The organism is Bacillus cereus group sp. BfR-BA-01331, from assembly GCF_022663915.1.
GTDB lineage: Bacteria > Bacillota > Bacilli > Bacillales > Bacillaceae_G > Bacillus_A > Bacillus_A mycoides.
Genome location: NZ_JAKUGJ010000012.1, coordinates 57,672 through 115,342 on the forward strand (window position 1 = coordinate 57,672; position 57,671 = coordinate 115,342).

Below are 57,671 nucleotides of genomic sequence, written 5' to 3' on the forward strand. Positions count from 1 at the left end.
AAGTTGCGTGCTGAAAGGCTTGAACAGCCAAGTCATCTTTATTTTTAAAGTGACGATAAATACCACCCTTCTCCAGCCCAGTCTCTCGCATAATATCAGAAATTGAAGAACCACTATAGCCCTTTACATTAAACAGAGCAGAGGAACGATCAAGAATCATTCTTTTTGTTAATTCACCTTTACGCATTGTGTCCTCCTAAAAGAAAACGTTTGGTCTCTTTTAAGTATATGACAAACCGAAAAGAATTAGCAAGAAAAAAATAACAGGGAATATCAATGAGTAAAAAAACAAATGATACACCATCCTTACAAGAATCAGAATAAATACATGAAAAACATCTTTTATTTACAGAGGTTTAGTCTCTGCCAGTCTAGCTGCACTAATTATAGGAGCCCACTGGAAAATTTCATCTCTTAATAAACCTGTTTTTTTGCAATATATATGTAAATACATTTCAGCTAATTCCACTGAATTCTGTGAATACAATAAGTATGTCCGAAACACATCTGCACGAATATCACCTGAACTAGCATCAACCCAATCTATAATTTTCACATCACCATTACTCATAATTAAATTAAACGGATGTAAATCACCATGACATAATCTAGGTTCAAATGTGATTAAATCTAACTTTTTTAATATATTTCCCTTTTGTTTTTCATCCAGATCATGTACGGAGTTAATTCGACGATAAAGCCTTTCTTCCATCGGTTCTATTTCATCCGAGCTCACAGATATAGCATGAATTTTTTGTTGTATACTTACACAAATACTTATGAAATGCTCCGCTTTACTCAAATTATTAAGCAAAAACTCACCAACACTTTCCCCTTCTACATATTCCATAATAATAGCTTGTCTACCTTGTATCTCTGTAACTTCAAATACTTTAGGGACGTATAAACCACATGAATATGCATACTTTTGTTTTCGTGCTTCGTATAGAGATTCTGTATTAGGGAGGTATTCTTTAAACAATTTCACAACTTTATTATCACAAAGATAAATTTCAGCCGTATTTCCTTTGGCTATCGGATTTCCTAGATTCAATTCTCTCCTTACAGTAAATTAGAATAACGCTTTATAGTCCTCTATAAATTCAGTGTAATTATATTGAAACCCTTCTTCATGAAAATGAAAAAAACTTACCCCTCCCTATAATTATATAGAAAGTGGTAAGTTTAATTTTCTAGGAATATCGGAATGAAACTCCGGTGTATGCAAAACAGAAAATGAATACCCTTGTTGAATAAACAATACTTCAATATGTTTACTTTCAAATGGAACACCATTTTTCTTAAAGTTATTTTGGATTTGTTGTAAAAACGCATGATCCGGTGTTCCGAATGAAACATGTACTTTCGGTGGTAAAGCTTTCATCGCAATGGGAATCCAAGGTCGCTGCCACCAGGTTGCGATGATATATGCAGTGCCACCTATAACAAAGTTGAAAATATCCCCATCTTCCTTCGTTTTCATGTCTAGATTTGATTTCAACCATTCCGTAAATACAGGTACACTTTTAACCGGAAGACCAATTTCCCTTACGTATAAAATGTTTAACGGTGAATGCGGGACTAATACCTCTTCTTTAACATAACTATGTGCAATAATTTCGAGAAGATTTCCATCACCATCTTTAAAGTATAAATTGAATAGACCATTCTCCTCACCAATTGTATGACCATCTTTCCATTTCACAATGAGTAATCCAGACTCTTTAAGCCATTTTGCTGTTTCATGAAACTTTGAATATGGGATCTCAAAAGCGAAATGCGCAGGTGCAATTGGTTCATATACTTCTTGAAAACTAATTGTGGTATACGGTGTTACTTCAAATTGAATATATGATGCGGTTTCTTTTTTTATTGGAAAAGATAATATGTCTTTATAAACTTGTTTTACCCCTTCTATGGAAACCGTTTGTAGTTTTATATCTGATATATGTGTAATCACACTACATTCCCCCTTGTTTCTTACTATCTATTCTTATTGTATTACACTTATAAATAGATAAAATCAAACCGAAGGGTGGATTTTTCGTGTAAAAACTACAACTTTAGTATGAATATGTTAGCTCCAATTACTTTTTATTTCCTCTATAACAACTTCTGGTTTATCCCAGTGTAATAAATGTGTAGTATCAGAGATTAATTTTACTTTCGCGCCAGTTTTTAACTTAAAAATTTCTACTGTTTTATCTCTATATTCATCCCATATTTGCGGTAGTGTAGCTCGAAGCAATATAATATTAGATGGTAACTTCTCGTAAATATCTATCGTTTCATCTTTATGCATACCTCTTATTATATTACCAGCTGTTGTACCTCTCGCATGCCAACATACTTCATTATCCATTTCAATCCCTAGGTCTTTTACAGCAATTTCTAATAATGGAGACCACCTAGTATAGGCTTCTTTTTCACTTTTGAAAAATCCATCCCAATTATTAAAAATATATTCTTCAAAATCCTTTTCGTAATACGCGATTTCCTCTTCAAGCGTTTCTTCTCGAAGCCTTTTTGTTTGATATCCTCCATCAATAAGAATGCTTCCTAGTACTTTTTCTGGATTATTTAATAAATAAAATAGTGCTACAAAACTTCCCCACGAATGTGATAAAAAATAGAAATGTTCAATTCTCAGTTCATTTATTATTTCATTTAACCAGTTTGCTAAATTCAGCATCTCATAATCTTCCGTTCTTTCAAAGGGCGGTGTTTTACCATGCCCAGGTGCATCAATGGAGATAAATCTATACTCTTCCTTTAATTCTTCTGCAATTTCTATAAAACTTAAACTCGTACTACCTAACCCATGTAAACAAAAGATAACAGGCTTTTCATTATTTCCCCACTCAGTAATATGTGCGTTTATTTTTTCGTTGTTAATATAGTAACGTTTCAAAATAATTATCCCCTATATTTCAATTTTTAGATTACCACTTTACCTATTTCTATGATTTTTAAGTTTTCCCTGCATTCTTTTCCACAAAAAAAGCTGATTTTCTTTTAAAGAAAATTAGCTTTTACGTTAAAATACACTATGATTTAACAGCAATAATCATAAACCTTTTTGAATTCGTACGAATACCTTTTTCGGAACTATTAGCGTCAATGAACTTTTGTAAAATATTAAAGTCCTCTTCTTTTTCTCCAAATCTAGGAATAATAGGCGTATGTTTTAATAAGAAAATAAGATCCTCAGGAGTACTGTAATAATCAGTAACATCATATTCACGTACTTGTACGAGTTCAAATCCTGCACTAATAAGTTCACCCATATAATTATCTTTTAACGTACCATCTCTTTCACCTAAACATTGCCCTCTACCAAATGCTTCTTTAAGATTTAATTTATCATGTTCGCTAACTTGTTGTGTTAAGAAAAAAGCACCTTTTTTCATTACTTTTGCCAATTCAGATGCTACAAACGGCGCATGACAACTTGAAGCAATATCAAAATGAGCATGTGGAAACGTTAAAGCTTCAGAATCCATTTGAAGAAATTCAACGTTTTGTACACCTGCTTTATTCAAATTAGAATTTGCTGTTTTGATCATTCCATTAGAATTATCTATTCCAATCAGTAATGCAGCTGAAGATGCTATTTTTAGTACATTCTCGCCTCCACCTGTACCAACATCAAGTAGAATATGTGATGGTTTACATCTTACTTTCACTTCGCTATAAAAGTCCCAGGTGTCTCCTACAGTCTCACATTTTAGCTTACTAAAATCCCAGCCGTTTTCACTTCCCACTTTATCATAAAAGTTTTTGTACTCTAATTCATTCATTTTATTATTTCCCCTTTGCAAAAATGCATCAAATGTTTAATTATGATAATCCTTGAAATAGACTCATAGTTGATTTTACCGTAAAAGGGCCTATGTCTCCTTTTATATCTGCTACGTATTTTTTCAGCACCGAACAACTAGTTACTTCGAACGATACAGCATTTCATCTATATCACCTCATCCGGAAGACTGCCTATATAATAACCTATAGTACTATTTAATTATATATTATAAAATAAAAATTATTAAAACGATATGTTTCGACACATCACATTTAGTTTACATAATAATATTATAGTTTGTTTTTATCGATATATTCTAAATGTCCTCTTCCCCAACCACACATACTATCCAAAACAATACTGACTGTTTTTCCCTGCTCAGTTAAGCTATATTCCACTTTAGGTGGTATTTCTTGATAAATTTCGCGTTTTATTAGTTGATCGTGCTCTAATTCACGAAGCTGCTTCGCTAATGTTCCTTGAGAAATGCCTGGTATTAATCGCTTTAATTCACCAAACCGTTTCGTTCCATCTGTTAATAATATAAATAAAATGAGTGGCTTCCATTTACCCCCGATTATTTGTAATGTCGCTATTACCCCTTTTAATTTAGGTTCTTGTAAATCCATCTTCTCACCTCTTCCATCCCATCATAGATCATAATAAATAATTTTTCATGTTATTTCTCCGTTCACTGATTCATTAGTACGAAAGTTGCGACTAAGTACAAGTAAAGTGTGTACTTTTCAATAATCATTTTTTAACGAATAATAAAAGCAACACAGATTTTTTTAAAATTTTATATTAAGGGAGAGGCTTAATCATGACTTTTACTACACTAAAAGGTAAACAAATCGTTATTATTGGTGGAAGCTCTGGTATTGGATTAGCAACAGCAAAACAAGCAATCGAACAAGGCGCACATGTTATTATTGCAGGACGCTCGGAAGAAAAATTAAAAATTGCTCGAGAATTAATAAATAACAACCATCTTCAAACTTATGTATTGGATAATCAAAATAAAGAGCAATTACAAGATTTTTTCAAGACAGTTGGGAATTTTGATCATTTATTCACACCGGGAGCCTCTTACACACTTGGACCAATAACCGCTACAGATGATATTGCTGAAAGCAGCTTTATCGGAAAGTTTTGGCCACAATATTACACCGTAAAATACGCGATTCCTTTTCTTTCAAACTCTGGATCTATCGTGTTAATGTCCGGTGCATTTAGTCAAAGACCACTTAAAGGTGCACCTGCTTATGGAGCTTGTAATGGCGCTATTGAAAGTTTAGGAAAAGCTTTAGCTGTTGAATTAGCTCCGATTAGAGTTAATGTTGTTTCTCCTGGAACGATACGAAGAGAGAATGAACAAAATGAAAAAAGAATGGCTGCTTATGAAGATTATAAATCTCGTTCTCTTGTTCAGAGACCTGGGCATAATGATGAAGTTGCACATACTGTCCTATATTTAATGCAAAATGGGTTTACTACAGGTAGTGTATTATTTCCTGATGGAGGATACACATATCATTGATTTATAACAATTCAATGCCTCCTTAGATTAACTAGTATTAAGGAGGCTATTATGGTTAATCAACGAGTCCTTTGTGCTAAATATTTTCAGATGGAAATACAGTAAAAAAGGCATATACGATGCCTTTTTTACTGTATTGTTTATTTGTTTATCGGATAACAAACCTCTGTAACCCACTTATTAGGATCCGATTCCATCGCTGGGCTAACGTGATAAATATTAAACATCGGGCCTGCTATTTCATATTCTTCCGCCTCAATCCATTTTGCGGCTGCTTCATTTACGGTTGTCATTTGTTCATAACTTCCGTTTACTGTTATAGATGCTACCTTGATTGGATCTATCTTTTTGAAATTAACATCTTTTGTATTTTCATGCTCCCCTAAAATATTTATCTGTATTTCTACATCCACATCATTTTCCTTATATTCTTGATCATGGAATGTAGCAATACTATAACTCGGATTAGCTATACTAATATTTTTAACATTAATTTCTTGCATCAATATACTCCATAAATCCCCTTCGCAATTATACGATGGAATAACCTTTCTAACACTTGCTACATTTCTTTCTGGAATTTCTTTTAATGAAACATGATAGTTCATTTCAATAACATCCTCTCTCATCGTTTTCATTGAGTCTTCGAGGAGACGTAATTGTTTTTTGAGATCGTCCATTTCTTCCTTTACTTGAGCACTACGATTTTCAAATTGTGACTTTATTACTTCAATATTTTCACTCTCTACTAATTCTTTAATAGTGGCAATATTAAATCCCATATCTTTTAACACTTGAATTTGATTTACTTTCTTTAATTGGGCTGCTGAATAAAATCGATAACCACTTTGCTCATCGACTTTTACTGGTTGTAATAATTCCACTTTATCGTAATGTCTCAACATACGTATACTAATGGAAGATAGTTTTGAAAAATCCCCTATTTTGAACATTAGTTCCTCCTATTTATTACAATTATTCGAAGCTCAACTTAAGCTTAAACAATGACATTGTGTGAGAGTCAACTATTTATAACAGTTTAAACAATTATTTAATGTATTATATTTATATAATTAAAAGCTCTTACGACTTATTTACCAATTCACTTTTCAACGCAATATATATTGATATTAATCCATTTACATTCAATAAAGTAACTATAATACTAATGAGCAACGCTACATCTGCAGAAAACATTTTAATCGTCTGCCACGGTGAATTTGTACTATAAATAAGAAGTGGAATTAAAGTAATAGATAATATTAGAAATAAACTCCCTAGAAAAATCCAGGTTATTTTTTTACAAATTTTCTTACGTTTATACTTTATTATTAACATAATTGCTGTAATGAAAAGTGCGAATATTAATATTGACATAACAATTTGAACTATCGGTATATTATTTGGTATATCAACCGGTTCTTCACCATTCAAAATATTAATAATCCCTTTTTTAAATTCTGGTAGTGATGCTTCTTCTAAAACATGATTTTTATTCGTTAAAATCACAACACCCCAGCCAGTTTCATTTAAAATAAATATTTCTGCATGTGAATCAGGAGTTGAGCCTGAATGCCAAACCATCTTTTCGTTTCCATTTATATTTGTTGTCCTCAGTCCAAAACCATAATATTTCGCTGAATCTATTTTATATAATGGAGATAAATAAAGATCCATACTATCTTTATTTAAAAATTGTGTATGCTCTTGGTGATTCAAAAACTTAATGAATTGAATCATATCTTCTAGATTTGCTGTAATATATCCATATGGTGTCCCACCATTATCATACGACACCGTACTTTTTCTTGGTATTCCAAACCATGATTGATAACCTGTTAAATAACCCTTTTTATAAGACTCTTCACTATTTGCTGCTGCACCATTCATTCTTAATGGCTGAAAAATTTGCTTCTCCATATAAGTAGAGTATGTCTCTTTTGAAACTTCCTCAATAAGTGCACCAAGAACGAGATAATTTGCATTACTATATTGATATTTTTGTCCTGGGGGAGCAGTTAATGTTACATTCGACAGTTTCATTACATTTTCTTTTATAGCCGTAGTAGTCTTTGATTGCTTATCTGATAATGCTAAACCTTCATAGGTACTCATTCCACTTGAATGTGTTAGTAGATGTTGGATTGTTATATTTGAGGCCGATTGATTATCTTTTACTTTAAACCAAGGAAGATGTTGTTGAACTGAATCCTCTAATTTTATTTTTTTATCTTCTATTAACTTGACTATAGCTAAAGCTGTTAAAGATTTACTTATTGAGCCAATCGCAAATGGGGTTTTACTAGTTACCTTTTTTTCAGACTCCCCAGTAATCCCCCATGTTTTTGTAAAGAATACATCTTTATGATGTACAATTGCAACGGAAGCTCCAGGAATGTTCTGTTCCTTTATAAATTTTTCAATATACTTATCTAATGTAACTTTAATATTTTGCTGAGCATAAACTTTTGGATGTACGATACATAATATTAATACATTACAAAGAATACAAATTTGAAATAGTTTATAGATAGTTTTCTTCATTATACTTTAGATAGCTTTCTTTTTTTATAACTTACTAGGCTAATAAATACTAATATAGAGAGCGTAAAACTAAATATTATTAATACATAGTTCCACCATTGATTCTCTGCTATACGATATAAAAGATTATAATTAAATGTATTTTTGCTATTAGTTCCGTTAAATGATTCAGTTAAAAATAGTGAAAGTGTAGTTTGTGAGATGAGGTAAGTAATAACTGCGATGAATATGCCACCTAAGATAAATGTGCTCGAATTTCCCTTTTCATTTTGAAGTTGTCTCATTTTAACTTGTAGGTCAATTTCATTTATTTCTAAAAAATCTTGAACAAATAATTGAGGCGTACCTAGATCATTTATACTATCCTCCCCATTTTCACGACATTCTTGAATATGCTCTAAAATTTGTTGTTTAATATTTTCCCTTTCTTCTAAACTTATATCGTATTGCTTTAATTCCTTAAGTACGTCAGTTAAAAATTGATTTTCTTTACCGTTTAATTCATTCCTCATTTTAGAAGGTCTCCTTTCAAACCACTTTTTAATAATGTTTGAATATCAGATTGTAATTCTAACCACTCATTAATTTTCTTCTCAAGACGTATTTTCCCGTTTTCATTAATTTCATAATAGATTCTAACTTTACCACTGTCTGTTACTTCTTGATAAGTATTTACCCACTCTTGATTTTTTAACTTAGTTAAAATAGGGTAAATACTTCCTACTCCTTTCAATTTTAAATTGTATACTTCAAGTTCTTTCATAATTTCATAACCATAACTTTTCTTTTTCGACAAAATAGATAACACACACATTTCTAAATGACCTTTAATTAAACTTGTTTTGTCCATAGGATAAATTTAACAGAAATATATACTTCATTCAAGTATATATTTCTGTTAAATTTAAAAATTCTAATAATTATGCAATCACTAAAAAAGTAGCATATTCCTTTTGTTATTATCCAAATAACCTAAATTATTATCCCAAAAAAACATTTTTATACGTCAATAATTATATAATAAATGATCATAATTAACGATTTAAAACTAACCCTAACAGATAAATGTATTTACATCTTAGAAATACTAACAAAACTTAAACATAAATGCCAACCTGTAATACCTTTCAGTTTAAAATTTAAGAATAATTTATATTGGTATTACAAATAGATTTTTCTTGCTCTATTATTTATCTACCTTAACACGTTTAAAGAAACTCTTCTTCAACATAAAAACTCATTTGCAGATTATTGCAAATGAGTTTTTAATCCCTAACTAATCACTATTTTTTATTCTTCTTAATTTAATTATTTTTCTCAAGACATTCATAAACTGCCATCATTTCTCGCTTATTCAACTCACGAATTCGATTAAATATTAGAATGTCTGCAACATCCTCAGTTCGTAAGCTTTCATCCACAACATCACTAACTTTTCCAGTTAACCATGTTTGCACATCTATTCCATCAACGATTTCTTTAAGTCCTTCATCGTTAATACCACTTGCATTACAAGTTATACATGGAATTGTTAATTTAAACACACCATCATGTAGATTATCTTCGGTTATAACTTTCTTTCCGTTACAGAATGGACACGGGTTGCTTTTTTTAATTTTATTAATTTGGGTAACTAATTTTTTGTAACCAAATGCTTCGTATACATATGTTAGTTTTTTATATTTACCATTTGTGAAATACTTATCTATAATTGTTTCTCTTGTTTCATAAACATTAGGAAAATCACAAATAGTTACTTGATTGTTGAAGCAAATGGATTCTATATTTCCTTTTATTTCGTCCCAGAATGGTAAAACATTTTGTAACACCATTTCATAATTTGAAAAGCTTGCTTGTTCTAATTCAAACATTTTCAGTGCGACTTGTATATTTCTAGGTAATAAAGAAACATCTTCTGTCATAATCATATCGTCACCTACGATAGATTTCAATTTGACGAGTACAGGCAAATCTCCTACAATTTTCAATACTTCGCTAAGCGGCTGATTAATAATTTCACGAATATCTGTATCTCCAAAATTAAGTGGTTTATGGTGATTTAATAAAGTCCCCTTACAAATTGGACATGTCATCATTTCTTTAGAAGTCTTAATATCTTCTTTAATAGCTGCTTTTGAAATAACAATATACCCGCCAATAATCGTATTAAATCCTACCCATGTTCTACGTGTCTTTCCTTTCTTATCATAAAAGGACTTATCAAAATAGCCGTACCAAAATGTATGTTTCTCTTCCTCAGACATATCATTATAGCTTTTCTTCAAATCATGACCAAGCTCATTTTTAATTTCTTCAAATAGAAATTCGATTTTTTCATATTGATAAAATTTTAATACTTTCATGATTTCCGGATCGAATAGACCATCCCAAAATGGAACGTTTTTATCTTGAATTGTAATTTCTTTATCAAAAACTTCAATTTGAAGACGTCCAGAACAAGATGGACAATGATTATCCTGAGAATAGAAATCGAAACTTCTCGTATCTTTATTAGTCGGATGAGCAGTTACAATATGATTGATCAATCCACCAATTTCATATAAGAAACTATATTGACTATACAAATGTCTTTCGAGATCAATAGCAACAACTGGTGCCATTGTATCAGATTCATATTCACCATAAATTAATCGGGCCATTGATGATAAGCTTTTTAAAATACCGCCCTTATAAACGTTTTCAGCATTTTTAAAATAGTTAATATGATTTTCTTTTAAATAGTGAACTCCTTCTTTACGCTTAAGCGTTGAAGAAATGTGTATTTGTTCAGCATTATTCACACTGCTTTTTTGACGATAATAATCCTCATGACTTACTACATCAAGATGCTCTATAGATTCAACCTGTCTTTTTCCAAAATCGACAATATAATCAGAGCTTTCTAGCATGTAACTGTTATGCTCAATCATAATGATAGAGACTGATTCATCTTGCAATATCCCTCTAACACTATCTATAAATTGATTTAAAATATTTTGCGATAAACCTTTTGAAGGCTCATCAAAAATAAACAATGTATGTGGATTTCTTGTTTTTGCAAATAACTCAGAAACTAAATGAACACATTGAAACTCACCCGTTGATAATGTTTGTGTTTTTCGTTCTAATGTTAAATATCCCAGTCCTAATTTGATTAGTAGGCTCAAGCGTTTATACGCAATATCTTCATTTGGAATTTCATCAATAATATCCTCAATTGAGCGCTCAAAAATATCATCAATTTCTTCACTATACTTTGTCAGTTTCTTTTTAATATCTAAGAAAGTTGCTACAGTTGATCGACTTGTAATCGATTGGTTTCGATCTTGCCCTACCATAACTAGTTTATCTTTTGGATATCGTTTCAAGAAATCTGTAGCTAAACACTCATTGACAAGTGTAGATTTCCCGCATCCAGACTCTCCTGTAACAGTTACAAGTCTATTTTTAGGAATCTGAAACTCAGTCATTTGGATATTTCGGCAATATAATTCATGGAATGTATAATATTCTGTTGGCATTTTGTAATTTCGTTCCGATAGTATTGGTTTTGGTCTTGGTGATTCTTTCACGATTTGTCCACCATATTTTCCGCTACCAGGTCCGAAGAACAATTGCTCATCTGTTGTATCCAGTACTGTATCTGAATGATCAATGAGCCAGATTTGATTTTTACACCCTAATTGCTTGATCTCTTCTAATATTTGTAACAATGTTTCATTATCAAGTCCAACTGAAATCTCATCAATAATAATTACAGTATTTTCACTAACTGCCATGAATTCAGCTAAGTAAAGTCGTGTTAATTCTCCACCTGACAACGTACCCATAATTCGATTTAATGTTAAATAACCAATGTTCATATTGATAATATTTTGCAATATATGTTGTTTTGCTTCACTAATATTTAATTCTTCTGCTAATGAAAGAATAGATTCAACACTTAAATCGTTAATATCCGAAATTGTATGTGATTTAGCAAATAACTCGATAGTACGTTGTTCAACTTCTTCACTATAACGTTTCCCCTTACATTTTTTACACTCAATATTTTTAGTAGTACCACGCCCTTTACAGCCAGCACACCAACCTAATTGATTATTAAATGAAAAGACTTCAGGAGAAAGATTAAATTCTTCCGCTAGTTTTTCACGAATCTCTTTAAAAACACCTGTATGAGTACCAATCGTCGAACGCGGATTGGTAGAAATTGATGATTTTCCTAAAAAAAGTACTAAAGGCATTTCCTCCATCTTAATGGCACTAAAATTAGTTTCCATAATATTAGGAAATAAATATTGATATTCAGCCTTTGGCAATAAGGAAACTAGACGCTTCTTTGATTCTTCACCAATTGTTTGACAAAGAGTTGTTTTTCCAGATCCAGATAAACCAGCAATACCAAGTGATTTATTAAACGGAATAACAGTATCAAGTTTATTTATGTTATTAGCAATTAATTGATTTACTTTCATATTGACCTCTATTCTTATTTTTCCACAAAATCATTTTTATAATATAATAATTATATAATAAATACCATGAATTTAATCCCTAATCTTTCAACTCATCAACCTTAACCTTATAATTATCAAACCAATATTCCCACTCATCTTTTGAAAACACCTTCTCTTCTCCTTCTAAAACTGAAGAAAAAAGGTCAAGACAAATATGCCAACCAGCTATATCTTTCGGTGTATGGTCAGTTAATTCATGAATGTATTCTTTAAATAGTAAAAGAGAACCATTTTCCTCTTTATGTATTTCAAATCGGACACGATCTTTATCCCATGTGAATTCAAGTATTGAATTTAGTTGGCACTCCAAAATATCAATATTTAAAAATGAACCATCCATCATGTCGAACTTTATAATTCCACCTGTTTTAAGATTTTCAATCTGTAAATTAGACATCCATTTTTTAAGCTTGCTGTTTTCAGTTAAAACAGACCAAACTTCCTCTATTGTATAAGAAAATTGGCGTTCAAATTTCACAATATAGCCGTCAGTTTGTTTCTCTATTTCAGCCAACATATTTATTGCCTCCTACTTGTATATAGAATATATGTTCTTATTTTACACGAATTTATGTATAAAAGAAATCTCTATGGCAATGAAATATTAATTTAATGTGTGAATGATAATTTGAACATTGATTTATTATATATTCTCTCCATATGTTTATTACAATAGGCGTACCTCAACATTTCCACAAAAAAATTCAACATGAGAAAACGTTGATTTATTTATTTTATATAATATTTCCATTAAATATTTAAAAGCAATTTCCTTTAAGATAAATGGTGTTAATAAGAGCTAATATAGTATTCAAATCAAGTTATGTAATGTTCAAAATCACTTATTATGTATGTTTGCTTCCATGTTAAACGTAGGTTTACAAAAGAAATAAAAAAAGCCGCATTTGCGACTCATGAACGGATAGAACTAATACCTATTTTAGGTGAATGACTTACCTTTTAATCGCGTCAACAATTAGCGATGGAAAACCAAGTTTATCGCCTCTATTTCTAGAATCATACCTTTTCGAGCGGAAAATAACGCCGTCATTCGCATCCCATTCTGTGTAATAAAATTGACCATTTTCATCACAATATTCAAGTAAAACTACCTCAAATTCAGCAATTTCAAACATTTTCGTTAATGTTTTATAATTATGAACAATTTTATGACTTGCTGCTGGGTGATCTTTCGGACCAGGCCCGCCTATTTGAACTATATTTTGATATGCTTCATCTCGGAAAAACGCATCAGGAACACCACACCGAATATGCCCTGCTGGCTTTAAAAATTTATAACAAATTTCAGCTGCTTTTACACCTTCTTCAAACGTAAGGTGTTCCCATACATGCTCTGCTAAAATAGCTGAAATGGAATTGTATTCAAATCTTTCTTCCCAAGTGGTATTGTCTAGTAAATTAAGTTCATCTTCTTGCGTTTGAACCCAACCTGGATTATTATTAAATACTCCAGCTCCGACTACTACTTTAATTTCATCTTGCTTAATTGCCATCACTTTCACCCCATAAATCTTTTAATGTATTAATATATTCTATGTTTACTATATTTTTCCCTTTTTCAACTAAAGTGCCAGTTAGCTCAATAAGATAGGTGACAAAACTTCTGTTGTTTTTACTTATCCTCCCACATACAGCAAAAACGTTTATAGTGCAAAATAAAAAGCGAAAAGAATAATTCCTTCCGCTTTTATAGCAATAAATACATTTCATATTGTGCTAAAGAATTCTTTTCAAATCCAAATTTCTTTAAAAACCCTTCCAGTAAATTGTTGTTTGGAAACCCAATTGATAAACTTGATAACTTTAATTCTTCACTTGCTACCTGTAATAATTTCGTCCCAACACCAATATTTCTATAGTCTTTGTCTATGAAAATAAAACTAATTTTTCCTTGTTCATTTACACATACAGAACCTTTTATATCACTATCAGCATATGCACCGTAAAATGTATGATTTGTTTTTTCGATATAATCAATATCATTTTGCCAATTTATATGGAAGTTTAGCCATTTCTGAATTTCAACTTTAAATGTTGGAAATTCTAATTGTTTTACTTCAATATTTTTATTACCTTTATTCATTATTTTAGTTAAATCATTTAAATTATAATAAGAAAGGTCATATACTTTTTCATAACCTAATTTGTTGTAAAAATGAATCGCCCGATCGTTTCCTACAATAACTTCAAGAAAAAGCTGCTTACATTTATTTTGTGTCGCTTCTTCTTTATGTAACTCAAATAACTTTTGACTTACACCAATGCCTCGAAACTCTGGATGAACAGCTAATGTTCCGCAGCGCATTGTTTTTATACTTTCATAAACCTTTATACCACCAAGTATTACACCAACAGATTTGTCACCGTCTAACGCAATAAAGGAGTGTTCCAGTGAATTCCCTTCTGGTCCAAAAAATCTTTTAATAAAATCTTCTTTTGAAACTTCCATTTTAATAATGTAATCTGAAAATCCATCCTTAAAAGCTTTATACACTAAATCTATACTTACTTCACTACATCTTTTGTATTGAATCATATAAGTATAATCCCCCGCTTTGACTCGTTATAAACTGCATTCAAATACATGAAATGGATTACCTTCACTATATCCATCTTTTATTTCATGAACAACAATTTGACTAAACCCATTAGTAATAAGTATATTTTCAAATTCTTTTAAATCATATAGTCTTATAGGAAAATCCATAATCTCTGTTTCTACTATTTTCTCATCATGAATGATTTCATATTTCAGTATAATATTTAGAAGTTTTTGCGCCTTATCATATGAAACTTTTCTATACTCAACAATTAATTCATCGTTAATTTCTTTTCTATTTGTCTCTATCCAATCTAAAATTTGTTCTGTCTCACTTCCACCTTGTACAACTGTAAGAAGTAATTTTCCATTTTCCTTTAAGTTGTTTTTCATATTTTGAAGACTATTGTCTACTAAATTATTTGGTAAAAGTGAAAATGAACCGATAGGAATCATAATAAGATCGTATTTTTTATCACTATGATATTCTTCTATTCTTCCTTGTGACACGACCGGTTTTAAGTTTAATTTTTCTGCTTTATCTTTACAAACTTTAAGCATATCTTTCGAAATATCGAATCCCTCTATATTCACACCATTTTGCATAAAAGGAATTAACATTCTACCATTTCCGCACATTGGTTCTAACACATGTATATTTTTATCTTTTGCAAAAGAAAGATAAAAATCCAATTCTTTTCCGGCTGCAATTGATTTATCACTTTCATATATCTTTGTACAAAGTTCTCCATAATACGTATGCAATTATAATTCACCTCTTAATTTGAAATGAGTGGACATTTTCCTACATATGTCTCACTATTTACTTGTTTTATAACAAACGGTGCAATATCCCCATTTTGAATTTTGATTCCTGGCATATCTACTAAACTCTCTTTAATATCACCAGTACCATTTCCTTCTATAACAAAGGGTAATCTAACAATTGTCCAAGCTACTTCACTACTTTGTATAATTTGCAATTCTTTATATTTATCCTGCATCATCTTTGGAAGAAATAATCGAAACAAATTAGCCCCTATTTTATTTGCAATTCCCTTCTGATCTCCTTTTACATTTAAGGAGCCTCCAGAAATAAGAATATAGCGCTTCATTTCATATTCCTTCATTACTTTTAAAATATGCTTCGTAACTGTACTAAAAATATAAGGTTCATTTTTCGGCTGACCCACCGCATTAATCACAGCTTTACACCCTTGAAGTAATTCCTGTATGACTGAAAAATTGCGGGCATCTCCACTGATAGTCTCTATATTTTCATTAGTTATCGTCATATTTTTAGAATTTCTCGTTAATATTCGTACTTGATAGCCCTTTTCTAACGCTTGATTTACGAGGTATTTTCCGACTTTTCCATTCGCACCAATAATCGCTATTTTATTTGTAGCTTTCATCACTATACTCCTCTTACTATACATTGTTAACTACAGTAATCTCATAAACACGTAAAAAAGTAATTAAATGCTCACACGCTCGTTCACATGCTAACATTTTAAAAACCTTTTGTTCTTCTTTCGTTTTGTCATTCGCTTGATCTGAGGCAGCTTTCAAACATAGAAATGGTTTGTTATTTACACGACATACATAAGCAAATGCTGCCACTTCTTGATCAACGGCTAAAGCACCGTATACAGTATGAAGTAAATACCTCATTTCTGAACTTCGAATACGTTGATCTCCAGATAGAAATGTACCAAAATGGACCGGGTCATACGAACGCAATTTCTTCATTCGTTTTACGAGTGATTTAGTTGTTTCAATAGGTGCTGTTCTACCATCATATAGATTAAAACTATCTTCTCCTGAACCAGCCGCTGTAACATCATGCTGTAAAGTATTAAGAGCTACAACGATGTGTCCATTTTTCACCTTATCTGATAAACTCCCGCAAATCCCTGTCATAAATAACTGGTCTGGCTGGAATTCACTTATTAATAGTTGTACACAACTAGCACAACTTACTTTACCGACACCAGTTACAACTGAAATAACTTCTAATTCATTAATAGAATGAAAATGAAATTCCCAAGCTGCTATTTTTTCTACACGCTCACTTGGATAATGTTGATGCAAATACGTAAGCTCTGGTTCCCATGCAGATACAATTGCGATCCTTTTCATTACACACTTCACTTCCTCCTATTTTCATGTAAATAAGTCATCTATACTCTCTCGTTCATATTCTGGTATCCACTCTTTATACTTCTCATATAAATCCCGTATCTTTTCTTTATTCTTCGCAATTACTTCACATCCTCTATCTTCATAAATAAACATGATAATATCCTTTGTTACATTTATAAAAAATACATCTGGATATGAAATTTCTTTTTTTCGCCCTAGACGTGGACGTAGGTCAGGGAAATCTTCATGATTAACAGCTTCAATAAGCGGTTCATATTTAATATCTTCTGCAAAACATTGTAAAGAAAATTGATATGTACAATATAAGTCAGCTTCTTCATCTTCAAATAGAAAAGGGAATGTTTCTTGTCTTATATGAAACTTTAAATCCCTCTTTTTAATAAACCTATTGTATACATTTATTTTCTGCGCATTTTTTATATTTTCCTGTTTAAATCGATAAACATTTGTGACTAAAAAGACGGTATCTTCTTTTGAAAATATATCTTTAAATAGACTTTTATTATACCTATATAGTTGTGTGAAATATTCCATATTATACGTGTTACCATCTTCTTTGAATTGATATTTATCTTTCCCAAAATCAAAATGAAGATGATTTTCCCACTGAAAGTATATGGACGGTACTAATGTAACTCCTGGGAATGCTTGATTCATATATTCTTTTAATTGCATTTTTATACCCTTTCTACTCTACAATTTCTTTTAAATACCAATATGCTTCTTCTAACCACGGGTGTATGACTTTTAATGTATCTTTTCGTTCCCACAAATATGAAATATATACAAAAGCAGCATGTTCTAAAGAGTTTCCTAAAGCTTTTTTTACATTTATCAAATATGGAGGTGTCCCTATTTGATCCCATTCTAATTTATCAGCAATAAATAATACTAAATCCATCTTCGTTGCATGTTTATGCAAAGTAGTGTGGCAACAGATAGCATTTAAAACTTCTTCATCCTCTATTTTAAATATCTCTTTTGCAATTACTCTCGATAATTTTTGATGAATAATCATTGGAAATTCTCTTTCTTCTTGTAATATTTCTATTCCAAATTTTTCAGCAACTGCAATCCGCTCCTCGTTCGGAAAGATTGCACTAATATCATGTAAACATCCTGTAATCGCTGCTTTTTCTTCATCTTCATAAAATATTCCCGCAATTTTTCTTGCCTCATTTGCCACACGAATTGAATGTTTATATGTAAATTCTTTATTGTATTTTAATAGAAAAGCTTTAATATCATTTTCTATTTTTCCAGTTGGAGTAAATGAATATATATCATTATATAACATAGCAAGCCCCCCTTATAACTATCTTTCAGTATAATGTGGAGTTTAAATATCCTTCTTATTTTATATTCGTTATGAATGTTTTAATTCCTTTTTAATACGATACATGAAATTTTATGTAGAAACATTACTACAAAATACATAAATGTTTGATATTATAGTAATGTTGATTAATTGTAAGGAAAGGAACTAACTATAAAATGAATAAAAACATATTAATTATTGATGATGATAAAGATATTGTAGAATTACTCGCTGTTTATTTACGAAATGAAGGCTATAACATTTATAAAGCTTATGATGGTGATGAAGCATTACAAATGATATGTACATATGAAGTTGACCTTATGCTTTTAGATATTATGATGCCAAAACGAAACGGATTGGAAGTTTGTCAAGAAGTGCGTGAAAATAATACTGTACCTATCCTTATGCTTAGTGCAAAGGCTGAAGATATGGATAAAATTTTAGGACTTATGACCGGTGCAGATGATTATATGATTAAACCGTTTAATCCACTAGAATTAGTTGCTAGAGTGAAAGCATTGTTACGTAGATCATCTTTCCAAAACGCTGCCACACCAAAGAATGAAGATGGTATTATTCGTATTCGTTCTGTTGAAATACATAAACATAATCATACTGTTAAAGTAAATGGAGAATATATTAAACTCACCTCTATCGAATTTGATATTTTATATTTACTAGCGAGTAATACTGGAAGAGTATTTAGCTCTGAAGAGATATTCGAACGCGTTTGGAATGAAGACGGTTATGGTTCTAATAAAACGGTAATGGTCCATATTAGTAATTTACGCGATAAACTTGAAACCGTAATGAATGGTGAAAAACTAATTCATACGGTTTGGGGAGTAGGATATAAAATTGAGAAATGAAGCATTTGATATATTAAAAGATATACCAAAGTGGAAGCTTATTTTTTGGCTTTTATTAGCTATCACTCTTACACCAATTACCGAATTAATTATATTTCGCCTCGTAACGAGTGTAATTGAGAGTTCACTTACTCTAAGCGAACTAGGAAAAGAATTCATTAGAATTTTTGGCCATGAAAAATATATTGGATTAAAAGAGTCTTTATGGATGATGATTGTATCTTATTTGTTTTTATTTTCTATTTTCTCATCCTATTTATACATTTTTTATCGTCATGAAAGAAAGGTTTACTATGAAACTTGTATAAAAAAAATGATTGAAGAAATTCGGTATATTGCAAGTGGAAACTTTAATCATAAAGTTTCCATCGTACACCATAATTATTTAGAAGAACTGGCAACTGGGGTCAATCAAATTATTGAGCAATTAAAAGTATCAATTGATGAAGAAAGACAGGCAGAACAAGCAAAAAGCGAACTTATTACAAATGTATCACATGACTTACGAACCCCTCTTACATCTATAGTTGGATACGTAAATTTAATCCATCATGATAATTATAGAGATGAAGTAGAATTACGATACTATATTCAAGTCATTTACGATAAAGTAACTCGTCTTAATGCATTAATGAATGACTTGTTTGAATATACACGCGTTCAAAATAAAGAGTTAAGTTTATATTCTGTTCCTATTGATATTGTAGAATTGCTTGGACAATTAACTGTCCAATTTCGGATACAGCTTCAAGAAGCTAATATTGAATGTCGCCCTTCTTTCCCATCTCAAAAGCTAATGGTACTAGCTGATGGGGATAAATTAGTACGTGTGTTTGAAAATCTAATCATAAACGCTATTACTTATGGAAATGATGGAGATCATATTGATATTACTGCTTACGAAAGCAGTAACATGATTACAATTGATATAACAAATTACGGACAACCTATCCCTAGTACTGATTTACCTCATATTTTTGAACGTTTTTATCGTGTTGAAAAATCACGTTCAACAAACACTGGTGGATCTGGGCTCGGATTAGCAATTGCAAAAAGTATTGTTGAATTGCATAAAGGAACAATTGAAGTATATAGCGATGATAAAAAAACAACTTTCACTGTAAAATTACTCCCTTATAAAGCTTAATACCACATATTTATAGGTTCAATTTTTTATCATATAAGAAATTGAACCTTTTATATTCCATCAATATCCAAAATTAAAGAATTCCTTAAAATTCTTTAGAAATTCTTTACCTTTTCTTTCTTCCTAATTAAGCATTCCTTTTTACAATAATATTATTGATGTAATAGTAGGAGGATCGCTAATGCAATTCTTAAAAAAAATAACAGTTTTATTATTATCTTTTCTTATTACTGCACTTATCGTTTTATATTTTTATCTTTATGTAAATGGTCCAATTATTCAAGCTAAATCAGCTATTTTAATAGATACTAATTCTGGTGAGATTGTTTATAAAAAAAATGAAGAAACTCCTATACAATCAGCTACTTTATCTAAATTAATGACAGAGTATATCGCACTGGAACAACTGAATGAAGGAAAAATACAGTTAGATGAATTAGTAAAAATAAGTAACGAAGTTTTCCGAGCAGAAACGAGTCCTATACAAGTAACTTCCAAAGATAAAACGACGGTTCGTGATTTACTTCATGCATTGTTTTTGACAGGGAATAATCGTTCCGCACTTGCCCTTGCAGAACACATTGCTGGAAACGAAGATAACTTTACACTTTTAATGAATGACAAAGCAAAACAACTAAAGTTATCACAACCATCCCCGTTTCTAAATGCTACTGGAATTAATAACGATACGAATAAACAATCAACTACAACATCAATAGACGTCGCTAAACTAGCAACACAATTAGTAAAAGACTTTCCAGATGTATTGAATGTTACGAAACTAACCTCTTACCAATTTACCTTCAAAGATTCAAAAGTTTTCAATACAAATAAAATGATATATTCCCTTAATAAAAACATTAAACTCCAAGGTGTTGACGGCTTACAAACTAGTTTTTCAACTAATGGTAATTATAGTTTTGTCAGTACAGCCACACGAGGAGATACTAGACTTATTTCAGTAATATTAGACGCCGGTGATGAAAACAGTACTTTTATTGAAACAAAAAAGTTACTTCAGTACGGTTTTGATCCTTCCTCGTACTCTGCACTCCAAGCTTTTAAAGATGCTGTTACATCTTGGACAATATTGTTTCAGTTTAAAAATTTAATCATACAAACGATTATGATCTTTTTCATCATTACAATCTTAATGTTTTTATATATACGTCAAAAAAAAGCCGAGGATTTTAATTAAAAATTCTCTTTAATATAAAAACCGACTTGCAATACAAATGCAAGTCGGCCTCTAAATTTATAATCGCCTTCCAATTAAATTTGCTGAAACAGGCTGAAGATTTAGTTCTCTCGCCCATATAGATATCTGACCAATATGATGAATTTCATGTACAATTACATGCCTTAAAACTTCACCGTATTTATATGTTTTATCTGTCCATGAAGCTTTTAATATCTTATATTCTAGGTCACCAGACCATATTTGCAAAAACTCTTCTAATTCTCGTCGATATGAATTAGATAGCGCTTTCACTTTTTTGATTGATTGATAATCTTTAAACTGTGGTTCGTTATCCTCCTTTTCTTGAAGCGCACTAATCCAGCTATACTCAACATCTACAATATGGAAAAGTGTTTCTAAAATACTCCCAACACCTCCAACACGTTTGCGAAGCAATTCTTCCTCTGTAAGTTGTTCACACCATTTAAACCAATCCTGTCTTACTTGCCAATTATACCTAAATAAAACTAGCACATTTATCACTCTCCATATCTATTATCCACTTCACAGCATCGATTACATAATGTGGCTCATCTTTTTGAATATAGTGACCGCTATTTTCTGCAATAATAAATTTATTACTGGTTGATAATTGTAATAATTCTTCTTGCAATTGTAACCATTTCAGTTGTGCATCTGCTGAATAAAAATCTTTTTTTCCAGCAGCTAACACGACAAGTGGAATATCTCTCATTGACTTACAATGTCGATCTGCTTCACCTAGACTAAACATAAACTCTTCATATGAACTTTCATATACAAATTGTTTGTAGTAAGCTTCTTGAAATTCTGGAGACATTATTGGCAAAAAATCTTCTTTATAATTTTCTGTTGTCGAATCAACTAAAACTACTCCCATCGTATCTTCAGGATAAAAAGTTGTAAATAAACGTATATTTATACCCCCAAAGGAATGTCCTACAAAAATATAGGGTGGCTTAAGTTGTAATTGTTTTAAGCAAGCTCTTAATTCTTTTACCATTTCAGAACTAACACGCCGCTTGGAACTCTTCCCGCTTTTTCCTAATCCAGCTCTATCATATGTAAGTACCGTCCCATATTCCGTCAGCCCTTCCGCAATACGATCCCATGCCTTTGAATAATCACCATAACCTGCTTCCATTATAATAACAGGCTGCAGCTTTTTTCCTTGGAATATTTTCGTATATATTTTAAAGTCATCAACTTGCACATATTCTTCTATACATTTAATCATTGACGATCACTTCTCTCAGATTAAGTTCCTCTACAATTTGATCAATTATTTCATCGACAGGTAAAGATCCATCCAGAACAATATCTGAATTTGGCTTTACAGTATGAATCGCCTCCAAATAAGCTTTTCTAGCATATGTTATATAATGCTTTAAATCATTATGTATTTCGTCCATTGTACCTTCTTTAAAATCTCGCAAAATTCTTCTAGCCATTGCGATATCTAAAGGCGTATCGATAAATATAGTTACATCAATGAATTGTCGCATTTCACTATTTAAGTATGCAAAAGGATAATCTACAATAATATAATCTACATTACCATCTCGTATAAGATGCTGAATATCATGAATTAATGGTGTAAGTACCCATTCATCATAATTAGCTCCATCATCAATCCATTTACAAATATCTGCGGGACAGTTATCAAATTTATATCTATCAAAATATAGAGCCTTTGAGTTTTTCAACTCATGAGCTAAACTTTCTGTAATGGTAGTTTTACCGCCCCCTGAAACAGCTGCAATTGAAATTATTTTTGTTTTTTTATTCACGATTCCGGCTAAACCCCTTTTGTTAACATAATATAATTATAAAATACTATTATTTATTGTTCCATTCATATTCTAACATACTCATTTCCCATAAATTCCAATACGTTTCTCCTACTCTTTTTGACTCTCTTAATAAACCTTCTTTTACAAAACCTATTTTTTCATAACAAGAAATAGCTGACTTATTAAAGTCATAAACACCAAGAGTTACTCTATGTAGTTTTAATTCTTCAAAAGCAATACAAAGTACGGCTTTCATCATATGTTTCCCTATAGAACGCCCTCTCATTTTCGTATTACCAACTAGCACTTTTCCAATTCTAGCAGACTTATTTATATTATCTATTTGTCCAAGAGAAATATGACCAATAACTGCTTTAGTCTCTTCATCTATTATTTTGAATGCCAGTGTGTTTGCACTTTCTGTATATTTCTCTAATTGCTGTTCATTTAAAGGATATGTGAATGCATTTCCCGACCATTGTATTAAAAATTCTTCGGAATTAATCCAATTTATTAATTGTTTGAAATCAGATTTTTTAAAGGGCACTAATTTAATCACTCTCATTCTCCTTTCGTACATCACTCTTTATAGCCTCAAACCTATTTCTATATAAAGAATATATTCTCCTTTTATACGAAATTAAAATAAAGCCATTCATAAGAATGGCTTTACAAAAAACAGCATAATTATGCTTTATTTGCTACGTCAACACCATTAAAATCAAACTCAGCGGTAACCGTTGTAACAGGAGGGAAAATTGCTTCAATTTTGCAAATGGAGATAATTACTCCAACAGATCCAGGAATAGCTGCAAGCTTAACAACATCACAACTTACAGACAAAACAGTACCTACATAAGTACGTCCCTCTGTATTAATTTGAACTGTTTGATTAATTAATTTCTTAAGCTCATCTCTAATTCCTTGTACACAAGAATTATCACATTTCTCATGCTTTTCTTTTTTACACTCTTCGAATATTTCCAAACAATCATCCTGTTTACATGTACACTTCTTTTTACAATTATTAAATCGAGAACCCAAAACCTCACCCCCTAATCCTTTCTATTAGTAAAGTATGTCCAATAGCTTAAAAGTGTACGAGACGAAAGCATAAAAACAAAAAAACAAACACTTGTACTAAACCTTCTTTTTATATACTAAAAACGAAATTGCGTCATTTATAAAAACACCACTGATCTATTTTGTTAATAAAAAATAAAAAAGCGGACACCAAACTACAGAGCAATATAACAACGCCCTTTTTAGTTTGATGTGCACTGGTTCTTCCAGTAGGACTAAATGTATAATTATTATTACAGCATTTTCTCATATTTTAGTATATTTCTTATTAGAAAAGAATTATTTTATATAGATTACTATAAGCATCCATAAAGCCAAGGCGCAAATGATAGCGAGCGCTATACGTGTAGATAGAACCCTTAATTCAAAGTCTGTTTTCTTGGAGGATTCAGGATATGCAATTATGTAGATCCCCTTTAGAACAATTCCAGCACCTTTATATAGGCCAAATTCTGCTCTTTATTCATACAAACATGGCATATTCAATGCCCATCCTTAATCAACATATTTCTCTACGGAATGAAATTTTTATATCATTCTTCATTATCATCTACCCGAATCGACCGCAGTCGCTATGTACTATCACCGTACACTTTTTCATAGTTTGGAGCTAACATGCACCGAAGCCAACCTAATGATTTATTCACCCTTTCACTAACCTCTAAAACTGTCCCCTCTTTAATAAAATAATCACCTTGATAAAACGTTTACTCGTTTGTCCCATGGAATCATCATTATTCCCGACCCTATTAAAATAGCGTTTTTGTTTCAAATGATGCTCTTATTAATTTGGACGCATTTACCAGTATATTTACCAAAAAATTCATGATATCGTTAACTAGTCGAGTACGTCATTACTTGACGATTACCCTTAGGAGCCCCGCAGACAATCGGGGTTCCTTTTATTTAAATAAGGATTTTGTTTAAACTTTACAAAACTCACCTATATTAAAATATCTTCTAAAATTCCCATTGAACATTTATAATACTTTTAAACGATTTAAATTCTACAATCAGTAATGGAGGCATTTTAATGGGAAACATCCCAAAAATATCATCACAACAATCAAATCCTAAGATACCCTCACAGCAAGTGAACCCTAATACCCAACAAGGTCATATTAAAAAAACAAGACGCCGTATTATAATTACTTTGGCTATTATATTACCTATAATTTTTGTCCTTCAATATTCTCTGAATAACCAACAAGAAATGATTAAAGAAAAACAAATCACACTGAATACGGAGCAACAAAAATTATCTTCTGTAAAGAAGGATGGTCATTCCCTTAAGAATGATGTTAAAGTTTTAACAGGTAGTGAAGAAGAAATTTTAAAATTCGCAAGGAAACTGTATGGATTTTCTAAACCGAATGAAACTATATTTCAAATAACTGAATAAAATTACACTGCATTACCCAAAAGGCGATTTGAAGATAATCGCCTTTTTATATTTAATTTCTAAAGTAATCATACTAATCTCTCTTTCTATCAAATAACTATTTTGTTTAATTTATTAAAATACAACCGCTTGTCCATTTCACTTTGCTCTATCATTACATTTACTATTAGTAATACGATTTTTAGAGGTGATATATAATGGACGAGTTTTTATCTTTTGCTGCACTTAATCCGAGTTCTATTGGACCTACACTTCCACCTGTTCAACCCTTTCAATTCCCTACTGGTCCCACCGGTTCTACAGGAGCTACTGGTGCTACCGGTTCAACTGGTTCAACTGGACCAACTGGACCAACTGGACCAACTGGACCAACCGGACCAACCGGACCAACCGGATTTAATCTTCCTGCTGGGCCTGCATCTATTACCTTGACTTCTAACGAAACCACAGCATGTGTATCCACTCAAGGAAATAATACTTTATTTTTTTCGGGTCAAGTATTAGTAAACGGTAGTCCTACTCCAGGAGTAGTAGTCAGTTTTTCATTTAGTAACCCTTCTCTTGCTTTCATGGTTCCTCTTGCTGTCATTACCAATGCTTCAGGTAACTTTACCGCTGTATTTCTAGCCGCTAATGGGCCTGGAACAGTAACCGTTACTGCTTCACTTCTTGATTCCCCTGGAACAATGGCAAACGTCACTATTACCATTGTGAATTGTCCGTAACGGTTTTATTTTTAAGGACTAAGCAATTTCTGATAAGATGAGCACAGATTTACAGTGCTCATCTTATCATTGGGATGTTCCTTTCAAATGAAATTTCGTAGCATCCAACGAATGGGATCTAGTTACCACTAATAGAAATGTTCAAGTAACCCCCATTCATTATCTGTTGTCATTTTTGAAAGGACTTGTTCCATACAACAGGTCCTATTTAATCTACACCATACTAAAATAACGCTTTCATTAAGGACTAATGATCTTTATATTTCTTAAGCTTGTCATCACAAGTACTTTTTATTATTAGTTAAATTCTCAATATAGTTTGTGTATATAATTCCATTCAAAGATACATAATACCCACGTAACTATTTAAAAAAACATCGTTTTTATATCTAAGTTCAAAAAGGAGCTACATAACATGGATAAGAAAAATCTATTAAGTCAACAACTTGATTATGTGTCATCGGATGCGCTGAATACTCCTAGTAAAGCCCAAGAGCAAATGCAAGAAGCATCTCAGGAGGCACATGATTCAAATAAAAAGGACAGTACTCAAGCTTTACATGGCGAAGATTTACCAATTTCTGATGTATATAGAACAACGAACAAACAGTAAATTTAAAAGGGAAAAATCTTAAGAACGAGTGAACTTAATTCTTTTCCCTTTTCCTATTTAAATAATATTTTTATATGAAACACGTACACATTTTTGACACATCCACTATCACAATCTCCTGAAAATTCGTGATAATATTAATTTGTCGGATACGCCAAATTTCGACATTGAACGACAATATTATCTCCCTTATCGAATCCCTGTCCCCCAGGGATTTCTCCTTTTATTCATTACTTTTTCTTCACTAAATTTTCATTCTTAACAAAATTCAATCACTCCATTGAATAGACAGTCTCAGTATCCTATTTTGATAAAAACTAAAAACAAACAGACATACTTACCACTAATAGTAGATTTTTTAACTTCAAATTTACTTTTTTTCTCTTATCTTTTTGTGAACATTAAAAATGAGCTCTATTTATATAGAGCTCATTCGTAATGTTATAGTTTGCTAGACTGTAGTCCTTGAATGAAGGGTACTACTTCAGGATTTACTAGTGACGATAAATCGCCTAACTCTTTTCCTAAGTAAGCTGCTTTAATAACACGTCGCATTACTTTAGAATTACGTGTTTTTGGTAAATCTTCTACAACATGAATATCTTTTGGACATAATGCTTTTCCGATATGAGAATTTACTAAACTCATTAATTCTTTCTTTAATTCTGCTGTAAATATTACACCGTCTCGTAATACTACAAAGCAATGACAAACCTCACCTTTAACATCGTCAGGTACACCAATTGCAGCTGCTTCTATTACATTATTATGTTTCACAAGAATAGATTCATATTCAGCAGGTCCAATACGTTTTCCAGCAATGTTTAACGTATCATCTGAACGGCCTGTAATGATATATTGTTCACCGTCATAAATGACCCAGTCACCATGAACCCATTTATTTTCAAAGCGTGACCAATATGTGTTTACATAACGTTCATCATCTTCCCAGAAACTTTTCGTCATACCTACCCAAGGTTTTTCTAAACATAATTCTCCGACTTCATCTCGAATTGGTTTACCTCGATCATCAAGTACAACCGCTGCCATTCCTGGTAAAGATGCGTTAAAACTAATCGGTGCGATCGGCTTAATTAGGACATTCCCGAAAATCCCACCTGAAATTTCAGTTCCACCTGAATAGTTACAAATTGGTACTTTACCTTTACCAACTGTATTAAATAACCACATCCATGGGTCTGGATTCCAAGGTTCTCCTGTTGATGCGAATACTTCTAAACTCTTTAACGAGTGTTTATTTACATATTCATCACCTTTTGCCATTAATGCACGGATTAACGTTGGCGAAATACCGAGATGAGTAATTTCATATTTATCAACTGTCTCCCATAAGCGATCTGCTTCTGGGAAGTCTGGAACACCTTCGTACATAACCATTGTTGCGCCATTAATTAAAGAGCCGAATAGTAAAAATGGTCCCATCATCCAGCCCATATCAGTTACCCATAATACGCGGTCGCCTTGTTTTATATTCATTCCAAATCCTGCATCAAATGCAGATTTTAGCGGGAAACCAGCATGTGTGTGTACTGTCCCCTTCGGCTTACCAGTCGTTCCAGATGTATATATAAGCATTAATGGATCATCACTGTTCATTTCTTCAGCATGTCTAAATGGTTTTTCTTTTTCTAACGTACTCCATGAAAAATCATAATTATGCGGTGTAAAATCATTTCCTGCATGACGAACAATTACCACCTTTTCAACAGTTGGGCAATGTTCACAAGCTTTATCTACTTCATCTTTTAATGAAACAATTTTCCCACGGCGTGAAAAGCCATCTGCGGTAATAATCATTTTTGAACCAGCTGCTTGTACACGTGTCATTACTGCATCAGCAGCAAAACCTGAGAATATTGGTGAAATAATCGCTCCAATTTTCATTACCGCTAACATAGCAACAACTGTTTCAGGAATCATTGGCATGTAAATTGTTACACGATCACCTTTTTCAATACCAGCATGTTTCAAACCGTTGGCAACACGGCTTACCCAGCTATCAAGCTCTTCATATGTAAATGATTTTGAAGTTCCGTTTTCCCCTTCATACATAAGTGCTGCTTGTGTTTTCATTTTATCGTCTGCAAGCCAGCGAGATAAAGCAGATTCTACAACGTTACAAGTTCCCTCAGTATACCACTGTGCAAACGGTGTACCATTTTCTAAATCTAACACTTCTGTATATGGTTTCATCCACTGATAGCCAACTGCTCTCTCAGCTTCTCCCCAAAACCATGCTGTTTCTTCAATTGACTTATTATAAAAAGCTTCGTAATCTTCATAGCCTAATGATTTCATCCAACCAAATAAACGCGTTTTTTCTTTATATTCTTCTGTTGGAAACCAAACTGCTTGTTTCAATGTTTTCCCCTCCTTGACTTTTTGAGCAAGAAAGCCCTAAATAGGGCTTTTAAACTGGATATACAGGATGTTTACGATCCGTGAATACTTGATATTTACTCATATACATTTCGAATCGTCCTTTTAACTCTTCACGTAAATTATTTGGATGAACAATACCATCGATCACCATCTCTGATGCTAAACGGTAAATATCAATATCTTTCTTATACTCTTCTCGTTTTTCAGCAATAAAGCTTGCACGCTCTTCTTCTGGTAAAGCTGCAATTTTATTTGCATATACAGCATTGACTGCTGCTTCTGGACCCATTACTGCAATAGAAGCTGTCGGTAATGCTAAGCAGCAATCTGGTTCAAACGCTGGACCTGCCATTGCATATAAGCCAGCTCCATATGCTTTTCGAACGACGATAGAAATTTTCGGTACAGTTGCTTCACTCATTGCAGAGATCATTTTTGCACCGTGACGAATAATTCCGGCACGTTCTACTTTTGTACCAATCATAAATCCAGGTACATCTGCAAGGAATAATAATGGGATATGGTATGCATCGCATAAATTTATAAACTTCGCTGCTTTATCAGCTGAATCGTGGAATAAAACGCCGCCCTTCATACGCGGCTGATTTGCAATAATGCCAATTGGCTTACCATCAATACGCGCTAAACCTGTAATTAGTTCTTGAGCAAATAATTTTTTCACTTCAAAGAAAGAACTTTCATCAATAATTCTGTTAATGAGATCTTTCATATTGAAAGGAGCATTTTGATTTTCTGGAATGATTTCTTCTAACGTTTTATCGAACTGTTTCGGTTCTTGAGGTGTAATCAAAGGAGTCTTTTCTAAATAGTTACTTGGAAAATAAGAAATATATTGTCTTGCTTGCGTAATTGCATCTTCTTCTGTTTTACATAAAACATCTCCGCATCCTGATACTGAGCAATGCATACGTGCTCCGCCCATTTCTTCTAAAGTTACCTTCTCACCGATAACCATTTCAGCCATACGCGGAGACCCTAAATACATAGAAGCATTTCCTTCAACCATCATAACAACGTCACAAAATGCTGGAATATACGCACCACCAGCCGCTGAAGGTCCAAATAATAAACAAATTTGTGGCACTTTACCAGATAATTTCACTTGGTTATAAAAGATCCTTCCTGCACCGCGGCGTCCAGGGAACATTTCAACTTGATCTGTAATACGTGCCCCAGCAGAGTCAACTAAATAAAATAACGGTACACGTAATTTCTCAGCCGTTTCTTGAATACGTAAAATCTTTTCAACTGTACGTGCTCCCCATGATCCAGCTTTTACAGTCGAATCATTTGCCATTACGCACGCAGTACGACCATGTATTTTACCAGTCGCAGTTACAACACCATCAGCTGGTAATCCAGTTTGTTCACAATTTGCCAATAATGCATCTTCCACATATTCACCATTATCGAATAAAAGAGCTAAACGATCTCGAACAAAAAGTTTCCCTTTTGCTTTGTTTTGTTCATGATATTTCGGTGCCCCGCCTTGCTTAATTGTTTCAACCCGTTCTTCAAATGAATTAGATTGTTGTTTTTGCTCTAACATATTTACTCCCCCTTATACATTGGTTTGCGTTTTTCCTTGAATGCCTGTAATCCTTCTAATCTATCTTTCGTATCGATTACGCCCTCATACGCTTGTTTTTCCATTTGTAAGCCGGTATGTAAATCTACTTGAATACCATTTGAAATTGCTTCTTTTGCTAATCGAACGGCAATTGGACCATTATTAGCAATTCGATCTGCAATTTCAATTGCTTTCTCTTCTAGTAAATCAGCTGGTACTACGAATTCTACTAAACCATACTCTTTCGCTTCTTGCGCCGAAATACGTCTTCCTGTATAAATTAATTCTTTCGCTCTACCAACTCCAATTAATCTAGGTAAGCGCTGAGTACCACCCGCCCCAGGTATAATTGCAAGGGAAGTTTCCGTGAGACCTAGACTTGCAGTGTCAGAAGCAATTCTAAAATCACAAGCTAAGCTTAATTCAGTACCTCCACCAAGTGCGATTCCGTTAATAGCAGCAATAACTGGTTGTGGTAATTGTTCAACCATCTCCATAGTAGAACGAATCATACCCACAGCATGGCGAACTTGTTCTTCACTCATGTTGGCACGCTCTTTTAGATCAGCACCAGCGCAAAATGCTTTTTCGCCATCCCCTGTTAAAATAACAACGCGCGTATTTGATTCTTCGTTTATTTGAGTTAATATAGTTTGTAATTCTTCTAATAATGCCAAAGATAATGAGTTTGCTTGTCTTTCACGATTTAACGAAATCTTTACAACGTGCGGTGTAACATAGTCAACTGAAATGTTTTGTAATTGTAGCATCTTCTCACCTACTTATCGTTTTATGTTGGAGCGCTCTATACACATGACTCGGTAATTGGATATTTAACTTACTTTGAATAAACTGACTAGCTCTCAATAACTTTTCTTCATCAATATTAGTTTGGACTCCCAGCTTATGGAGCATATGCACTAAGTCATCAGTAGCAACATTACCCGATGCTCCTGGTGCATAAGGACATCCTCCGAGTCCACCACAAGAACTATCAAACGTTGTAATACCATATTCTAAAGACTTAACTACATTCGCCAGAGCCATTCCATACGTATTATGGAAATGCATTGCAAACTGCGAAGCATCATACTTCTTTAATAGATGTTCTAATACTTGTTCTACTTGTAATGGATTCGCTACACCAATCGTGTCACCGAGAGAAACTTCATAAATGCCGTATGAAAATAGTTGATTACATATTTCGTCAACTGCTGTGGCACTTATATCCCCTTCATAAGGACATCCAAATACAGTAGAAACATAGCCTCTTACCTTTTTACCTTCGAACGTTGCCTGTTTTGTTATATCTTCAATTACAGCTAATGCTTCTTTAATAGATTTATTAATATTACTTTTATTGTGAGATTCACTTGCTGATAAAAAAACATTCACCTCATCTACATTTTGTAAAAAAGCTCGTTCCAAACCATTTTGATTCGGAACAAGCGCTGCATATGTAACATTTGGATCCCTTTTTAGCTCAGAAAATACATCACTTGCATCTGCTAATGCAGGAACCCATTTAGGGTGAACGAATGAGGAAACTTCAACGTACGACAATCCCGCTTCTGTAAGTAGTTGAATCCATTTTACTTTATCTTTTGTGCCAACAATCTTTTTTTCATTCTGTAAGCCATCACGCGGCCCGACTTCTTTAATGACAGCAAAATTAGGTAGTTTCAATTCGCTTCCCCCTATATCTCCCTATTCAATTTCTAGTAATACATCTCCTTCATTTACAAAATCGCCTTCTTGTACGTTAATTTTCATAACAGTTCCGGCTTCTTCTGAAACGATTGGAATTTCCATTTTCATAGATTCCAAAATGACGACATCCTGCTCTTCCTCTACTGTATCTCCTACTCCTACAACAATTTTCCAAACATTTCCTGCCATCGATGCATATACTTTCGTCATCATTTTTTCCCCCTTAATATTCATAACTCTTATTTTTTAACAAGTTGTTTCGTTACAAAACCTGTTGTATAAATACCACTTTTGAACACATCGTCTCCGAGTACTTGCAGTAACATTGGTGTGTTTGTTTTAATACCTTCTACTTTTAACTCTTCTAGTGCAATTTTTAATTTTGAAATCGCTTCTTCACGAGTTTCACCATGAGCGATTACTTTCGCAATCATTGGATCATAGAAAGGTGTAATCGTTACTTGATTCTCCAAAAAATGATCAATACGTATATTTGTTGGTAACGTTAAATCTGTAATTTTCCCAGGTGATGGGAAGAATGTTTTCGGATCTTCTGCATAAATACGAGCCTCAATGGCATGACCACTACGTTTTACATCATCCTGTGTAAATGATAGCTTCTCACCATATGCGATAAGTAATTGTTGTTCAACTAAGTCTAACCCAGTAATTTCTTCTGTAACTGGATGTTCTACTTGTAATCTCGTATTCATTTCTAAGAAATAAAAGTTCTTTTGATCATCTACAAGAAACTCAACTGTACCTGCATTTGTATAACCAAGTGCTTTAGCAGCTTGTACAGCAACTTCTCCCATAGCCTTTCGTGTACCCTCATCTAAAAATGGTGAAGGTGCTTCTTCAATTACTTTTTGATTTCGGCGCTGCACTGAACATTCGCGTTCCCATAAATACACTGTATTACCATGTGTATCTGCTAAAAGCTGAATTTCAATATGATGTGCATCTGCTATATAGCGCTCTAAATACATTTCTCCGTTACCAAAGAAATTTTGCGCTCTTGTTTTATTACTTTCAAATGCTTTGGTGAGCGTTTGCTCAGTTTCCATCAACTGCATTCCAATGCCTCCGCCGCCCGCGGATGCCTTAAGCATTAATGGATAACCAATTTGTTTCGCAATTTCAATTGCTTCTTCAGCAGTTTCAATATTTGTAGTAATGCCTGGAACTACTGGCACATCTGCTGCTTGCATCGCTATACGTGACTCAATTTTACTTCCCATCTTAGTAATGATTTCTTCTGAAGGACCGATAAATACGATTCCTTCTTCTTTACAGCGAATCGGAAAAGATGGATTCTCTGATAATAATCCGTACCCCGGATGGATTGCTTCAGCATTTGTCTTCTTAGCTATTTCAATAATTTTTTCAAGGTTTAAATAGCTTTCTTGGACACGTGGACCGCCTACTAAGTAAGCTTCATTTGCCAATTTTACATGAAGGGCATTTTCATCAGCCTCAGAATAAATAGCAACGGTACGAATGCCAAGTTTTTGACAAGTTTTCATAATACGAACTGCGATTTCCCCGCGATTAGCAATTAATATTTTTTGAAACATAGTGACTCCTCCTTTTTATCTACATCCTAAATGTCTTGCAATTACGAGACGTTGAATTTCAGAAGTTCCTTCACCAATTTCTAAAAGTTTTGCATCACGAATATATCGTTCAACTTCATATTCGCGCATATAGCCATATCCACCATGAATTTGTACTGCATGATTTGCTATACGACTTGCAGCTTCAGATGCAAACAACTTTGCCATAGCCGCTTCTTTACCGAAAGGTTTATCGTTATCTTTTAACCAAGCTGCTTTATGTACTAAATTACGCGCTAATTCTACTTCAGTCGCCATATCAGCCAATTTAAATTGAATCGCTTGGAAATTAGAAATCGGTTTTCCAAATTGTTGACGTTCTTTCGCATATTGTAATGCACGTTCAAATGCAGATTGTGCAATACCTACTGCTAATGCTGCAATTGAAATACGTCCTCCATCAAGTGTATATAAGAATTGTTTAAATCCTTTATTTACATCACCAAGAATATTTTCTTTCGGTACACGTACACCATCAAGTACGATTTCACAAGTATTAGAAGCACGAACACCCATCTTATCGTAAGGGCTTGAAATCGTTAATCCTTCACTAGTAGTCGGTACGATAAATGCAGAAATACGTTTTTTACCATTGTCTTCAAAACCGTTGATAGCGGTTACAATAATTGTGTTTGCATACTCTGCGTTTGTAATCCAGCACTTTTCACCACTAATAACATATTCATCACCATCTAAAATTGCTTTCGTTTGTGTGCCCCCTGCATCAGATCCAGCATTTGGCTCCGTTAATCCGAAAGCACCTAACGTTTTACCTGACGCCATTGGAACTAAAAATTTCTGTTTTTGTTCTTCTGTACCGAAATAATAAATTGGAGAAGCACCTAATGAAATTGTTGCAGCATAGCTTAAACCTGTTCCACCACAAGCACGACCAATCTCTTCAACAGCTAACGCGTACGATAACGTATCGCCACCTGAACCTCCATACTCTTCCGGGAATGGGATACCTAACAATCCTAGTTCGCCCATTTTTTGAAATGTTTCATATGGAAATTCCGCAGTTTTGTCATAATATACAGCTTTCGGTGCGATTTCCTTTTCAGCAAAGTCACGTACCATTTCTTTAATCATTTGTTTTTCGCGAGTTAGAGTAAATTCCATTCCGCTACACACCCCTTATCGAATATTGAGTTTCGACAGCGTGCGAGTTTCTACTACAAACATTACTTCTTAAAAGACACGAATATTAGTTAGACAATTGCTATAATTCTGTCATAACTTAATTTTAAAACAGATTCTGTACCAATGCACAAAAAAATTCCTACATTGTTCTACAACAACATAGGAGGTTTTGTGTCGAATTATGTAATTTATTGTTTAATAATCTCTACCTTTTCCTGAATCAGAAATTTCTACTAACCCTTCAGGGTATGGCTCAAAATATGTTTGTCTTAATAAATACTTTTCATCAAATCGAATGGCCCATGATTTTAAAATTGTAAGCAAACTACTAAGTGGTATTTTCTTTTCTGCATATTTTTGTATCAGTTCTAGAAAATGATCTTTTTCTTGTTTTTTTAGCTTTGTTTTAAAATATCCGAAAATGTGCTCACATACATTTACATTCGATGTATAGCGAGGCGCGCGCATAAATAATTCATATAAAGTCTTCTCATAGTTATCAAATACGACTTCCATTGTTTCATTTTTTTGATTTGCAATAATACGCCCTAATTCTTTTTGTTTCACCTGATTATATGCCATAAATAAATACTTATAATCTGATTGAAACGCTACGAGTTCTTTTATGTTTTTAGTATGTTTAATCATTTTGTAATGCGCGATTGTAAACAATCTTGTAAAGAAATGCTCTCTAATAATAAAATTCGACAATCTACCTTCTTCTTCAATTGGAAGATGCGAAAATTTTTTTATTACTGCTCCGCCAAATAATCCAGTTCCTTTTCCTTTTATTGGCCCTTTTTCAAAACCAGAATAGATTTTCACATCACGAGTTCCGCAACTTGGCGAACGATTCTTCAAAATAAAACCGTCAACTTCAGGTAATGTTTGTAAAAATGCATTTGAAAATTCATTCATTTTTTCAGTTACATCTTCTTGTATTGACGGCTGTACAAGCCTATTCGCTCCATTTTTTTCTACAATACGTATCGTTTCACGAGGAGTCCCTAAACCAATTTCTACTTCAGGACATACAGGTATAAATGTAACAAATGGCTGCAAGTTTCGAATTGTTAAATCTGGAACCATCTCTCCATTATAACGACAGGCATCAAATTCTAAACATTTACTTACAACAATTATCGGTTTAGCAAATTGTCGCATCACATTACCTCCGTGGCGTTAGTCCATACAATATAAATTGAATCGTATTTTCAATTTCCACTTCATCGTCCCATTTCTCTTCCGGCAATAATAAAAACCTCGTTAAGAGCAACCCTAATACAGCTGATAAAGTAAGACGTAATACGGAAGATGGCGGAAGTTCAATAATTTCCCCTTCTTCTTGAAACTTTGCAATCAGCTTTTTAAAATGTACAAGCAGTTCTGTTTCTATTAATTGTTGTATTTCACTTTTTAGTTCCGGCTGAAATGGTACTTCTTGAATTAATATTTTTATCATTGGAAAGTGCTTTTTAGCAAATTCAAATCTATTTTGAATTATTACTCTTAAAAGCACTTCATACGATTCATACTCTGTTTTAAATATTTCTTTTGCAAAGGCTTGTACGAAAAATGGTGCAGCAAACTTTGTTAAGGTCGGCATCACGACTGCAAACAATAAATCTTTTTTCGTTTTATAGTAGCGGAAGATTGTTCCTTCCGCTACACCAGCGCGCTTTGCAATTTCACTCGTTGAAGTTGAGGCGTACCCTTTTTCTCCAAACATATCAACAGCTGCCTCTAATATACGCATTTGACGTTCATTACGTTTATCAGTATTCGTTGCGGCAACTAATTCTTCCAGCCAATCCTTCTTCATTTATTGTGCTCCTTTTTATCATCATTATATTTTGCGATGTTTCTTTAATGCAAATACATTTCCTACTGCAAATAATAGTGAAAAAAGTAGTAATACAGTAAGATCTAATGCAATCTCTGTAAACCCTTGATTCCGAATCATTACTTGTCTCATAGCGTCAGCACCATATGTGAGTGGAAATAATTTACCTAACATTTGTAACCATGTATTCATGGATTCCATTGGAAACAACCCAGAAAAGAAGACTTGTGGCACGATAACAAGCGGTATAAATTGAATCATTTGAAATTCATTATTTGCGTATGCCGATAAAAATGTGCCTAATGTTAGTGCAGTTAAAGAAAGCATACATGTTATAAGTAGCGTTAGCCATATTGAGCCAGCTACATATAAATCTAAAATATAAACTGAAAAACTTACAATTATAATAGATTGTATAAATGCAAAGATTCCAAAACCAATAATATATCCTAAAACTATTTCCCATCTTCTCACTGGTGTGGACAATAATCTCTCTAATGTACCACTTAAACGTTCTCTTACAAAAGATACTCCGGACAATATAAATACAAAGAAAAATGTAAAGAAACCAATTAATACGGGACCAAGCCCATCGAACATCGTAATGTCTTTAGAGCCATGTAAATAATCCACTTCAGGCTTCATCATTGATACATCATTCTTCTCTGTACTCTTTTGCAATACTTGAAGTACCGCACGGTTTTTTGATGAATCACTGCCTTCTAATAGAAGATTCATTTTTCCATTTTCTAAATGAATTACTGCATCTACCTTTTGCTTTTCTAATTCCGAAATTGCTTTGTCTTTACTATATTCATAAATTGATGCTTCTTGATTTTTCATTACTTTTACTATAGGAGCAGGTACATCGACTACAGCAATATGCGGTATATAGTCTTTTTGTGTAAATACTAGCGACAATAACCAAAGTAATAACATTGGTGCCCCAAACATCATTGCTAAAGAACGCTTATCTCGAAAAAATTGACGAATGATACGGATGACTACACCATTAACTCTCATGATTCAATCACTCCTTCTAACATAAAGACATCTTCAATTCGTCCAGAAGATGTTTGTTTTTTCAATTCCTCCGGTGTGCCAATCGCAACTAAATTCCCTTCTCTAATTAGCCCTAGACGTTCGCAAAATTCAGCTTCATCCATAATGTGCGTTGTTACAATAATAGTTGTTCCTTTCTTTTTAAGGTCATAAAACTTCTCCCAAATCGATTTTCGAAGTAGAGGATCTATCCCAACTGTTGGCTCATCTAAAATTAATATTTCTGGTTCATGAAGGAGTGCTATCGCCAATGATAAACGTTTTTTCATTCCACCTGAAAAATGCTGTACTTGCTTTTTCATATGCTCTGATAATTGCACAAGTTCAAAAACTTCTACGATTCTCTCCTTCTTACGCTTACCTTTTAACCCATACATCGTTGCAATAAAATCTGCATTTTCATATGCCGATAGTTCTTCGTATAATGCATCAGCCTGAGCCATATAACCAATTCTTTTCATTTCATTTAGATTAGGCATGTTTGTATTAAAAACAATTACATCCCCTGTAGTTGACTCATTAATACCTGCAATCATTTTAATGAGTGTTGTTTTCCCTGATCCGGAAGGTCCAACCAAGCCAAAAATTTCTGCTTTTTCTACTTGCAGCGAAAGGTTATGCAAAACTTCTTTTTTCCCAAAACTTTTTGATACATCTCGTAAAATAATTGAAGGTTGCTGCACTAAAAATCCCCCTTTTCTTTAAAATGAGTGAGTACTCACTTTTATTTTACTCTCGAATTATTATATGTCAAACTTTTCAAACATATTTTTTCTGTTATTTACTAAATCAATGAAACAGAGTCGACATTAGAATATCTTTTCTTAAAGTCGACTCTGTTTCATTGTAAATTATTCGATTTTTGTTATGTTTTTAAATTTAAATACCTTCTAATTCTAGCAACATCTAAAGAATATTCGATAACTATTTGCTGTATTGGTAATATAACCGTTTCCGGATATAAATGTGCATATTGTAACGTTTCTGCATACTTTTCCAACCGTTTTTCTAAATACTTTACAATTTGCTCAGGATGACTTACTAATAAAGACGTACTATAATAATGAATTTGCTCCTCAATCGCCGTATATTCTTCAATTTCAAATTCTTTATGCATTTGTACACCCCTTTATATTTTTAATATTGCTTAATAATAACTATTTTAACTCGACTAATTTTTAAGTTTTTTGATTATTTACACTATAACAAACTCAATAGGTCAAATTTTGTTACTTTATGTAACCTTGAAAAATTTTAACAAAATTGTAATGGAAACTTGTACTCAAGAAAAACTACCTTTAAATTATTCTCCTGAACAAAAAAGCCATACAGATTAATTTAACTGCACGACTACAATCTCAGGTCTATTAAAAACTCTTTGCGGAATGATACTATTGCCTAATCCTCTACTAACTATCATAGACGTATTTTGTTGTTCATATAAACCCGCTGTATATTTGGGCAGTATTCCTTGATTAGGAGCAACTAATCCCCCGATAAAAGGTAACCGAACTTGTCCCCCATGTGCATGACCCGATAACACTAAATCTACTTTCTCCTCAGCATACTCTTCTAGAAATTCAGGCCTATGGGATAATAATACATTATACCTATCTGGCTGCGTTTCAATTTTTGCTTTTACAATTGCATTTTTTACAATACTTCCTTCATCAATATCTCCAGTATTAAATTCCGGATCATCAATTCCTAACAAGTTTATTTCGTGTCCTCCCTTTTGTATTATTACATGTTCATTTCTTAAAACAGTGACATGCTGTTTCTTTAATTTTTTTTCTAAACTGTTATATTTTCCTGACCATTTTTCATGATTTCCTGTCACAAAATATACTGGATATTCCTTCACAAGTTCTCGTATTACTTGCATACTCATTTCTGCATCGTACGATTTACTGTCTATTAAATCACCCGTAATAGCAATAATATCTGGATTTATGCTTTTTACTTTTTGAATTAAAACGTCTTGATTATCACCAAATTTTTTATTATGTAAATCTGAAATTTGTAGTATTTTATATCCTTTAAAAGAAGAGGGAATTTTACTAGAGGTTATTTTAACCTCAGTTATACTTATTAAATTGTTTTGTAAATATAAAAAGATACTAATGCCTACTAATATACCAATAATTAATATGATTCTTTTAGTCTTCTTGTTCATACTTCCTCCTAAAATCTTAATCAGTACTACAGTTCACAATAAATATTACGTGCCCTTCGCATTCAGAATAACTGAAATTTTTTAATTGATTTGTAGTATTTGTTATAGTTTTATACGCCACTTATAAAATTTTTCAATCACATGCGTGTATGATGTCATGCTCATTTTTCAGTAATTTTATAGCAGATCACTGGAATCTCTTCATAAGATTAACATTTATCTTACTTAGTTTGATAACTATATCATGATATTTCCTATAGTTTTTTATAAAAATATTGTGTACTTTTCTCGAAGTATATATGACATTTGATTACAAATATATTATTACCACTACGATTTTAATTTGTTTAAAACGTACAAAGAGAGAATTGAAACACTAAATTGCCTTATGAAAAGGTATTACTGTATTATTTATTAGAAAATTGAAAAAACATGTGTAGATAGCTATCATTGTAATTGCATATATAATTAACTTTAATTTTCTGACATAATTTCACATAATTCTTAAACTATTTTTTTGCGTGCATTATGAAATAAAATATTGCCCCATGTCAGTCTTTAAAAAATTATATATCATAACTTTAAGGGAGGAAGAAAACTATGAAGATGAAAAGAAAAATCATGATGACGACAGCACTTGCAGCTACATTGGCTACAGGTGCACTACCAAGTACATCGGTGTTTGCTGCTGAAAAAGAGGCTCCTATCCAACAAGAAGAGACACAGATGAGTATTCAACCATTTGCACAAAATAATTTGGAAACAGCAGTTAAAGCTGCCTTAAATGGTCCAGAAGTTAAAAAAATTAAAGTATTTGAGCATGAATTTAATGTAAAACCAATTGAAGTAGTAAATTTAGGTGGCGGTAAAACATATGTTAAGGGACAAATTTCTCATCATTTAAGTTTTCGTCCAGATGATCAATTTTATTATGAGTTTACAGTGCAAGATGGAAAGGTAATAGATAAGCCTGTATTTAATATTGATAGAGGTGGTTGGACACCTTTTGCCGCTCCACTTTTATCAATTCTTGCTGCGTATAATGGGATTCCAGTTAATCCAAATGATTTAAATGCACTTGGTCAACAGATTGGAAAAGTGATAGATGGAAGCTGGGAACATGCAGCCCAATCTATCGCAACTGTAGTTAGTTTAAGTTTTAATGAGTAGAATTTCTTAATTTTCGTTAGCCTAACAGAGTCCCATTTTTCATAAGTAACCTTGTTATAAAAAATTCTGAAACAGCTATAAATAGATTTTTACCACTCAGTCACATTATCTTGATTTGTTAACCACCTTATCATTCATTATATGTCACAAAATAGAAGTCTTTTTTAAGACTTCTGTTTTGTTTGTATACAGTACAGCGGAAAGTTTGTTTTTTACCTATCTATGCTTCAATTCTTTAAGAATCGGTTTGACTATTGGATGCAATTTATTACAATAAACTATTAAAATCTCAAATAACTTCCTACCCTATTTTGATTTTTTCAAACACAAAAATTCATTACTTTAAGAATGAAAACAATAGATGTAGTAAAAAATCATCTTGTTTTATTATATCTATTGTTTAAAAGTCAGGAGAGATAAAATGAACAAAATAAAAATGAGGAATTTTTTAAAAATTAGTATCCTTACTTGTTTCACACTAGCAAGTTTAAGTACACCATCTACTATTTTTGCTGATAGTCATCCAGGTTATTCCTATGAATCCAATATAGGCTATCAAAACCCAGCATGGATGTCGAAAGTAGCAGATTCAACAAAATTGAGTGAAATATCTATTCCAGGGACTCACGGTACAATGGCTTTACATGGAGCAAGTTTTCTTGATGAAAATTTGACAAGAAATCAAACTATGAGTCTACCACAACAATTAAATTCCGGAATTCGATATGTAGATATGCGTGTTAAACGTGTAAAAGATTCTTTTGCAATGTACCATGGGATTGTAAATCAAAAAGCAATGTTTGAAGATGTATTAAAAGAGGCAATTCAATTTTTAAAAGATCATCCTACAGAAACAATTTTAATGCGCTTAAAAGAAGAAACTACTCCTGAAAGTGGCTCACTATCATTCGAGGAAATACTTAATAAATACAAAGGCCTTAATTCTTCCTATTTTTGGGATCCGAGTTCTGTACCAACTTCAAAAAGAAATAATCCTACTCTAGGAGACATCCGAGGGAAAATTGTAGTCTTACAAAACTTTACAGCCTCTCAGCAATATGGTATTAATTACGATAGCTTAAATATACAAGATACATTTGAAATTGAAAACGGACCAGACGGAATGTATGAAAAATGGAATGCGGTGAAAACCCACCTTCAAAATGCAAATAATAATTTTAACAATGATAAAATCTATCTTAACCATTTTAGTGGCACAGGTGGTGCTGCTGCATTATTAAATAATGTTTATCCTTGGTTTGTTGCAAGTGGTAAAGAGAGCAAAAATACTGATAGTAACCCCAAGATGATTCAAAAAGCTACAACTAATGCGTGGGAAGATTTCCCTCGTGATATAAATGGTCAAGTATTTTATGGTGGAATGAATACACTTGGGACCGAACTCTTGCAACAAGGTGGAATTAAACATTCTGGTATTATCGCAGCTGATTTTCCTGGTCCAGGTTTAATTGATAGTATCATTAAATTAAATGGTATACATTCGAATGAAAAAGAAATATTAATTTCGCAAATTTCATCCGAATCTAGCCCTTTATCCGGACAACAAAATCGATCCAGTCAAAACTTTAAAATTGATAGTTTACCTGTAGGTACTAAGGAATTAAAATGGATTATTGAGCCTTCAGAAAAAGATCATCCTTCTTCTATCTCTTTCAATGTAATGATTGACGTTTCCCTAGGTACAGATTCTACTCGTTGGAAAAATATTTCACATGGATCTAGGACTGAAGCTTATACGAATGCTAAATATTATATTGCAAGCCCACTTGGTGCCACTAACAAATTTACAGTGAAAATATACGCTATTACAAATTAAAAAATAAAGAATCCCAATGGAATTCCTTTTTGATGGAATACCATTGGGGTTCTTTAATAATTTCATTTCGTATATATTGGGATGAAGAGTAAAAATTGCACCCCTGTTCCGGTATTGCACATAGAATAAGTGATAACTACCCTTTTCCACTTATCATTTATTTAAAACTGGCTTCCAAAGCGATAGTGCAAAAATCCAATTTGGATCGCCGTTCCCTTGATAACTTTGAATCGCTTCATACACTTTTCCCTCATGTACTACTTTATCACCTTTATTGTATGCTTTTCTTGCATCCCATTTTTCATAAGTAGAGTCCTCTAGTTTTGTTGCTACAGTTAAAACATCACTTCTACTAGACTCATTTCCAGCTAAATCAACCGCCGTCACTACATATTTATACGATGTATTAGTTTTTAAATCTTTATCCATAAAGGATGTATTATCCGCTGTCCCAATTTTATTCATAACCCCAGTGCTTTCTCTATATACAACATAATGATCAACACCTACATTATCTTCAGACGCACCCCACATCAAATCAACAGTTGTCGCTGTTGTACCCATACTATGTAATCCTTTTGGTTGAGTCGGAGCCTCTTTATCTGGAGTTTCATTCGTTGTCTTAACCTTTAGTTTTTCACTTTCTTTTGATATGTTTCCAGCAGCGTCTAATGCCTTTATTGTATAGGTATATTCCGTATTTGCTTTTAGTTTTTTATCAGTAAAAGTTGTACTTAGTACCGTACCAATTACTTCTCCATTACGTAACACTTGATATTCTTTTACGCCTATATTATCATTTGAGGCCTTCCATGTTAGTTCAACACTATTGGCAGAAACTTTAGACGCATTTAATCCAGTTGGTTGACTTGGAGCTACTGTATCGGGAGCTTCATTATTTACTAGATTTACATCAATTACATTATAAAACGCATTTGACGTATCTGCTACATCCCATACAGCTAAAATAACATGATAACCATTGCGATCAGTTGGTACATTAATTGTATGTGTTAAATTATTTGATGCTGCCGAACCGTCATGTTTCACAGTTCCAATTGGTTCTAATTCAGCACGTGTTAATGGTTTATTAGGATCCCATCCCTTTTTGGTAATGTAATAATGCCATTTACTTGTAGAATGTGCCGCTGTGTATTTCCATGTAAATGTATTTGCTCCCCCCTTTATTGTGTTTTTGAACCAGCGATTTGATGTTTGTTGGTCAAGAATCCCCCCAAACAGTTCTCCTGCCGAAGCGATTTTCCCATCAATCGGTCCACCATCTGGGAATCCTTTAGGTGCTTCTAGACTTTGAGGTTCGTACATTACATTTCCACAATTTAAATTTAATGCTCCATAATTCTGACTACATAAAGCAGCACGACTACTCGGCTTTTCAACAAACCCATGTGCATATGCACTTTGAGGAATCATTGTAATTGCCGTCAACCCTACAGCTAAAACACAAGCACCAATTCCTTTTTTACTTTTTCTTAATCTTTCTAACTTAGGTGTTAACTTCAAATTCATACTTGTCCCCCCAATATATTGTTTATGCTAATATAATAGCAATATAGGGATAAACGAACAAATCACCTACTAATATATTAATAGTTCAATAACATAAACACATTTAGTTTATTTATTAACCTGATATGGGGCTAAATTAAGCAAATTAATTCTATTTTGTAACATTATGTAGTAAAGAGTTTATAAAAAACCAATAAAGATTCACAAAAAATCCAAATATCGATTACTTAATTTTTTACAACCACACCCCACACGATAACTACATTATTAAGCAGGTTTCATGATTTATTACATTCTCTCGCCACCTGACAAAATCAGATCAAAAACATATCCCTGCATATTATCAATTAGTTCAACCACATCTGGATTTTTATCGTTGCTCAGCGACCAATTGATTGACACCATTGCGTTTGCTGTATACAACTGAGCTACAAAGTCAATCGGCACACTTACTTCAACCTGCTGCTCTTTCAAATAGGAATAGCAGGCATTATATAAAATGGATTCTAATTCTAAACGTAAATCCGCTGAGGGAACACGTACATGGAGTAAAGTTGCAATCTCTTTTTTTCGCGCTGAGATCTTATCGGTTATCATATTAATAGCTTGAGCCACATTTCCATTCTCTATTAATGCGAAACGAAATTCAATTTCTTCCTTGAACCAGCAGACATAATTTTGCACTAATTTTTCCAAAAGATCATATTTATCTGCAAAATGGCTGTAAAATGTGGACTTACTCACCATAGCATTTATGCAAATATCTTTAGTTGTAATTCGCCCAAACTCTTTTTCGTTCAAGAGGGTAATAAGTGTATTAGAAATATTTTTCTTCGTTTTATAAACGCGAACATCCTCTCCCATTAATAATCAATCTCCTTCCCAAAGTTGCTTATCAAACCATTTATATCCTTATGGTTCGATTTCGTACTTCTTACCCTCTCCTGCTTGTTGTTTCTTTAATATACTTCTCTTATCCTTACCTTGTAGTCAAATATAAGGAGGGATTTTATGTTTAAACAGTATGTAAACAACGAACAGTTCAATTTGCAAATTAACCGTTTTTTCAACGATTTCTATCAAGACGATGAGCGGGCAAATCAGGATTTGCAAGCCATCATCCCAAGACTTACAGACACGGACAGCTGGTATAACACTTGGATAGAATATGCAGCAATGCGGGAGCATCAGAAAGACTTCGATCTAGCTTCGGTTTATTATCAGGCTGCCGAGTTTTATATGGAATCCTCCGATCCAAAAAAAGAAAAAGTCTACCAAAAATACCGTGAAACTTTTTATAAGGGCTTTCATGACTTTGAGTATGAAACCTATCAAATTCCTTATGAAGATTCCTATCTTCCTGCAATCAAATTCATGACACCAGGCGCATGTAATACACTACTTTTCTTTGGAGGCTACGATTCCTACATGGAGGAAATGATGAAAATGATGAACTACCTCATAGGAATCAATTATAATATTATAGTTTTTGATGGACCTGGACAAGGAACAGCACTGAAAAACGGCTTAAAATTCATCCACAACTGGGAGAAGCCCGTTTCCACAGTCATTGACTATTTCAAACTTGACCGTGTTAGTATTCTCGGAGCTTCTTGGGGCGGCTACTTGGCAATGCGTGCCGCCGCTTTTGAAAAACGAATCGACAAAGTCATCGCCTTTAATATTTTTTATAGTGGCCTTGATGCACTCAAGATGCGCATGCCGGATAATATCTGGAATAAATTGACCACGCTTCTGGCTACTAATGAAGCTGACAAAATTAATACCATGTTTAAACACATGATGGCCACCAGCATCGACCTGAACTGGAAAGTTAAAAAAGGTATGGAAAATACAGGTGAAAAAACGCCATTTAACTTACTTAAAAACTTTGAAAAACATACGATGGCAGGAATCGGTCAGTTCATAAATCAAGAAGTATTGCTCCTGGCTGGTGAAGACGATCAGTACGTTCCAATTAGCCGATTACCGCAAATCGAATCGGAGCTATGTAATGCAGCCTCCATCACTTCTGTAGTTTTCACTAAGAAAACTGGTGGTGAACAACATTGTCAGGCCGGTCATCGTCACTTAGCTTTTGATGAAATTAAAAGATTTTTGCGACATAAATTATATTGAAAAATATGAAGCGTTTTAGCACTTTCAAAATTTTTCTTTTATTAGCACATTAGAACATGGTGACCATCGTGTCACTACTCAAAAAAACTGATATTATTTTCATAAAAGAAATCCCCCACATATTTGTGGGGGATTATTCTGCGTTTTACTTATAATGAAATATGTGAAGTTTTGTTTATTTACAAACCTAAAATTCCAACAATCTGACTCGCCTTTAAATTAGTAATATAATAGTACATCTCTAAACCCTTTTTTTCAGCCTTTAGCACCTTACCCCTCATTTTCGATAAATGTTGGGAAACAGTGGATTGTGGAATTTTTAAAAGCTTCGTCAATTGTGTAACATTACATTTTTTATACTGAATTAACTCGTTTATAATTTGCAATCGAATTGGATGTGCCATTATTTTTAACATATCTACATCCTCTTCAGTTATTACACTCTTTTTCATTTCACTTTTATACATTTTCATAAGAAATTCTCCTTTATTATCCGTGCATTTCCGCACGTCTTTTAATTAGAAGTACATTCTAAAATTATTACGGTTTAATATTCTTACTTTTTGGTATATTGAAGTTTATATTTTCAAAATAATATAATTCTAGAAACGCCTTACACACATATTGTAAAATTCCAATACGTGATTCATATGAACTTAATATACGGTTTAAATGAATCTTATATAATGAATCTCACTTCACTACGGAGACACTGTTGAAACTTTACTTCAATAACTCTGTAGGAAACTTATAAACAACTAAAAAAGGACACACCTATAGCATATGTATGCGTAGGTGTGTCCTTTTCTAAGATAAATTTTAGAGTATTAACTTCTTTTTATCCCATCGTATAAGATAACTATTTAAATTTCAAAATATATAGTATAGAATAGGAACATTCGCTATATTTATGTATGAAAGGATTTTCGGAAATGGACTTGTTGCAAATCAAGAAAATGGAAAATTTAATTTGGACTATTGAACATAGTAGTGACCTCTCAAAAAGGTTTTACATAATAAAATTTTTTGATAGAGAAAATACAATTAAGCCAATTGAAACATTAGAATTTGGAAATAGAAATATCGAAAAATTTGAATGGGTGTTTATTAATATATTTCCAAGGGTAGTAACAACTTATGTCCCTTCCACTGGAAGGAAACCTGATGAATCATTAATAGATACAACTAGAGAAAACAGTAAAGAATCACTTATTTTACAAGGAATACGAACCTACACCAAGTTTTGGTCATGTTAACCCCCACCCTTCTATAGCAGCAAATATAATTTTGCATAAAATGTGTTTTTTTGAGTTAAGGTGAATTCTATATGTAAATTCTTCTGAGAGTTTCATTCACATTGTATTGTTCGTTATTTGAAGAACAAGGAGTTTTTTATAATATACGATATATCAATTTTTAAAATGTATGCTTATACTTATTTTTTTAGGCATTTTATTCTCTTAAGAGCATCCACGCAAATACATGCTCTTAAGAAAATAAAAGTAGTACGCATGAGATTGAATGAATATTAAATAAAACACTTTGGATCTGGAACTTACCTTACACTTTGTTTTATATACATAAAAGAAGAGTAGAATATCCTTTTTTATTTTTAGATTTGCCTACTAACACTTCAAACAATCTATCAGGACGTTAAGTAGTGAATAATTCAATTTAAGGGGATTGTTTTAGTCTCTACTAATTTAGCAGAAAATTCAGTTCCACATTTAACCTTTCTAAATTCTAGATGATTAAATCCTTGATTAGCGCCTCATCGGTTGAATCAAAAAGGGTATGCACTTTTATACACCTAGTCCAACAAACGTAATTATTACTCCTACCAAATCTAACAAAAAAATTTGAGTAGCCCCCTATTTATTGCACTAATTATAACTAGAGCTAGCCCTTTCCTTTTCTTTAAATTCCTACTTTAACTAGACTATACGGACGTTAAGTGATATGAGGTTCATTTTATAATGGGGGAAATTTTCACCTTTTCTAAACAACTTATTATATTATTTTTATCTAATAAGGCACAGAAACAAATTAAAAAACTTTAGTGCTCCTGAGAAAAAATCTCTTGAGGAAAAACGTTTTTAGGGTGAAACGTTTTTCAGGGTACTTTTATACTGACTCTTTTCCTTAAAATGTTTCTGTACCTAATATTTAAATTAACTTATGTCAAAATATTTCGCAATACAAGTACTAAATGCTACATGGATATATAGAAAATGACACTTTTTATCAACATACCCCCTCAAATACTTATATTAAATATAGAAAAGTCACCTTACTATTATTAAATTTGTTAAATTAAATAATGAAAATGGAGAATACTAACTTTATAATTGTCACAATTTAATATATATCTACTCTTTTATTACTCGTAAAAATCATTTGATAATTCCTTCAATATTAATTTATGAAATGCAGAGACCATCTAAAGCAACAATTTTCTTACATTAGATTGTTTTTCTATTTAATTTATTTTGTCGAAAAAAGTCGATATTTTCATATTTTTTTCATTTAATTATTGTACATTTGCACATTTAATGTTAGGATTATGCCTATTCAAATTAGATCCTATTGATTCCTCTTTAAGATTTCTTTATTTTATTTGTGAAAATTAGTTACTTTCTAGTAAATTCCCAGCAATAATACAGCAAACTACACTAATAATAATTCTAAAATTATATTTTCACCTCGTAAATTCATAAAAAGGAATTTAAGTCAAACTATATTTTCTATCTGTGTATATTCATTCTTTATTCAAACATGATTAATTATAAGTTCTAACTCGTTAATCAAATTTAAATAACAATTTTGATTCTAAAATAAGTTCAAAATCAAAATAAATATATTGTTATTTCAAAATAATGTTGTAAACTATCTTTAGAATGGAAAGATTTATGTAACAGCATGTTAAGGGGTTACAGGGGGAATAAAAATGAGAAATTTTTTCGATGACAGGTATAAAAATATTGAATTAAAAAGGAGACTATTAAATATAATTAGTGAAATTAGTGAATTAAAAGGAAAATTAGCTGCTTATCAGGAACAAAATCCTGATATATTTACTAGCTTAGAAAAAACCATACCACTTCATTACATAAAAAACTTTACTACTACCTATGAAGATATAAAAGTCCCTAATAAAAGATTAAAAGAACTTATTTTAGATGATATAGTACCTCAAAATATTTCGGAAGATGCTATCTTTTGTTTTTATCAAACACTTACTTTTGTACATAAGAATTCCTGTGATTTATTAATCAATCCAGAGACTATACAGGAATTACATTTTCAATTAATACATTACATTACCTCTGACAGTGCCAAATGGCGCGAAAAACCGTTTACTATTCCAGGTATTCCTGAAAACGGAATGCACTTAAATAGTTACCGCATTCTTCCACATGAGCTTATTCCACAAGTAATGGAACAATTATGTGATCAATATAACTCATTAAATTCTAGTAAGGGCCATCATTCACTTTTATTAATAGCTCGTTTTATATTTAATTTTTATTGCATAGTCCCTTTTAATCAGGGTAACGGCAGATTGGCACTTATGTTAATGCAATTGCTATTAATTAAGAGTGGAAATACATTTGTAAAATATGTATGTCTGGATAAATACATTAAAAAAAATGAATCTGAATATTACAATTCGATTTATAAATCTTCGGTAAATTGGTACTGCGAGGAACATAATAGTAGCTTTTGGTTAAAAACGTTTTTAACTATTATATTAGAGGCATACAAAGATCTTCATAATACAGTTCTAGATTCTATATGTAAGCATACTAAAGTGGAGAGAATTCAGGATTTTATCCTTAAACAAAAACAACCCTTTACTAAGGAGTGTATTCGTAACACATATCCAGACATAGCAGAGAGTACAATCAGTAAGGCTTTAAATTCCTTGCAATTGTTTGGCCATATTAAGCTAGTGACAAAAGGAAGAAATGCTAGTTGGATTAAAGTTTAACTATACTTGTAAAACACTTACAGTTCAAAAAAAAAAATTATAACTTTATCATTTAAATTCATGCCTTTGGACTCTTATTCATTGAATTTCACTTTAATTAAGCTATTATTACTAATTTAGTTATTTCTAATTCCTACAAAACGTTTTATAGGAATATTTGTCGAAAAAAGTCGCATTTTAATATTTTTTCTTTATTTTCTGGTTGTAAACGTTTCATTTTCGTGTTACCATCTTAATCAAACAATAGATGGTAATAAAAATGAAAATATTTCTTTCCCTTAGAAACATATAAACGTACGGTCATATCAAGAAAATAAGGCCAAAGAAATATTTGATACCTATCCAAATTACCAATAGGAATTTTGCCGCATTAACTTTCTGTTATTTCAGAATAAAACTTCACATTTTGTCCCTAAACAAAATTTGTTAGCGTGCAAAATTCAAATACACTAAAACACCCAAATAAATGAAATGTCCTTTTTTATTGAGCATTGAGGTATGAAAAAATAATTCTTCCTACAAAATTCAGCTGAGTAACATAAAGACATCTAAATTACTATCTTTATCGCCATCTATTGTTGACAACATATTTACCAACTATTAAAAAGAACCTATCAATGGTTCTTTTTTATTATAATCATTCAAATTTCACTTCTATCTTGATACTTAGATTTCTACACAAATTACATCTACTTTTTTACTCTCAATTATTGAATTTATAATATAGTACTTCAATTTTAGTTATTCTTGATCTCCATCCGTTTAAATTAGTGAATAAAATTCAAACATATAAAAATAATAACTACAACTAATCGTTATATATTAAAGAGGTGTCAATTTTGTCCTTAAATGAAAAGACCCTAGAAACAAAGACAGATAAAGCCATTGAAAAAATCCAAACCAGTAACTTAAAAGAACTTAAAAATACATTAGATAACATCTTTGATATTAGTGCAGATTTGATTGAACATCCCTTGCAATTAAAAACAAACACGAATATTTTACTATATTATTTTGAAGGCCTTACAGATGGTGTTGCATTAAAAGGAAATGTTGTTACACCATTATTACAAGAAGTGAATGAAGACAGTCAAATATTTAATTCTAATATTATTGCTACTCATACCAAAATAGTATATACGTGGAATGAAATTAAAGAAGGATTACTTGAGGGACAATGTGTACTGTTTATGGAAGGAGAAAAGAGGTCCCTTCTAATAAATACAAAAGGCTGGGCAGAAAGAGCGATTCAAGAACCCATTTCAGAAGTTACTATTAAAGGCTCACATGATGGGTTTATTGAGAATGCCACAAAAAACATAGGCTTAATTCGTCGATATATCCCTTCTACTGAATTGAAAATTAAAAAAATGACAATTGGAGAACGCGCCACTTCTTTAGTCTATTTAATTTACTTAGGGGATGTAGCAAACGAAGATGTGGTCCAAGAAATAGAAACTAGAATCTGTAAAATTAAAACGGATGCGGTATTGAGCATTGGAGAACTATCTAATTTTACAAAGGATCAAAATTGGACTCCTTTTCCACAGGCTTATTTAAGTGAACGCCCAGATGCCATTTCTAATCATATACTTGATGGAAAAGTAGCAGTGTTAATTGATAGATCTCCTGGTGCGATGATTGTCCCAATGAATTTAATTGGATTTTTTCAGACTCCAGATGATTATAATATACATTGGCTCATTGCATCATTTTTTCGCTTATTACGATTTGCAGGATTTATTATAGCTATTTTTTTACCCGCAATTTATATTGCTATAGTCTCTTTTCACTTTGAAATCATTCCTTTAGATCTATACACTTCTATTGCAACGTCAAGAGTTAAAGTCCCTTTCTCTCCTTTATTGGAAGCTTTTATAATGGAAATCACACTAGAAATGCTACGTGAAGCTGGTATTCGCTTACCACAACCAATTGGACAAACAATTGGAATTGTTGGAGGGATTGTAATTGGGCAGGCGGCTGTTCAAGCTGGTCTTGTGAGTAACGTTATGGTTATTATCGTATCTATTACCGCCATTGCATCATTTATTGTTTCTAATTATGATTTATCAAGTTGTATTCGGCTTATTCGTTTTCCAATGATGTTATTAGCCTATTTTTATGGGATTGTAGGTATTGTTAGTGGATTAATGCTCTTATTTGCTCATTTTGTTTCATTAACTTCCTATGGTTCACCATATGGATTGCCAATTGCACCATTTCGTCTCCAAGAGTTAAAAGATTCTTTTGTAAGATTTCCTATTTCCATGATCACCACCCGCTCGAGTACAGGACAGCCGGAACAAAAAAAGAAAAAAGAAGGTGGTTCGCATGGGGAATCTTAAATTTCAAAACATAACTTTATTTGAATTTATTGTTTTCATCCATTCACTGCAACTTGCATCAGGTATGTTAATTATGCCAAGCCCACTTGCTACTACCGCTGGCACAGATGGCTGGATTTCTATCATTCTGGGATGGATGGTTACTTCTATAATTGGCGTATTTATTGTATTAATGTTACAAAAAAGTCCTAGCAAAAATTTCTCACAGATTTTAAAAACATACTTTGGTAAATGGCTAGGAACAATTTTTCTTCTTTTATATGCCTTTTATCTATTTTTTGCTGGTTTTAATACTTTATTAAAGGCAACTGACATTATAAAAGTGTGGATATTCCCTTCCACTCCTGCTTATCAAATCGCCATATTATTACTATTGCCTTTTATTATTTTATCATTGAGTGGGATAAGGGCTCTTACTAGTTATTCTATGCTTGTTTTCTTCTTCACTGCTTGGATGCCACTATTTCTTCTTTTTTCATTAAAGAGTAACTACAATCCTTTACACCTACTACCTATTTTTAAAGATGGCATATCCCCTATTGTAAAGGCAACAAAAGAAACAATTACCCCTTATGCTGGCTTAGAAATTGCATATTTTATTTATCCGTTCTTACAAAAAAAACAAAAAGCCATAAAAGGAATACTAATAGCGAATACTGGAACCATGTTTTTCTATCTATATGTGACTATTCTTTCTTATATATACTTTAGTCCGGAGGGGATAAAAGACGTAATTTGGCCAGTATTTCATTTGTTAAAAGGGGTTCGTTTTTCATTCATAGAACGATTAGAAATTATATATATCGCTTACTATTTGATTGTATTTTCTACTACAATATATCCGTATTTATTTTTCAGTTTTGAATCTGTGACCATTTCACTTCAAAAAAATGCTCGCAATTGGGTGCTCGTTAGTTTTATGTTTTTAATAGTCGGCTTATTTATTTTTCTAAATCCCGACGTGGATCAATATTTGTTTATATATTCTCTTATGGATATCTTAAATATCATTTTTTTTATTCTATTACCAATCTTTTTTTTCGCATACAGCATTCTTTTCACTTGGTTAACTAGGAGGAAACAACTTTGATTCGAAAATGGATATGGATTGTAACTTGTTGTGTATGTTTAATCGGTTGTAGTCAAAAAATCCCTCTTGAACAGGTTTCATTAATCCTGTTAATCGCCTTAGATAGAACTTCTAATGGAGACATAAAAGTGGGCACAAGCATACCACTCTTTCATCATAAACAGCAAAGAAGTACTATAGAGCAATGGGCGCGGGCATCCACTGTATATAATGGATTCAGTAAAATAGATACGAAGTTAACGGGCTATATGACAGCCTCAAAAGCTGAAATCATTTTAATTGGGAAAAAATTGGCCCAAGAAGCAAATTGGATGCAGGAGCTTGATTCTTCTTACCGTGATCCTTACGCTACCATTAATGCTAAAGTAGTACTTGTTGATGGACCTGTAGAAGAAATTTTCACAATTAATAAGCCCGATAAACCATCACTACCATCTTACATAAGTAGTGTAATCGAATCCTCCATTCAAAATAATCAATCCGTTTCTTCCACGATTCAACAATTAATGAGAGAAAAAAATGAAGAAGGAATGACACAAGCTGCTCCAGTTATAAAAAAAACAAAGAATGAAATCGACACGGTAGGAATTGCACTTTTAGATCGACAAGGTAAATATTTAAGCCGTATCCCTAAAAAAAATGTTAAGTTCTTCAATCTTTTAAATAAGCCCAAAAATAAAGGCCGGATGATACTACACCTTGCGCTTCCACCTAAAAAATCCAGCCAAAAACCAAACACTTCTATATTAATACAGAATGCGACTAGGAAAATAGATGTTAATTTTCAAAAAGGAAAGTTTGTATTTAATTTCGATATAAACGCTAATGTAGCTGTAATAGAAAAAACTAACGCACATTTAATTAAGGAGCATTATGATAATAAAAAAAACATACATAATTTAGAAAATGAGGTTCAAAAAGAAATTAATAAGAAATTACAAAATATGTTGTATGAATTACAAAAGAATAAAATTGATCCTATCGGATTATCCTTATATGCTAGAGCTTTTCAATATAACGAGTGGAAAAAACTAAAAGGAGATTGGTTGCAAGCGTTAGCAGAGGCTAAAATAACTGTAAAAACACACGTCAAAATAAAAGATACTGGGACCATTAGAAATTAGATTAGCCTATTCTTTTATTTGACAGCATTTCTCAGTCGAATTTCCCTTCCTCAATAATTATGATGTAAAAGACGCTAATTCAAAGAAAAATCTTTCGGTTAAATGCTAACCAATAGATTTTTCTTTTTTCTCTAACCAGTTCTTTTAAAAGGGCAACAATTTAACTACGGTAATCAAGTACAAGTTTCTAATTTAAGGAATTTAAGAACTTATAACTCTATTGCAGTAAACATGCCAGATACCATTATCAAAGCCGAAATTCCTAAGTTAAGGGGTTTCGGCTTTTTGAGTTCGTTCGAATATCTTAGTCTTAGTTTTAGTTTTATGTACTTTGATAGAATAGATACACATCAGCATATTTGTGCTTAATTTTATCGTTTAATGCGGCTTTAATAAATCATTTTTAGTTTATATATCCCATACTGATAGCAATTGAATTTTATTATTTATCCCCTTAGATTATTTCAAATGATTCTATTTTCTTTCCATTTGACTCTTTTGATATATTTCAAATTTCTTGATTACATGTTGTATAGGGGAGCCCTTCTTTTTTCCACGTAAGAAATCCCCCCTTTAAATTAACTACTTTCTTTATATCAGCTTTTTGTAAAATGCTAGCTGCTATAGCGGAACGTAACCCCGTTCGACATTGTAAAACTATTGGACAATTTTTCGGTACATCATCTAGCCGTTCAAGTAGATTACCTAAAGTGATATGTATTGCATCATGAAGATGTCCTTCATCCCACTCTTTTTTACTACGCACATCGATAACCTTTACACTTCCATCTTTTATTAACGGATATAATTCATTTGATGTTTTTTCCTTATAAATCTCTAAACTATGGAATCTTTGAATTACCTTTGAAGGTGCAAAAGCAATAATATTATCTAAGCCAATGGACTCAAAGTCTCTAATAACTTCCTCCACTTTAACATTTTCCGCATCTAAAATTATTAAAGTTTCTTTTTTATAATCTAATATCTCCCCACACCAAGTTGTGAAAGAATTGTTATAAGGTATGTTAATTGACTTCTCGATGTGGCCAGCAGCAAAACACTCTACATCCCTTATATCAACTATTTGCTGAACACCCCTCATCACTTCTTGAAGTTCTTCTATTATATAAATAGCAGTAATCTCTCTCTTCTTACGAGTTGGTGGACCATACTTATTTAAATGCTTCATTAATGGAAAATACTTTGGAGGCTCTGGCTGTCCCGTCAATAAATTCGATATAAAATTATCTTCATCATTACATTGAAACGCCCAATTAAACATCTTTTCATAACCTAATGTGGAAGTTGGAATTGCTCCTAATGCTTTTCCACATGCACTTCCTGCACCATGTGATGGCCATATTTGCAAATAATCGGGGAGTATTTTTATTTTTTGTATAGAATCAAATAATTGTTTCGCTCCTATTTTTGCGGTATCTTTAATACCAACAGCAATTTCTAATAAATCGGGTCTACCTATATCTCCTACAAATATAAAATCACCTGTGAATATTCCTATCGGTTTATCATTCATATAATTATTTTGACTTGTATCGGTTACTAAAAAGGAAATACTTTCAGGCGTATGCCCTGGGGT

56 protein-coding genes and 1 pseudogene (2 of these 57 cut by a window edge) are annotated in these 57,671 nt (G+C 32.3%); 15 read left to right on the forward strand and 42 right to left on the reverse strand.

Annotation, left to right across the window (positions count from 1 at the left end; all coding sequences use genetic code 11):
• From MR155_RS20240 to MR155_RS20265, 6 genes are all read right to left on the reverse strand, one after another.
• Window positions 1-187: the 5' end (the start) of a TetR/AcrR family transcriptional regulator gene (locus MR155_RS20240; protein ID WP_063218834.1), read on the reverse strand. Its footprint begins 410 nt before the window's first position; only the first 187 of its 597 coding nucleotides appear in the window; it begins with the start codon at window positions 185-187; its stop codon lies off the left edge, out of view.
• A gap of 159 nt (window positions 188-346) precedes the next feature.
• Window positions 347-1,054 carry a phosphotransferase family protein gene (locus MR155_RS20245; protein ID WP_242310930.1) on the reverse strand — a complete coding sequence of 236 codons (708 nt, stop codon included), beginning with the start codon at window positions 1,052-1,054 and terminating at the stop codon, window positions 347-349.
• A gap of 111 nt (window positions 1,055-1,165) precedes the next feature.
• The gene (locus MR155_RS20250) at window positions 1,166-1,960 is read right to left on the reverse strand and encodes a VOC family protein (protein ID WP_242310931.1); all 795 of its coding nucleotides are present in this window, start codon (window positions 1,958-1,960) and stop codon (window positions 1,166-1,168) included.
• A 117-nt stretch (window positions 1,961-2,077) separates the two neighbouring features.
• Complete coding sequence (locus MR155_RS20255; protein WP_088039426.1) at window positions 2,078-2,911, reverse strand: alpha/beta hydrolase; 834 nt, start codon at window positions 2,909-2,911, stop codon at window positions 2,078-2,080.
• A gap of 136 nt (window positions 2,912-3,047) precedes the next feature.
• Entirely contained in the window at window positions 3,048-3,800 is a 753-nt protein-coding gene (locus tag MR155_RS20260; protein WP_242310932.1) for a class I SAM-dependent methyltransferase, read from the reverse strand.
• Between the two features lie 292 nt (window positions 3,801-4,092).
• Complete coding sequence (locus tag MR155_RS20265; RefSeq protein WP_219302336.1) at window positions 4,093-4,431, reverse strand: winged helix-turn-helix transcriptional regulator; 339 nt, start codon at window positions 4,429-4,431, stop codon at window positions 4,093-4,095.
• Between the two features lie 194 nt (window positions 4,432-4,625).
• Between MR155_RS20265 and MR155_RS20270 the strand changes: the two genes are divergently transcribed.
• The gene (locus MR155_RS20270) at window positions 4,626-5,342 is read left to right on the forward strand and encodes an SDR family oxidoreductase (protein WP_219302334.1); all 717 of its coding nucleotides are present in this window, start codon (window positions 4,626-4,628) and stop codon (window positions 5,340-5,342) included.
• Window positions 5,343-5,482: 140 nt separating this feature from the next.
• Here MR155_RS20270 and MR155_RS20275 read toward each other — a convergent pair whose 3' ends face one another.
• The 13 genes from MR155_RS20275 to yqeK all read right to left on the reverse strand — a co-directional run bounded on the left by MR155_RS20275 (window position 5,483) and on the right by yqeK (window position 18,426).
• Entirely contained in the window at window positions 5,483-6,295 is an 813-nt protein-coding gene (locus tag MR155_RS20275; protein WP_219302332.1) for a MerR family transcriptional regulator, read from the reverse strand.
• Between the two features lie 130 nt (window positions 6,296-6,425).
• Entirely contained in the window at window positions 6,426-7,886 is a 1,461-nt protein-coding gene (locus MR155_RS20280; RefSeq protein WP_242310933.1) for a serine hydrolase domain-containing protein, read from the reverse strand.
• Window positions 7,886-8,398 (reverse strand): DUF1129 domain-containing protein, encoded by a 513-nt coding sequence (locus MR155_RS20285; RefSeq protein WP_088039424.1) that lies wholly within the window; start codon window positions 8,396-8,398, stop codon window positions 7,886-7,888. The genes MR155_RS20280 and MR155_RS20285 overlap by 1 nt, the downstream gene beginning before the upstream one ends.
• Window positions 8,395-8,736 carry a PadR family transcriptional regulator gene (locus MR155_RS20290; RefSeq protein WP_002016557.1) on the reverse strand — a complete coding sequence of 114 codons (342 nt, stop codon included), beginning with the start codon at window positions 8,734-8,736 and terminating at the stop codon, window positions 8,395-8,397. The genes MR155_RS20285 and MR155_RS20290 overlap by 4 nt, the downstream gene beginning before the upstream one ends.
• Window positions 8,737-9,190: 454 nt before the next feature.
• The gene (locus tag MR155_RS20295; RefSeq protein ID WP_242310934.1) at window positions 9,191-12,361 is read right to left on the reverse strand and encodes an ATP-binding cassette domain-containing protein; all 3,171 of its coding nucleotides are present in this window, start codon (window positions 12,359-12,361) and stop codon (window positions 9,191-9,193) included.
• Window positions 12,362-12,440: 79 nt separating this feature from the next.
• Window positions 12,441-12,920 (reverse strand): SRPBCC family protein, encoded by a 480-nt coding sequence (locus MR155_RS20300; protein ID WP_219302324.1) that lies wholly within the window; start codon window positions 12,918-12,920, stop codon window positions 12,441-12,443.
• 436 nt (window positions 12,921-13,356) lie between these two features.
• On the reverse strand, window positions 13,357-13,920 hold the full coding sequence (locus tag MR155_RS20305) for a class I SAM-dependent methyltransferase (RefSeq protein WP_242310935.1): 564 nt from the start codon (window positions 13,918-13,920) through the stop codon (window positions 13,357-13,359).
• A gap of 191 nt (window positions 13,921-14,111) precedes the next feature.
• On the reverse strand, window positions 14,112-14,960 hold the full coding sequence (locus MR155_RS20310; protein WP_242310936.1) for a GNAT family N-acetyltransferase: 849 nt from the start codon (window positions 14,958-14,960) through the stop codon (window positions 14,112-14,114).
• 27 nt (window positions 14,961-14,987) lie between these two features.
• On the reverse strand, window positions 14,988-15,728 hold the full coding sequence (locus tag MR155_RS20315; protein WP_242310937.1) for a class I SAM-dependent methyltransferase: 741 nt from the start codon (window positions 15,726-15,728) through the stop codon (window positions 14,988-14,990).
• 14 nt (window positions 15,729-15,742) lie between these two features.
• On the reverse strand, window positions 15,743-16,378 hold the full coding sequence (locus MR155_RS20320) for an SDR family oxidoreductase (RefSeq protein WP_242310938.1): 636 nt from the start codon (window positions 16,376-16,378) through the stop codon (window positions 15,743-15,745).
• A 16-nt stretch (window positions 16,379-16,394) separates the two neighbouring features.
• A complete protein-coding gene (gene mtnN / locus MR155_RS20325) occupies window positions 16,395-17,105 on the reverse strand; it encodes a 5'-methylthioadenosine/S-adenosylhomocysteine nucleosidase (protein ID WP_002032255.1) in 711 nt (236 codons plus the stop codon).
• A gap of 24 nt (window positions 17,106-17,129) precedes the next feature.
• Window positions 17,130-17,804 (reverse strand): DUF3885 domain-containing protein, encoded by a 675-nt coding sequence (locus MR155_RS20330; protein WP_219302317.1) that lies wholly within the window; start codon window positions 17,802-17,804, stop codon window positions 17,130-17,132.
• Between the two features lie 13 nt (window positions 17,805-17,817).
• Complete coding sequence (gene yqeK, locus MR155_RS20335) at window positions 17,818-18,426, reverse strand: bis(5'-nucleosyl)-tetraphosphatase (symmetrical) YqeK (protein WP_242310939.1); 609 nt, start codon at window positions 18,424-18,426, stop codon at window positions 17,818-17,820.
• Window positions 18,427-18,623: 197 nt separating this feature from the next.
• Here yqeK and MR155_RS20340 point away from each other — a divergent pair, with 197 nt between their 5' ends.
• The 3 genes from MR155_RS20340 (at window position 18,624) to MR155_RS20350 (ending at window position 21,664) form a co-directional block, all read left to right on the forward strand.
• On the forward strand, window positions 18,624-19,319 hold the full coding sequence (locus MR155_RS20340) for a response regulator transcription factor (RefSeq protein ID WP_242310940.1): 696 nt from the start codon (window positions 18,624-18,626) through the stop codon (window positions 19,317-19,319).
• Complete coding sequence (locus MR155_RS20345; protein ID WP_219302315.1) at window positions 19,309-20,466, forward strand: sensor histidine kinase; 1,158 nt, start codon at window positions 19,309-19,311, stop codon at window positions 20,464-20,466. The genes MR155_RS20340 and MR155_RS20345 overlap by 11 nt, the downstream gene beginning before the upstream one ends.
• A 181-nt stretch (window positions 20,467-20,647) precedes the next feature.
• Window positions 20,648-21,664, forward strand: a complete 1,017-nt coding sequence (locus tag MR155_RS20350; RefSeq protein WP_002141854.1) for a D-alanyl-D-alanine carboxypeptidase family protein — start codon at window positions 20,648-20,650, stop codon at window positions 21,662-21,664.
• A gap of 57 nt (window positions 21,665-21,721) precedes the next feature.
• On the opposite strand, the gene MR155_RS20355 is transcribed toward MR155_RS20350, so the two are convergent.
• The 5 genes from MR155_RS20355 to MR155_RS20375 all read right to left on the reverse strand — a co-directional run bounded on the left by MR155_RS20355 (window position 21,722) and on the right by MR155_RS20375 (window position 24,522).
• Window positions 21,722-22,180 (reverse strand): DinB family protein, encoded by a 459-nt coding sequence (locus MR155_RS20355; RefSeq protein ID WP_242310941.1) that lies wholly within the window; start codon window positions 22,178-22,180, stop codon window positions 21,722-21,724.
• On the reverse strand, window positions 22,164-22,922 hold the full coding sequence (locus MR155_RS20360; protein WP_242310942.1) for an alpha/beta fold hydrolase: 759 nt from the start codon (window positions 22,920-22,922) through the stop codon (window positions 22,164-22,166). The genes MR155_RS20355 and MR155_RS20360 overlap by 17 nt, the downstream gene beginning before the upstream one ends.
• A complete protein-coding gene (locus MR155_RS20365) occupies window positions 22,915-23,475 on the reverse strand; it encodes a nucleoside/nucleotide kinase family protein (RefSeq protein ID WP_242310943.1) in 561 nt (186 codons plus the stop codon). The genes MR155_RS20360 and MR155_RS20365 overlap by 8 nt, the downstream gene beginning before the upstream one ends.
• A gap of 49 nt (window positions 23,476-23,524) precedes the next feature.
• Window positions 23,525-24,043 (reverse strand): GNAT family N-acetyltransferase, encoded by a 519-nt coding sequence (locus MR155_RS20370; protein WP_277958728.1) that lies wholly within the window; start codon window positions 24,041-24,043, stop codon window positions 23,525-23,527.
• A 122-nt stretch (window positions 24,044-24,165) separates the two neighbouring features.
• Window positions 24,166-24,522, reverse strand: coding sequence for a hypothetical protein (locus MR155_RS20375; RefSeq protein ID WP_088009004.1), 357 nt, complete (start codon window positions 24,520-24,522; stop codon window positions 24,166-24,168).
• Between the two features lie 1,072 nt (window positions 24,523-25,594).
• Here MR155_RS20375 and MR155_RS20380 point away from each other — a divergent pair.
• Window positions 25,595-25,963 (forward strand): FtsB family cell division protein, encoded by a 369-nt coding sequence (locus MR155_RS20380; protein ID WP_242310945.1) that lies wholly within the window; start codon window positions 25,595-25,597, stop codon window positions 25,961-25,963.
• A 197-nt stretch (window positions 25,964-26,160) separates the two neighbouring features.
• Window positions 26,161-26,217, forward strand: a pseudogene (locus MR155_RS20385) (exosporium leader peptide-containing protein); the annotation flags it as partial.
• A 239-nt stretch (window positions 26,218-26,456) separates the two neighbouring features.
• Here MR155_RS20385 and MR155_RS20390 read toward each other — a convergent pair.
• Entirely contained in the window at window positions 26,457-26,672 is a 216-nt protein-coding gene (locus MR155_RS20390; protein ID WP_000237377.1) for a hypothetical protein, read from the reverse strand.
• A 431-nt stretch (window positions 26,673-27,103) separates the two neighbouring features.
• Between MR155_RS20390 and MR155_RS20395 the strand changes: the two genes are divergently transcribed.
• Entirely contained in the window at window positions 27,104-27,301 is a 198-nt protein-coding gene (locus MR155_RS20395; protein WP_061690213.1) for a hypothetical protein, read from the forward strand.
• A 441-nt stretch (window positions 27,302-27,742) separates the two neighbouring features.
• Here the strand turns inward: MR155_RS20395 and MR155_RS20400 are convergent, their stop codons facing one another.
• From MR155_RS20400 to MR155_RS20460, 13 genes are all read right to left on the reverse strand, one after another.
• Window positions 27,743-29,683, reverse strand: a complete 1,941-nt coding sequence (locus tag MR155_RS20400; RefSeq protein ID WP_113936465.1) for an AMP-binding protein — start codon at window positions 29,681-29,683, stop codon at window positions 27,743-27,745.
• Window positions 29,684-29,732: 49 nt separating this feature from the next.
• Window positions 29,733-31,274 carry an acyl-CoA carboxylase subunit beta gene (locus MR155_RS20405; RefSeq protein ID WP_242310946.1) on the reverse strand — a complete coding sequence of 514 codons (1,542 nt, stop codon included), beginning with the start codon at window positions 31,272-31,274 and terminating at the stop codon, window positions 29,733-29,735.
• A gap of 2 nt (window positions 31,275-31,276) precedes the next feature.
• Window positions 31,277-32,065, reverse strand: coding sequence for an enoyl-CoA hydratase (locus MR155_RS20410; RefSeq protein WP_113936467.1), 789 nt, complete (start codon window positions 32,063-32,065; stop codon window positions 31,277-31,279).
• Between the two features lie 4 nt (window positions 32,066-32,069).
• Entirely contained in the window at window positions 32,070-32,981 is a 912-nt protein-coding gene (mvaB, locus tag MR155_RS20415; RefSeq protein ID WP_002017011.1) for a hydroxymethylglutaryl-CoA lyase, read from the reverse strand.
• Between the two features lie 21 nt (window positions 32,982-33,002).
• Entirely contained in the window at window positions 33,003-33,218 is a 216-nt protein-coding gene (locus tag MR155_RS20420; protein WP_001985297.1) for an acetyl-CoA carboxylase biotin carboxyl carrier protein subunit, read from the reverse strand.
• A 26-nt stretch (window positions 33,219-33,244) separates the two neighbouring features.
• Window positions 33,245-34,582: an acetyl-CoA carboxylase biotin carboxylase subunit gene (locus MR155_RS20425; RefSeq protein WP_002136442.1), complete on the reverse strand. Its 1,338-nt coding sequence runs from the start codon at window positions 34,580-34,582 to the stop codon at window positions 33,245-33,247.
• A gap of 15 nt (window positions 34,583-34,597) precedes the next feature.
• Window positions 34,598-35,743, reverse strand: a complete 1,146-nt coding sequence (locus MR155_RS20430; RefSeq protein WP_002032227.1) for an acyl-CoA dehydrogenase — start codon at window positions 35,741-35,743, stop codon at window positions 34,598-34,600.
• 216 nt (window positions 35,744-35,959) lie between these two features.
• A complete protein-coding gene (locus MR155_RS20435) occupies window positions 35,960-36,928 on the reverse strand; it encodes a YbgA family protein (protein WP_242310947.1) in 969 nt (322 codons plus the stop codon).
• Window positions 36,929-36,932: 4 nt separating this feature from the next.
• On the reverse strand, window positions 36,933-37,586 hold the full coding sequence (locus MR155_RS20440) for a TetR/AcrR family transcriptional regulator (protein ID WP_002065518.1): 654 nt from the start codon (window positions 37,584-37,586) through the stop codon (window positions 36,933-36,935).
• A 24-nt stretch (window positions 37,587-37,610) separates the two neighbouring features.
• Window positions 37,611-38,630, reverse strand: a complete 1,020-nt coding sequence (locus MR155_RS20445; protein ID WP_002085449.1) for an ABC transporter permease — start codon at window positions 38,628-38,630, stop codon at window positions 37,611-37,613.
• A complete protein-coding gene (locus MR155_RS20450) occupies window positions 38,627-39,352 on the reverse strand; it encodes an ABC transporter ATP-binding protein (RefSeq protein ID WP_002032219.1) in 726 nt (241 codons plus the stop codon). Before MR155_RS20450 ends, MR155_RS20445 begins: the two co-directional genes overlap by 4 nt.
• 182 nt (window positions 39,353-39,534) lie before the next feature.
• Entirely contained in the window at window positions 39,535-39,786 is a 252-nt protein-coding gene (locus tag MR155_RS20455; RefSeq protein WP_002017002.1) for a hypothetical protein, read from the reverse strand.
• Window positions 39,787-40,002: 216 nt separating this feature from the next.
• Window positions 40,003-40,845 (reverse strand): metallophosphoesterase, encoded by an 843-nt coding sequence (locus MR155_RS20460; RefSeq protein WP_242310948.1) that lies wholly within the window; start codon window positions 40,843-40,845, stop codon window positions 40,003-40,005.
• 600 nt (window positions 40,846-41,445) lie between these two features.
• Between MR155_RS20460 and MR155_RS20465 the strand changes: the two genes are divergently transcribed.
• Window positions 41,446-42,015, forward strand: a complete 570-nt coding sequence (locus tag MR155_RS20465) for a hypothetical protein (RefSeq protein ID WP_002016999.1) — start codon at window positions 41,446-41,448, stop codon at window positions 42,013-42,015.
• Window positions 42,016-42,436: 421 nt separating this feature from the next.
• Complete coding sequence (locus MR155_RS20470; protein WP_242310949.1) at window positions 42,437-43,852, forward strand: phosphatidylinositol-specific phospholipase C; 1,416 nt, start codon at window positions 42,437-42,439, stop codon at window positions 43,850-43,852.
• 153 nt (window positions 43,853-44,005) lie between these two features.
• Here MR155_RS20470 and MR155_RS20475 read toward each other — a convergent pair whose 3' ends face one another.
• Together MR155_RS20475 and MR155_RS20480 are read right to left on the reverse strand one after the other, a co-directional pair.
• A complete protein-coding gene (locus MR155_RS20475; protein WP_242310950.1) occupies window positions 44,006-45,382 on the reverse strand; it encodes a lytic polysaccharide monooxygenase in 1,377 nt (458 codons plus the stop codon).
• A 288-nt stretch (window positions 45,383-45,670) separates the two neighbouring features.
• Window positions 45,671-46,246, reverse strand: a complete 576-nt coding sequence (locus MR155_RS20480; RefSeq protein ID WP_219302300.1) for a TetR/AcrR family transcriptional regulator — start codon at window positions 46,244-46,246, stop codon at window positions 45,671-45,673.
• Between the two features lie 147 nt (window positions 46,247-46,393).
• On the opposite strand from MR155_RS20480, the gene MR155_RS20485 reads away from it, so the two are divergent.
• Complete coding sequence (locus tag MR155_RS20485; RefSeq protein WP_219302299.1) at window positions 46,394-47,521, forward strand: alpha/beta fold hydrolase; 1,128 nt, start codon at window positions 46,394-46,396, stop codon at window positions 47,519-47,521.
• Between the two features lie 179 nt (window positions 47,522-47,700).
• Here the strand turns inward: MR155_RS20485 and MR155_RS20490 are convergent, their stop codons facing one another.
• On the reverse strand, window positions 47,701-47,994 hold the full coding sequence (locus MR155_RS20490) for an ArsR/SmtB family transcription factor (protein WP_219302298.1): 294 nt from the start codon (window positions 47,992-47,994) through the stop codon (window positions 47,701-47,703).
• Between the two features lie 459 nt (window positions 47,995-48,453).
• Here MR155_RS20490 and MR155_RS20495 point away from each other — a divergent pair, with 459 nt between their 5' ends.
• The 5 genes from MR155_RS20495 to MR155_RS20515 all read left to right on the forward strand — a co-directional run bounded on the left by MR155_RS20495 (window position 48,454) and on the right by MR155_RS20515 (window position 56,074).
• Window positions 48,454-48,777 (forward strand): hypothetical protein, encoded by a 324-nt coding sequence (locus tag MR155_RS20495; RefSeq protein ID WP_002085464.1) that lies wholly within the window; start codon window positions 48,454-48,456, stop codon window positions 48,775-48,777.
• 1,691 nt (window positions 48,778-50,468) lie between these two features.
• The gene (locus tag MR155_RS20500; RefSeq protein ID WP_016091364.1) at window positions 50,469-51,512 is read left to right on the forward strand and encodes a Fic family protein; all 1,044 of its coding nucleotides are present in this window, start codon (window positions 50,469-50,471) and stop codon (window positions 51,510-51,512) included.
• An 839-nt stretch (window positions 51,513-52,351) separates the two neighbouring features.
• Entirely contained in the window at window positions 52,352-53,860 is a 1,509-nt protein-coding gene (locus MR155_RS20505) for a spore germination protein (protein ID WP_219302296.1), read from the forward strand.
• The gene (locus MR155_RS20510; protein WP_002085467.1) at window positions 53,847-54,950 is read left to right on the forward strand and encodes a GerAB/ArcD/ProY family transporter; all 1,104 of its coding nucleotides are present in this window, start codon (window positions 53,847-53,849) and stop codon (window positions 54,948-54,950) included. Before MR155_RS20505 ends, MR155_RS20510 begins: the two co-directional genes overlap by 14 nt.
• Entirely contained in the window at window positions 54,947-56,074 is a 1,128-nt protein-coding gene (locus MR155_RS20515) for a Ger(x)C family spore germination protein (RefSeq protein ID WP_242310951.1), read from the forward strand. Before MR155_RS20510 ends, MR155_RS20515 begins: the two co-directional genes overlap by 4 nt.
• A gap of 508 nt (window positions 56,075-56,582) precedes the next feature.
• On the opposite strand, the gene MR155_RS20520 is transcribed toward MR155_RS20515, so the two are convergent.
• On the reverse strand, window positions 56,583-57,671 hold the 3' portion of the coding sequence (locus MR155_RS20520; RefSeq protein WP_215560422.1) for an MBL fold metallo-hydrolase. The gene runs 348 nt beyond the window's last position; 1,089 of the gene's 1,437 nt are visible here — the last part of the coding sequence; the start codon falls outside the window, past its right edge; its stop codon occupies window positions 56,583-56,585.

Excerpts from the sequence above, each read along its gene's own strand:
- MR155_RS20260 (WP_242310932.1), bottom strand. The coding sequence starts at position 3,800 with ATGAATGAATTAGAGTACAAAAACTTTTATGATAAAGTGGGAAGTGAA.
- MR155_RS20265 (WP_219302336.1), bottom strand. The coding sequence starts at position 4,431 with ATGGATTTACAAGAACCTAAATTAAAAGGGGTAATAGCGACATTACAA.
- MR155_RS20270 (WP_219302334.1), top strand. The coding sequence starts at position 4,626 with ATGACTTTTACTACACTAAAAGGTAAACAAATCGTTATTATTGGTGGA.
- MR155_RS20275 (WP_219302332.1), bottom strand. The coding sequence starts at position 6,295 with ATGTTCAAAATAGGGGATTTTTCAAAACTATCTTCCATTAGTATACGT.
- MR155_RS20280 (WP_242310933.1), bottom strand. The coding sequence starts at position 7,886 with ATGAAGAAAACTATCTATAAACTATTTCAAATTTGTATTCTTTGTAAT.
- MR155_RS20285 (WP_088039424.1), bottom strand. The coding sequence starts at position 8,398 with ATGAGGAATGAATTAAACGGTAAAGAAAATCAATTTTTAACTGACGTA.
- MR155_RS20290 (WP_002016557.1), bottom strand. The coding sequence starts at position 8,736 with ATGGACAAAACAAGTTTAATTAAAGGTCATTTAGAAATGTGTGTGTTA.
- MR155_RS20295 (WP_242310934.1), bottom strand. The coding sequence starts at position 12,361 with ATGAAAGTAAATCAATTAATTGCTAATAACATAAATAAACTTGATACT.
- MR155_RS20300 (WP_219302324.1), bottom strand. The coding sequence starts at position 12,920 with ATGTTGGCTGAAATAGAGAAACAAACTGACGGCTATATTGTGAAATTT.
- MR155_RS20310 (WP_242310936.1), bottom strand. The coding sequence starts at position 14,960 with ATGATTCAATACAAAAGATGTAGTGAAGTAAGTATAGATTTAGTGTAT.
- MR155_RS20320 (WP_242310938.1), bottom strand. The coding sequence starts at position 16,378 with ATGAAAGCTACAAATAAAATAGCGATTATTGGTGCGAATGGAAAAGTC.
- mtnN (WP_002032255.1), bottom strand. The coding sequence starts at position 17,105 with ATGAAAAGGATCGCAATTGTATCTGCATGGGAACCAGAGCTTACGTAT.
- MR155_RS20330 (WP_219302317.1), bottom strand. The coding sequence starts at position 17,804 with ATGCAATTAAAAGAATATATGAATCAAGCATTCCCAGGAGTTACATTA.
- yqeK (WP_242310939.1), bottom strand. The coding sequence starts at position 18,426 with ATGTTATATAATGATATATATTCATTTACTCCAACTGGAAAAATAGAA.
- MR155_RS20340 (WP_242310940.1), top strand. The coding sequence starts at position 18,624 with ATGAATAAAAACATATTAATTATTGATGATGATAAAGATATTGTAGAA.
- MR155_RS20350 (WP_002141854.1), top strand. The coding sequence starts at position 20,648 with ATGCAATTCTTAAAAAAAATAACAGTTTTATTATTATCTTTTCTTATT.
- MR155_RS20360 (WP_242310942.1), bottom strand. The coding sequence starts at position 22,922 with ATGATTAAATGTATAGAAGAATATGTGCAAGTTGATGACTTTAAAATA.
- MR155_RS20370 (WP_277958728.1), bottom strand. The coding sequence starts at position 24,043 with ATGAGAGTGATTAAATTAGTGCCCTTTAAAAAATCTGATTTCAAACAA.
- MR155_RS20380 (WP_242310945.1), top strand. The coding sequence starts at position 25,595 with ATGGGAAACATCCCAAAAATATCATCACAACAATCAAATCCTAAGATA.
- MR155_RS20390 (WP_000237377.1), bottom strand. The coding sequence starts at position 26,672 with ATGGTAATAGTGACGTTTGCCATTGTTCCAGGGGAATCAAGAAGTGAA.
- MR155_RS20395 (WP_061690213.1), top strand. The coding sequence starts at position 27,104 with ATGGATAAGAAAAATCTATTAAGTCAACAACTTGATTATGTGTCATCG.
- MR155_RS20405 (WP_242310946.1), bottom strand. The coding sequence starts at position 31,274 with ATGTTAGAGCAAAAACAACAATCTAATTCATTTGAAGAACGGGTTGAA.
- MR155_RS20410 (WP_113936467.1), bottom strand. The coding sequence starts at position 32,065 with ATGCTACAATTACAAAACATTTCAGTTGACTATGTTACACCGCACGTT.
- MR155_RS20420 (WP_001985297.1), bottom strand. The coding sequence starts at position 33,218 with ATGATGACGAAAGTATATGCATCGATGGCAGGAAATGTTTGGAAAATT.
- MR155_RS20425 (WP_002136442.1), bottom strand. The coding sequence starts at position 34,582 with ATGTTTCAAAAAATATTAATTGCTAATCGCGGGGAAATCGCAGTTCGT.
- MR155_RS20430 (WP_002032227.1), bottom strand. The coding sequence starts at position 35,743 with ATGGAATTTACTCTAACTCGCGAAAAACAAATGATTAAAGAAATGGTA.
- MR155_RS20435 (WP_242310947.1), bottom strand. The coding sequence starts at position 36,928 with ATGCGACAATTTGCTAAACCGATAATTGTTGTAAGTAAATGTTTAGAA.
- MR155_RS20440 (WP_002065518.1), bottom strand. The coding sequence starts at position 37,586 with ATGAAGAAGGATTGGCTGGAAGAATTAGTTGCCGCAACGAATACTGAT.
- MR155_RS20445 (WP_002085449.1), bottom strand. The coding sequence starts at position 38,630 with ATGAGAGTTAATGGTGTAGTCATCCGTATCATTCGTCAATTTTTTCGA.
- MR155_RS20455 (WP_002017002.1), bottom strand. The coding sequence starts at position 39,786 with ATGCATAAAGAATTTGAAATTGAAGAATATACGGCGATTGAGGAGCAA.
- MR155_RS20460 (WP_242310948.1), bottom strand. The coding sequence starts at position 40,845 with ATGAACAAGAAGACTAAAAGAATCATATTAATTATTGGTATATTAGTA.
- MR155_RS20465 (WP_002016999.1), top strand. The coding sequence starts at position 41,446 with ATGAAGATGAAAAGAAAAATCATGATGACGACAGCACTTGCAGCTACA.
- MR155_RS20470 (WP_242310949.1), top strand. The coding sequence starts at position 42,437 with ATGAACAAAATAAAAATGAGGAATTTTTTAAAAATTAGTATCCTTACT.
- MR155_RS20475 (WP_242310950.1), bottom strand. The coding sequence starts at position 45,382 with ATGAATTTGAAGTTAACACCTAAGTTAGAAAGATTAAGAAAAAGTAAA.
- MR155_RS20480 (WP_219302300.1), bottom strand. The coding sequence starts at position 46,246 with ATGGGAGAGGATGTTCGCGTTTATAAAACGAAGAAAAATATTTCTAAT.
- MR155_RS20485 (WP_219302299.1), top strand. The coding sequence starts at position 46,394 with ATGTTTAAACAGTATGTAAACAACGAACAGTTCAATTTGCAAATTAAC.
- MR155_RS20490 (WP_219302298.1), bottom strand. The coding sequence starts at position 47,994 with ATGAAAATGTATAAAAGTGAAATGAAAAAGAGTGTAATAACTGAAGAG.
- MR155_RS20495 (WP_002085464.1), top strand. The coding sequence starts at position 48,454 with ATGGACTTGTTGCAAATCAAGAAAATGGAAAATTTAATTTGGACTATT.
- MR155_RS20500 (WP_016091364.1), top strand. The coding sequence starts at position 50,469 with ATGAGAAATTTTTTCGATGACAGGTATAAAAATATTGAATTAAAAAGG.
- MR155_RS20510 (WP_002085467.1), top strand. The coding sequence starts at position 53,847 with ATGGGGAATCTTAAATTTCAAAACATAACTTTATTTGAATTTATTGTT.